The sequence below is a fragment of the Thermus caliditerrae genome (genome assembly GCF_021462525.1).
Taxonomy (GTDB): domain Bacteria; phylum Deinococcota; class Deinococci; order Deinococcales; family Thermaceae; genus Thermus; species Thermus caliditerrae.
Genome location: NZ_JAKEDT010000006.1, coordinates 1 through 53,853 on the forward strand (window position 1 = coordinate 1; position 53,853 = coordinate 53,853).

54 protein-coding genes, 1 CRISPR repeat array and 2 riboswitches (1 of these 57 only partly in view) are annotated in these 53,853 nt (G+C 66.4%); of the genes, 22 read left to right on the plus strand and 32 right to left on the minus strand.

What is annotated here, in order from left to right:
* Positions 1 to 480 precede the first annotated feature (480 nt).
* The 10 genes from L1088_RS04950 to L1088_RS04995 are packed head-to-tail and all read left to right on the plus strand — an operon-like array spanning position 481 to position 10,367.
* Positions 481 to 1,893 (plus strand): TIGR02710 family CRISPR-associated CARF protein, encoded by a 1,413-nt coding sequence (locus L1088_RS04950; RefSeq protein ID WP_234553978.1) that lies wholly within the window; start codon positions 481 to 483, stop codon positions 1,891 to 1,893.
* Between the two features lie 4 nt (positions 1,894 to 1,897).
* The gene (gene cas6, locus L1088_RS04955; protein WP_234553979.1) at positions 1,898 to 2,668 is read left to right on the plus strand and encodes a CRISPR-associated endoribonuclease Cas6; all 771 of its coding nucleotides are present in this window, start codon (positions 1,898 to 1,900) and stop codon (positions 2,666 to 2,668) included.
* A gap of 11 nt (positions 2,669 to 2,679) precedes the next feature.
* Entirely contained in the window at positions 2,680 to 3,909 is a 1,230-nt protein-coding gene (locus L1088_RS04960; protein ID WP_234553980.1) for a CRISPR-associated DxTHG motif protein, read from the plus strand.
* 2 nt (positions 3,910 to 3,911) lie between these two features.
* On the plus strand, positions 3,912 to 5,705 hold the full coding sequence (gene cas10 / locus L1088_RS04965) for a type III-B CRISPR-associated protein Cas10/Cmr2 (RefSeq protein WP_234553981.1): 1,794 nt from the start codon (positions 3,912 to 3,914) through the stop codon (positions 5,703 to 5,705).
* Complete coding sequence (locus L1088_RS04970; RefSeq protein ID WP_234553982.1) at positions 5,695 to 6,792, plus strand: type III-B CRISPR module-associated protein Cmr3; 1,098 nt, start codon at positions 5,695 to 5,697, stop codon at positions 6,790 to 6,792. Before cas10 ends, L1088_RS04970 begins: the two co-directional genes overlap by 11 nt.
* Positions 6,789 to 8,093 (plus strand): type III-B CRISPR module RAMP protein Cmr1, encoded by a 1,305-nt coding sequence (cmr1, locus tag L1088_RS04975; RefSeq protein ID WP_234553983.1) that lies wholly within the window; start codon positions 6,789 to 6,791, stop codon positions 8,091 to 8,093. Before L1088_RS04970 ends, cmr1 begins: the two co-directional genes overlap by 4 nt.
* Positions 8,090 to 8,953 (plus strand): type III-B CRISPR module RAMP protein Cmr4, encoded by an 864-nt coding sequence (gene cmr4, locus L1088_RS04980; protein ID WP_234553984.1) that lies wholly within the window; start codon positions 8,090 to 8,092, stop codon positions 8,951 to 8,953. Before cmr1 ends, cmr4 begins: the two co-directional genes overlap by 4 nt.
* 2 nt (positions 8,954 to 8,955) lie before the next feature.
* Entirely contained in the window at positions 8,956 to 9,312 is a 357-nt protein-coding gene (cmr5, locus tag L1088_RS04985) for a type III-B CRISPR module-associated protein Cmr5 (protein WP_234553985.1), read from the plus strand.
* Entirely contained in the window at positions 9,309 to 10,148 is an 840-nt protein-coding gene (gene cmr6, locus L1088_RS04990) for a type III-B CRISPR module RAMP protein Cmr6 (RefSeq protein ID WP_267961050.1), read from the plus strand. Before cmr5 ends, cmr6 begins: the two co-directional genes overlap by 4 nt.
* Before the next feature lie 27 nt (positions 10,149 to 10,175).
* On the plus strand, positions 10,176 to 10,367 hold the full coding sequence (locus tag L1088_RS04995; RefSeq protein WP_234553986.1) for a hypothetical protein: 192 nt from the start codon (positions 10,176 to 10,178) through the stop codon (positions 10,365 to 10,367).
* Here the strand turns inward: L1088_RS04995 and L1088_RS05000 are convergent.
* From L1088_RS05000 to L1088_RS05045, 10 genes are all read right to left on the minus strand, one after another.
* Positions 10,364 to 12,328, minus strand: coding sequence for a PDDEXK family nuclease (locus L1088_RS05000; protein WP_234553987.1), 1,965 nt, complete (start codon positions 12,326 to 12,328; stop codon positions 10,364 to 10,366). The two genes, L1088_RS04995 and L1088_RS05000, sit on opposite strands and share 4 nt — an antisense overlap.
* A gap of 151 nt (positions 12,329 to 12,479) precedes the next feature.
* Positions 12,480 to 13,330: a CRISPR direct-repeat array (repeat unit 35 nt; unit sequence GTTTCAATCCCCTGACGGGGCTAAAGAGGTGCAAC).
* Between the two features lie 241 nt (positions 13,331 to 13,571).
* Entirely contained in the window at positions 13,572 to 13,793 is a 222-nt protein-coding gene (cas2, locus tag L1088_RS05005) for a CRISPR-associated endonuclease Cas2 (protein WP_500303336.1), read from the minus strand.
* Positions 13,794 to 13,840: 47 nt separating this feature from the next.
* On the minus strand, positions 13,841 to 14,794 hold the full coding sequence (gene cas1, locus L1088_RS05010; RefSeq protein WP_234553989.1) for a CRISPR-associated endonuclease Cas1: 954 nt from the start codon (positions 14,792 to 14,794) through the stop codon (positions 13,841 to 13,843).
* Positions 14,791 to 16,557 carry a reverse transcriptase domain-containing protein gene (locus L1088_RS05015; protein WP_234553990.1) on the minus strand — a complete coding sequence of 589 codons (1,767 nt, stop codon included), beginning with the start codon at positions 16,555 to 16,557 and terminating at the stop codon, positions 14,791 to 14,793. The genes cas1 and L1088_RS05015 overlap by 4 nt, the downstream gene beginning before the upstream one ends.
* Before the next feature lie 205 nt (positions 16,558 to 16,762).
* Entirely contained in the window at positions 16,763 to 17,029 is a 267-nt protein-coding gene (locus L1088_RS05020) for a type II toxin-antitoxin system RelE family toxin (protein WP_234553991.1), read from the minus strand.
* Positions 17,026 to 17,232 carry a hypothetical protein gene (locus L1088_RS05025; protein WP_135261175.1) on the minus strand — a complete coding sequence of 69 codons (207 nt, stop codon included), beginning with the start codon at positions 17,230 to 17,232 and terminating at the stop codon, positions 17,026 to 17,028. Before L1088_RS05025 ends, L1088_RS05020 begins: the two co-directional genes overlap by 4 nt.
* Before the next feature lie 355 nt (positions 17,233 to 17,587).
* The gene (locus L1088_RS05030; protein WP_234553992.1) at positions 17,588 to 17,941 is read right to left on the minus strand and encodes a hypothetical protein; all 354 of its coding nucleotides are present in this window, start codon (positions 17,939 to 17,941) and stop codon (positions 17,588 to 17,590) included.
* A 170-nt stretch (positions 17,942 to 18,111) separates the two neighbouring features.
* Entirely contained in the window at positions 18,112 to 21,150 is a 3,039-nt protein-coding gene (gene dnaE / locus L1088_RS05035) for a DNA polymerase III subunit alpha (protein ID WP_326490754.1), read from the minus strand.
* Between the two features lie 21 nt (positions 21,151 to 21,171).
* Complete coding sequence (locus L1088_RS05040) at positions 21,172 to 22,449, minus strand: Y-family DNA polymerase (protein WP_234553993.1); 1,278 nt, start codon at positions 22,447 to 22,449, stop codon at positions 21,172 to 21,174.
* Positions 22,450 to 23,085, minus strand: a complete 636-nt coding sequence (locus L1088_RS05045) for a LexA family protein (RefSeq protein WP_234553994.1) — start codon at positions 23,083 to 23,085, stop codon at positions 22,450 to 22,452. It abuts the gene before it with no gap.
* A gap of 344 nt (positions 23,086 to 23,429) precedes the next feature.
* On the opposite strand from L1088_RS05045, the gene L1088_RS05050 reads away from it, so the two are divergent.
* A complete protein-coding gene (locus L1088_RS05050; RefSeq protein ID WP_267961051.1) occupies positions 23,430 to 23,813 on the plus strand; it encodes a transposase in 384 nt (127 codons plus the stop codon).
* 231 nt (positions 23,814 to 24,044) lie between these two features.
* Here L1088_RS05050 and L1088_RS05055 read toward each other — a convergent pair whose 3' ends face one another.
* Genes L1088_RS05055 through L1088_RS05085 form a run of 7 tightly spaced genes read right to left on the minus strand, consistent with a single transcriptional unit; the run spans position 24,045 to position 29,145 of the window.
* Positions 24,045 to 25,667 (minus strand): putative bifunctional diguanylate cyclase/phosphodiesterase, encoded by a 1,623-nt coding sequence (locus tag L1088_RS05055; RefSeq protein ID WP_234553996.1) that lies wholly within the window; start codon positions 25,665 to 25,667, stop codon positions 24,045 to 24,047.
* On the minus strand, positions 25,664 to 26,248 hold the full coding sequence (locus L1088_RS05060; protein ID WP_234553997.1) for a protoglobin domain-containing protein: 585 nt from the start codon (positions 26,246 to 26,248) through the stop codon (positions 25,664 to 25,666). The genes L1088_RS05055 and L1088_RS05060 overlap by 4 nt, the downstream gene beginning before the upstream one ends.
* Before the next feature lie 11 nt (positions 26,249 to 26,259).
* Complete coding sequence (locus tag L1088_RS05065; RefSeq protein WP_234553998.1) at positions 26,260 to 26,625, minus strand: roadblock/LC7 domain-containing protein; 366 nt, start codon at positions 26,623 to 26,625, stop codon at positions 26,260 to 26,262.
* 20 nt (positions 26,626 to 26,645) lie between these two features.
* Positions 26,646 to 27,224 carry a protoglobin domain-containing protein gene (locus L1088_RS05070; protein WP_234553999.1) on the minus strand — a complete coding sequence of 193 codons (579 nt, stop codon included), beginning with the start codon at positions 27,222 to 27,224 and terminating at the stop codon, positions 26,646 to 26,648.
* 18 nt (positions 27,225 to 27,242) lie between these two features.
* Positions 27,243 to 27,773, minus strand: a complete 531-nt coding sequence (locus L1088_RS05075) for a GTP-binding protein (protein WP_234554000.1) — start codon at positions 27,771 to 27,773, stop codon at positions 27,243 to 27,245.
* Positions 27,770 to 28,411 carry a DUF4388 domain-containing protein gene (locus L1088_RS05080; RefSeq protein ID WP_051913525.1) on the minus strand — a complete coding sequence of 214 codons (642 nt, stop codon included), beginning with the start codon at positions 28,409 to 28,411 and terminating at the stop codon, positions 27,770 to 27,772. The genes L1088_RS05075 and L1088_RS05080 overlap by 4 nt, the downstream gene beginning before the upstream one ends.
* Positions 28,390 to 29,145, minus strand: coding sequence for an IclR family transcriptional regulator (locus L1088_RS05085; protein ID WP_234554001.1), 756 nt, complete (start codon positions 29,143 to 29,145; stop codon positions 28,390 to 28,392). The genes L1088_RS05080 and L1088_RS05085 overlap by 22 nt, the downstream gene beginning before the upstream one ends.
* A gap of 630 nt (positions 29,146 to 29,775) precedes the next feature.
* On the opposite strand from L1088_RS05085, the gene L1088_RS05090 reads away from it, so the two are divergent.
* The 3 genes from L1088_RS05090 (at position 29,776) to L1088_RS05100 (ending at position 32,513) form a co-directional block, all read left to right on the plus strand.
* Complete coding sequence (locus L1088_RS05090; RefSeq protein ID WP_234554002.1) at positions 29,776 to 30,183, plus strand: transposase; 408 nt, start codon at positions 29,776 to 29,778, stop codon at positions 30,181 to 30,183.
* A gap of 154 nt (positions 30,184 to 30,337) precedes the next feature.
* Entirely contained in the window at positions 30,338 to 30,955 is a 618-nt protein-coding gene (locus tag L1088_RS05095; protein ID WP_234554060.1) for an IS607 family transposase, read from the plus strand.
* Complete coding sequence (locus tag L1088_RS05100) at positions 30,891 to 32,513, plus strand: SSO2105 N-terminal domain-containing protein (RefSeq protein WP_438948060.1); 1,623 nt, start codon at positions 30,891 to 30,893, stop codon at positions 32,511 to 32,513. Before L1088_RS05095 ends, L1088_RS05100 begins: the two co-directional genes overlap by 65 nt.
* Here the strand turns inward: L1088_RS05100 and L1088_RS05105 are convergent.
* From L1088_RS05105 to L1088_RS05125, 5 genes are all read right to left on the minus strand, one after another.
* The gene (locus L1088_RS05105) at positions 32,470 to 32,703 is read right to left on the minus strand and encodes a hypothetical protein (RefSeq protein WP_234554004.1); all 234 of its coding nucleotides are present in this window, start codon (positions 32,701 to 32,703) and stop codon (positions 32,470 to 32,472) included. The genes L1088_RS05100 and L1088_RS05105 overlap by 44 nt on opposite strands.
* Positions 32,704 to 32,958: 255 nt before the next feature.
* On the minus strand, positions 32,959 to 34,629 hold the full coding sequence (locus tag L1088_RS05110) for a ribonucleoside-diphosphate reductase subunit alpha (protein WP_234554005.1): 1,671 nt from the start codon (positions 34,627 to 34,629) through the stop codon (positions 32,959 to 32,961).
* 10 nt (positions 34,630 to 34,639) lie between these two features.
* A complete protein-coding gene (locus L1088_RS05115; RefSeq protein ID WP_234554006.1) occupies positions 34,640 to 35,590 on the minus strand; it encodes a ribonucleotide-diphosphate reductase subunit beta in 951 nt (316 codons plus the stop codon).
* Entirely contained in the window at positions 35,590 to 35,964 is a 375-nt protein-coding gene (locus L1088_RS05120; RefSeq protein ID WP_038045193.1) for an acyl-CoA thioesterase, read from the minus strand. The genes L1088_RS05115 and L1088_RS05120 overlap by 1 nt, the downstream gene beginning before the upstream one ends.
* A 202-nt stretch (positions 35,965 to 36,166) precedes the next feature.
* A riboswitch (cobalamin riboswitch) is annotated at positions 36,167 to 36,318 on the minus strand.
* A gap of 175 nt (positions 36,319 to 36,493) precedes the next feature.
* A complete protein-coding gene (locus tag L1088_RS05125; RefSeq protein WP_234554007.1) occupies positions 36,494 to 37,999 on the minus strand; it encodes an alkaline phosphatase in 1,506 nt (501 codons plus the stop codon).
* A gap of 66 nt (positions 38,000 to 38,065) precedes the next feature.
* Here L1088_RS05125 and L1088_RS05130 point away from each other — a divergent pair, with 66 nt between their 5' ends.
* Together L1088_RS05130 and L1088_RS05135 are read left to right on the plus strand one after the other, a co-directional pair.
* Positions 38,066 to 38,218 (plus strand): hypothetical protein, encoded by a 153-nt coding sequence (locus L1088_RS05130; RefSeq protein WP_234554008.1) that lies wholly within the window; start codon positions 38,066 to 38,068, stop codon positions 38,216 to 38,218.
* Positions 38,197 to 39,534: a cobyrinic acid a,c-diamide synthase CobB gene (locus L1088_RS05135; RefSeq protein WP_234554009.1), complete on the plus strand. Its 1,338-nt coding sequence runs from the start codon at positions 38,197 to 38,199 to the stop codon at positions 39,532 to 39,534. The genes L1088_RS05130 and L1088_RS05135 overlap by 22 nt, the downstream gene beginning before the upstream one ends.
* Positions 39,535 to 39,569: 35 nt before the next feature.
* Here L1088_RS05135 and sat read toward each other — a convergent pair whose 3' ends face one another.
* The 7 genes from sat to L1088_RS05170 are packed head-to-tail and all read right to left on the minus strand — an operon-like array spanning position 39,570 to position 45,888.
* Complete coding sequence (sat, locus tag L1088_RS05140) at positions 39,570 to 40,622, minus strand: sulfate adenylyltransferase (protein ID WP_234554010.1); 1,053 nt, start codon at positions 40,620 to 40,622, stop codon at positions 39,570 to 39,572.
* A 2-nt stretch (positions 40,623 to 40,624) separates the two neighbouring features.
* Positions 40,625 to 41,350, minus strand: a complete 726-nt coding sequence (cobA, locus tag L1088_RS05145; protein WP_234554011.1) for a uroporphyrinogen-III C-methyltransferase — start codon at positions 41,348 to 41,350, stop codon at positions 40,625 to 40,627.
* Entirely contained in the window at positions 41,343 to 42,083 is a 741-nt protein-coding gene (locus tag L1088_RS05150) for a sulfite exporter TauE/SafE family protein (RefSeq protein WP_234554012.1), read from the minus strand. Before L1088_RS05150 ends, cobA begins: the two co-directional genes overlap by 8 nt.
* Positions 42,084 to 42,752, minus strand: coding sequence for a phosphoadenylyl-sulfate reductase (locus L1088_RS05155; RefSeq protein WP_234554013.1), 669 nt, complete (start codon positions 42,750 to 42,752; stop codon positions 42,084 to 42,086).
* Entirely contained in the window at positions 42,740 to 43,390 is a 651-nt protein-coding gene (locus tag L1088_RS05160) for a precorrin-2 dehydrogenase/sirohydrochlorin ferrochelatase family protein (RefSeq protein ID WP_234554014.1), read from the minus strand. The genes L1088_RS05155 and L1088_RS05160 overlap by 13 nt, the downstream gene beginning before the upstream one ends.
* Positions 43,387 to 44,145 carry a uroporphyrinogen-III synthase gene (locus L1088_RS05165; protein ID WP_234554015.1) on the minus strand — a complete coding sequence of 253 codons (759 nt, stop codon included), beginning with the start codon at positions 44,143 to 44,145 and terminating at the stop codon, positions 43,387 to 43,389. The genes L1088_RS05160 and L1088_RS05165 overlap by 4 nt, the downstream gene beginning before the upstream one ends.
* Positions 44,146 to 44,157: 12 nt before the next feature.
* Positions 44,158 to 45,888, minus strand: a complete 1,731-nt coding sequence (locus tag L1088_RS05170; protein WP_234554016.1) for a nitrite/sulfite reductase — start codon at positions 45,886 to 45,888, stop codon at positions 44,158 to 44,160.
* 123 nt (positions 45,889 to 46,011) lie between these two features.
* Positions 46,012 to 46,121: riboswitch (TPP riboswitch) on the plus strand.
* Between the two features lie 69 nt (positions 46,122 to 46,190).
* On the opposite strand from L1088_RS05170, the gene thiE reads away from it, so the two are divergent.
* The 5 genes from thiE to thiC are packed head-to-tail and all read left to right on the plus strand — an operon-like array spanning position 46,191 to position 50,056.
* Positions 46,191 to 46,811, plus strand: a complete 621-nt coding sequence (gene thiE, locus L1088_RS05175; protein WP_234554017.1) for a thiamine phosphate synthase — start codon at positions 46,191 to 46,193, stop codon at positions 46,809 to 46,811.
* Entirely contained in the window at positions 46,798 to 46,992 is a 195-nt protein-coding gene (gene thiS / locus L1088_RS05180) for a sulfur carrier protein ThiS (protein ID WP_015717078.1), read from the plus strand. Before thiE ends, thiS begins: the two co-directional genes overlap by 14 nt.
* Positions 46,993 to 47,778 carry a thiazole synthase gene (locus L1088_RS05185; RefSeq protein ID WP_234554018.1) on the plus strand — a complete coding sequence of 262 codons (786 nt, stop codon included), beginning with the start codon at positions 46,993 to 46,995 and terminating at the stop codon, positions 47,776 to 47,778.
* The gene (locus L1088_RS05190) at positions 47,775 to 48,728 is read left to right on the plus strand and encodes an NAD(P)/FAD-dependent oxidoreductase (protein ID WP_234554019.1); all 954 of its coding nucleotides are present in this window, start codon (positions 47,775 to 47,777) and stop codon (positions 48,726 to 48,728) included. The genes L1088_RS05185 and L1088_RS05190 overlap by 4 nt, the downstream gene beginning before the upstream one ends.
* Positions 48,725 to 50,056: a phosphomethylpyrimidine synthase ThiC gene (gene thiC / locus L1088_RS05195; RefSeq protein ID WP_234554020.1), complete on the plus strand. Its 1,332-nt coding sequence runs from the start codon at positions 48,725 to 48,727 to the stop codon at positions 50,054 to 50,056. The genes L1088_RS05190 and thiC overlap by 4 nt, the downstream gene beginning before the upstream one ends.
* On the opposite strand, the gene L1088_RS05200 is transcribed toward thiC, so the two are convergent.
* On the minus strand, positions 50,053 to 50,220 hold the full coding sequence (locus L1088_RS05200) for a hypothetical protein (RefSeq protein ID WP_234554021.1): 168 nt from the start codon (positions 50,218 to 50,220) through the stop codon (positions 50,053 to 50,055). The two genes, thiC and L1088_RS05200, sit on opposite strands and share 4 nt — an antisense overlap.
* 17 nt (positions 50,221 to 50,237) lie before the next feature.
* On the opposite strand from L1088_RS05200, the gene thiD reads away from it, so the two are divergent.
* Complete coding sequence (gene thiD, locus L1088_RS05205; protein WP_234554022.1) at positions 50,238 to 51,014, plus strand: bifunctional hydroxymethylpyrimidine kinase/phosphomethylpyrimidine kinase; 777 nt, start codon at positions 50,238 to 50,240, stop codon at positions 51,012 to 51,014.
* Here thiD and L1088_RS05210 read toward each other — a convergent pair.
* Together L1088_RS05210 and L1088_RS05215 are read right to left on the minus strand one after the other, a co-directional pair.
* Positions 50,998 to 52,932 (minus strand): cobyric acid synthase, encoded by a 1,935-nt coding sequence (locus L1088_RS05210; protein ID WP_234554023.1) that lies wholly within the window; start codon positions 52,930 to 52,932, stop codon positions 50,998 to 51,000. The genes thiD and L1088_RS05210 overlap by 17 nt on opposite strands.
* A 5-nt stretch (positions 52,933 to 52,937) precedes the next feature.
* Positions 52,938 to 53,853 carry the 3' portion of a pyridoxal phosphate-dependent aminotransferase gene (locus tag L1088_RS05215; protein WP_234554024.1) on the minus strand. It continues 95 nt past the right edge of the window, so the window shows 916 of its 1,011 coding nt (coding positions 96-1,011); its start codon lies off the right edge, out of view; the stop codon is at positions 52,938 to 52,940.

Sequence of the window (53,853 nt, forward strand, 5' to 3'; positions counted from 1 at the left end):
GGCTATTTCCTGTTCCCCCTCATCCCCAGGAGGCAAGGGATGTCCGAACTTAGAGGGAGAGCTCAGTTCCGAAGGGGGTAACTAGACTGAGTCAAAGACACCTTTAAAAAACTGCGTTGTAGAAATAATAAAGGCGAATGCAGAACTTTTCTTGGCCCAAATACCGACCCCTCCGGCTTTACTTGCAGGTAGTGCAAAAAGTATGGGTACGTGAGCGGAGAAACTTCAAGCAGAACCACTCTCGGTTACGCTTCTTGCGATGGGTGAGCCCGCTGTTTTCCGAGAAGGGCGGCCTATTGCGCGGTGGCTTTGGGTAGCCAAAGGGCGTTCTGGCATGTTCTCCTTTTGGTGTGCTAGTGGCCAAAGTTGGCCAGGGGGTGAGTCCGTGCAGGTTAATATGACCCAATGAGTTGAGGGCCAGCACCAAAGAGGGCGGCGGGAGTGCGCTCATAAGGGAGTCTGGCCCCAGGGAGACGACCTATGGAGCCTTTACCGAACCAGGGATTAGACCTCGAGGCCCTCTGGCAGTCCTACAAGGAGGCCGTGAACGCGGGCGGGAACGCCCAGGCCCTCTACCAGGAGAGGATTTGGCCCGTGCTCCTGGAGAAGTGGCGCCAAGACCCCCCCGTGTACCCCTCGCGCCAACCCTTCCAGGTGTCCATCCACACCCTGGGCACCAGCCCGGAGGCCACGGCCTTGGCCATTTTGGGAGCCGGGGCAGGGGAGGTCTATGTGCTCCACACCCCCGAAAGCGCCCGCTTCCTCTCCCGTTTGCGGCAGGACACGGGGAAGGACCTCTACCCCATAGAGATAGGCAAGAGCGACGTGGCCGCCATCTACCGGGAGGTCAAGCGGCTTTTGGAGAAGCACCCTGGCCTTCCCGTGGCCCTGGACCTCACCAGCGGCACCAAGGCCATGAGCGCGGGGCTGGCGGCGGCGGGCTTTTTCTTCCAGCGCTTCTACCCCGAGGTGCGGGTGGTGTACGTGGACAACGAGGTCTATGACCCAGACCTCCGCCGCCCCAAGGCGGGCACGGAGCGCCTGGTCATCCTGCCCAACCCCCACGAGGTCCTGGCGGAGGTGGACGCCCTCCTGGCCCGGGAGCTCTACACCAAGGGAGAGTTCGGCCAGGCAGCCAAGGTCTTCGGGGAGATGGGGGGCAAGACCGGGGACCGCCGTTATGAGCTTTACGCGGTCCTCTGCCAGATGTACCAAAGGTGGTACGACCTGGACTTCGGGGGGGCTGCAAAGGAGGCCAAGAAGCTTCTGGGCAGGCTTTCCGAAAACGCCTGGCTGAACCACCCCCTGAACCAAAACCGGGGGGCCCTCGAGGGCCAGGCCCGGCTCCTGGAGGAGGTGGAGGGGTTTTTGCGCTCAGGGGACTTCGGCCAAAGGCGGGGGATCCTGGGCCTGGCCGCCACCCTGCTCCACCTGGCCGAGCGGGAGGAGGCTCGCTCCCTCACCCTGGCGGGGCTTTACGCTTACCGGGCTCTGGAGCTCTTGTTGCAGGAGCGTCTGGCCCGCCTGGGGCGGCGGGCGGAGGCGCCTGGGCTCAGCCAAGAGGAGCAGGAAGGGCTTCGCCGGGAGCTGGCCGCCCTCCTGTCCCTTCCCGAGGGAGAGGTGCGGATTTCTCCCAAGCTGGGCCTTTTGGACCTGGTGGCCTTCTTACGGCTCCAAGGGGATCCCCTTTTGGCCCGGGAGCCCCTGGAAAGGCTCAGGGGCCTTTCCGGGGCTTTGCAGGCCCGAAACGCCTCCCTCTTGGTCCACGGCCTTGGGCGGCCTTCGGACAAGGACCTGGAGCAGGTGAGGAAGCTGGCCCGCTCCCTGCTAGAGGGCTTGCAGCGGGAAGTGGGTCCGGCGCCCCGCTTGACCCCGGTGGAGCTGGGCTTCTAAGGCCATGGTCCTGGCCGCCCTGGTGCTCGCCCTCGAGGGGGAGGCCCCGCCCGAGCCCCTGGGGCTCAGGGGCTTCCTCTACGCCCTCCTCCGCGAGGTGGCCCCGGAAGCCCACGACCAGGGGGAGAACCCCTTCAGCCTGGGCCATGGGGGAAGGGAAGGGGCTTACTGGGCCCGCTTCGCCTTCCTGCGGGAGGACCTCTACGCCCGCCTGGCCCCCCGGCTCTTTGCCCTCGAGGGGCAGGAGGTGCGCCTGGGCCACCCCTTCCGGGTGCGGGGGGTGTTCCAGGAGGGCCACCCCTGGGCGGGGGTTTCCACCTACGCGCGCCTGTTCCAGGGGCCTGCGGGCCCGGACCTGCCCCTGCACTTCCAAAGCCCCACCTTCTTCCGGCGCAAAGGGGTCCACTACCCCCTGCCCGAGCCCCGGCTGGTGCTGGAAAGCCTCTTTCGGCGCTTCCAGGCCTTCGCCCCCCTCACCCCGCCGGAGGCGGTGCGGGAGGCCCTTTTGGAGAGGACCACGGTGCGCTTCCTGGAGGGCCGCACCCGGCCCGCCCGTACCGAGGTGGACACGGTGGGCTTCGTGGGCAAGGTGGTCTACCACCTGCCCAAGGCCACGGAGGAGGAGGCCCTTTGGCTTTGGGCTCTGGGGCGCTTCGCCTTCTTCGCCGGGGTGGGGGCCAAGACCTCCTTGGGGTATGGACTGGTGCGTCCTTGGGTGTCCCGGGTGCAAACCTCGCAGGAGCCCGGGCCTGACAACGGTATGCTGGGCGGTTAGAGGAGAGCAGGATGAAGCGGCTTCTTATCAGCGTGATGGGCAAGGGCAGGGCTGCCCCTACGGGGGGCCTGCGGTATGAAACCACCCCGTACCGCTTCCCCGAAGGAGAGGTGCGCACCGCCACCTTTTTCGGCGGCGCCCTGTTCCGCCACCTGGCCGCCCCGGGCCCGGCACCAGACCTGATGGTGGTGGGCACCACGGGCTCCACCTGGGGGCTTTTGGAGGATTTCGCCATTCACTCGGAGGTGTCCCTGCCTCCAGGTTGGGACGCCGCGCACCGGGAGGTGGAGGCAGCTGAGGCCGGACAAGCCTCCTTAGAAGCGGCCTTGGTCCGGTGGGAAAACCTTTTGGCCGAGCTTCTAGGCGTTCGGGTGGCCCTGGTCCTCCTTCCCGATCCCCCAGCTCCCCAGCAGGTGGCCCAGGCCCTAGGGGAGCGGCTCGCCGCCTTGGGGCCTTACGAGGAGTTCCATCTGGACATCACCCACGGGTACCGCTACCTGGGCTATGCCCTTCTGGGGGCCCTTCTGCCCCTCCGGCATGCCTGGGGTGCCCGCATTCAGCTCCACTACGGGGGCCTGGAGCTTAGGGGGAGCGCTCCTGAGGCGCCCGTGGTGGGCCTCGAGGCGCTACACGAGCTCATCGCGTTGGATGAGAGCCTAAGCGTCCTGGCCGCCACAGGGGACTTTCGCCCTTACTTCGCAGGTACCGCCCAGGCCCAGGAGGCCGAGGAGGCCTACTTCTTCCTGGAAACCAACCAGCAGCACCTGGTGAAAAAGCGCCTAAGCGGTCTGGCCGAGGCCCGAAACCCCTGGGCGGGGGAGAACGTCCACGGGTGGGTGCGGGAGGTGCTTTCTGGCTTAGACGGCGAGAACATTGAGGACAAGATGGCCAACCGGGCCCGCTTCTTCTGGGATCGGGGGCAGATCTTCAAGGCCCTCTTGCTTCTGTTTGAAGCCATTGTGGTTTTAGGGGTGAGGCGGTTCGGAGACCAGGGGCAGGTGCTCCTCTACGAGGCCCGCATGGACGCCCGGGAGCGCTTGGAGGGGTGGCTTTGGCAGATGAGCCCCAGGTGGGCGGCCGTTTACCGGGAGCTCCGCTGGGTGCGCAACGCCATCGCCCACGGCACCCAGCCGGAACAAGCCGAGGCCCAGCGGGCCCTTTCCAGCCCCCAGGGGCTGGTGCAGGTGTGGAAAAAGGGGCTGGGCCTCATGGAAACCCTCAAGACGCAGCTATGGAGGTGAGGGTGGGAGCGTTGCTAGCAGTCAGCCTAGGTCCCGTGCAGGACTTCATCGCCACCGCCCGCAGGACCCGGGACCTCTTCGCGGGTAGCCGCCTCCTATCCGAGGCGGCGCAGGCAGCGGCGGAGGTTCTGGCTCAGGCGGTGGGGCCTGAAAACCTCATCTTCCCCGCTCCGACGAGCCCATCGGAGCTCAAAGAGCTGGGGCAAGCGGGCATCGCCAATGTCCTTCTGGCCCTCATCCCCGAGGGGCAGGACCCGGGGGGTTTGGGCCAGCGCGCCGTGGAGGCGGCGCGGGCATACCTGGTGAAAAAGGCCCAGGAGCTTTTCACCGCTGCGAAGCACGCGCCCTACGTGGAACAGGGAGCGGCCCTCGCCCAGGTGGGGGACCTCCTGGAGGGCTACTACGCCTACGTTCCCCTGGCTTCCGAAGCGGACTACCCCCAGGCCCGCGGGCGGCTCATGGCCCTTCTCGCCGCCCGCAAAAACACCCGAAACTTCGCCCCGGTTTCTTGGGGCAAGGAGGCGTTCAAGAGCTCTTTGGACGGCGCCAGGGAAAGCGTTCTCCTGCTGCCGGACGACCCCAAGGAGGCGGACCAGGTGCGGCTCGACTTGCGCCTCAGGCGGGGGGAGTACCTCTCGGGACCGGACCTCCTGAAGCGCTGGTGGGAGGCGGGCCAAGGCTTCGTGAGCACCACCCACATGGCGGCCCTGCCCTTCTGGGAAGGGGTCAAGGCCAAGGGAGGGGAGGCTTGGGTGCGGGAGGCCCTCGAGCACCTGGCGGCCTTGGTGGGGAAGGAGGCTAGGGCCTCCACCGACCACCCCGTTCTGAAGGACACGCCCTTCGTCCAGTACGACGTCCGGCTCCTTTACGAAAGCCGCCTCGAGGAGTTCCCCGCCCTGGAAGGCCCCGGGCAGTTGGAGGCGGCTAAGGAGATCCTCCGCCGTCTGTGGGGGAAGCTTCGCCAGAAGGGCATCCAAGCGCCTCCTGGAAGCTACTACGCCCTCCTCCATGCGGACGGGGACCGGATGGGGGAGGCCTTGGACCGCCTTGGGCACCCCCAAGCCCACCGGGCTTTCTCCCGGGCTCTGGCCCTGGGGTTTGCCCGGGAGGTGAAGGGTATCGTGGAGGCCCACGGGGGCGGCCTGGTCTACTCGGGCGGGGATGACGTGCTGGCCCTTCTGCCCCTCCACACCGCCTTGCGGGCGGCCTGGGCCTTGGCCCAGCGCTTCCAGAAGGTGATGGGGGAGGCCTTGGAAGGGGTGCCCCTGGAGCAGCCGCCCACCCTTTCCGTGGGCTTGGCGGTGGTGCACCACCTGGAGTCCCTGCAGGACGCCCTGGACCTTGCCCGACGTGCGGAGAAGCTGGCCAAGGAGGGGAGGGAAGGGGAGGAGAAGCGGAATGCCTTGGCCGTGGCCTACAGCCCCCGCGCAGGCTCGGAGCTCATGGTCCGGGGGCGCTGGGACGAGGTGCCCCGGCTCACCCAGCGCCTCCTCCGCCTGGCCGATCTCCTGCGCCTGGGCGAGGTGCCCGCCCGGGTGGCCTACGAGCTCTGGGAGCTGGCCCAGGAAGGGGAGGCCCTGAGGCTTCCCCAAGAAGCCTTAATGGCCGAGGCCCGGCGCATCCTGGGGAGGAAGGAGATGAAGAGGGGGCATAAGGAGGAACTGGCCCGGTGGCTGAGCGGGGAAGGAGGCGTGGGCCGTCTCGCCGAAGAACTCCTCCTGGCCCGGCCCTTTGCCGAGGCCTTGGAGCAGGCGGCGGTACCGACGGAAAGGCGGGAGGTGTGGGATGCTCATTGAACCGCGGGACCCCCTCATCGTGCGGGACGGCCGTCCCTTCACCAACAGCCCTGGGGCGCGGGCCAGGAGCCTTCCCTTTCCCTTGCCCCAGACCCTGGCCGGGGCCTACCGCACCCGGCGGGCCCTCGAGGCGGGCCTCCAGTTTTCCCAAGAGGCCCCGAAAGTGCTCTCCTGGGGGGTCCGGGGACCCCTTTTGGCGGAGGCGGCGGAAGGAGGGTGGCGCCTTCTCGTCCCTAGGCCCCTGGACGCCTTGCGCTTGGGAGGGAACGTGTGTCCCCTCCGGCCCCTAAGGGTGCCGGAGGGGGCGGGCATGAACCTGGACCCGGGGCTTCTCCCTGTGGGCTTGCCCAGCCCCTACCTGAAGGGAAAGCCCCAAAGCCTTCCCGCCTTCTGGTACTGGGAAAGCTTCCTGGCCTGGCTCTTGGAGGACGTTCCCCTGTGCTTCACCCCGAAAGGGCACGAGGGCCCCACCCCAGAGATCCGCACCCACGTGAGCTTGGACCCGGAAAAGGGCACCGCCCGGGAGGGCGCCCTCTTCCAAACCTCGGGCCTGGAGTTCGCCCGCAAGGCGGGAAGCCTCCGCCGCCTGGCCCTGGTCCTGTGGCCGGAGGACGGGGTAGAGGTGGAGGGGGTTCACCCCCTGGGCGGGGAGCGCCGCCTGGCCTTCTGGCGGAAGGGGGGGCCCGCGGTGCCAGGGGTGCCTATCAGCCTGGCGGAGGCCCTAGTCCAAACCCGGGCGGCCCGGGTGGTCCTCCTCACGCCAGGCTTTTTCGGCGGCGCCTACCTGCCCGAGGGCGGGGTCATCGCCGGGGCCCGGGTGGAGGCGGCCCTGGTGGGGCGGCCCCTGGCGGTTTCCGGTTGGGACCTGGCCCAGGGGAAGCCAAAGCCCAGCCGCCGGGCGGTGCCCGCGGGGAGCGTGTACTTCGTGCGCCTACCTCAAGCGTGGGACGACGACCAGGTCAGGAAGTGGCTGGAAGGGGTATGGTTCCAAAACCTTTCCGACCTGCCCCAGGACCGCAGGAACGGCTACGGCCTGGCGGCGGTGGGGGTGTGGCGCGGAAAGGCCCTAGCATGGGAGGAGGCATGAGGCGGGTCAGGGAGTTTCCAGAGGCCTACGGCCCCAGGCGCCTCGAGGGCCAGCGCTCCGACGGAAGGAGGATCGTCACCTGGGAGCGCACTTACTCGTTCCTCACCCCCCTCTTCGGGGGCGGGGTGGACCCAAAGCGGGCGGACCCGGTGAGCGTGGTGCGGGCCACGGAGGTGCGGGGGCAGCTCCGCTTCTGGTGGCGGGCGGTGCGGGGGTGGCAGGCGGGGGGAAGCTTGGAAAGGCTTTGGGCCCTCGAGGCCGCCCTCTTCGGCAGCGCGGGGAAGGGTGGAGCCTCGCCCCTCCAGGTGGAGGTGGAGGTGCTGGAGGCGGGCCAGGAGAAGGCTGTCTTCGTGGACGTGCCGGAGGAGAAATTCCCCCGAGCCCAGCCCGAGGTGGCCCATCCTTACCTGGCCTTCCCCCTCCAGCGCACCGACCGGGACCCCCATAACTACCCCGTGCGGGTAGGGGTGCGATTCCGCCTGCGTCTGGCCTTCCCCAAGGAGGTAGCGGTGCCCCAGGACGAGGGCCAAAAGCCCCTCCTGCTGGACGCCGAGGGAGAGTTGGAGGCGGCCCTTTGGGCCTGGGAGACCTTTGGGGGGCTTGGGGCCCGCACCCGCAGGGGGTTTGGGGCCTTCAGGCCCGAGGTGGAGAAGGAGCTGCGAGGCGAGGGGGAAAAGGTGCCGCAAGAGGAGGAGATTCGGCAACGGCTTGTCCGCTATAGCCGGGAGGGGGGATGGCCGAAAGGGGTGCCCCACCTGACACCGAAAAGCCTCCTTGGGGTGTTCCCCCTTTCCTGGCGGGAAGTGGCCGAGGCCTACCACTGTTTCCGGCAGGCCGGGCGGCAAGGGGAGGGGGAGAACACCTCGGGCCGCTCCCTTTGGCCCGAGCCCGACGAGGTGCGCCGCCTGACAAGGAGGCACGCTCCCCGGCACGCACCCCAGCACCCCGTGCGCAAGTTCCCCCGGGGGCAGCTTGGCCTGCCCATTATCTTCAAATTTGAAGAAGATGAAGATAAGCAGAAAGGCGATCCACCAGACAGCACCTTGAGGCCCGCTAAGGGCAACCGTTTGGCAAGCCCACTTATCTTTCGTCCTTTGGGGCAGCAGGCCACCTTGGTGGCGGTCCTCGAGGGGCCCCGGGTGCCCCCGGGGGGTGTGGTCCTGAAGGTGGGTGATGAGGTCTACCGGGTGAGTGTGGAACTCACCCCACAGGAGGCGCAAAGGATCGAGCCCTTGCGTGGAAAAACCGACCCCATTAGGGCCTTCTTGAAGTATTTGAGAGAGCAAGGAGGAAAAAGGTGAACCCAGAGCAGAGCACCACCGCACTTCTTTTCATCCACGCCCTCTCCCCGCTCCACGCGGGGACGGGGCAGGGCATCGGGGCCATCGACCTGCCCATCGCCCGGGAGAAGGCCACGGGCATCCCCTACCTGCCGGGAAGCTCCCTCAAGGGGGTCCTGCGGGACCGGGCTCAGGGGGAGGGCTGGGACAAGGACACCCTCTTCGCGGTTTTCGGCCCGGAAACCGAGGCCGCCTCCGAGCACGCAGGAGCGGTGCAGGTGGGGGACGCCAAGCTCCTCCTCCTGCCCGTGCGGAGCCTCTACGGGGTCTTCGCCCTGGTCACGAGCCCTTACCTCTTGGAGCGCTTCCGCCGGGAGGCGGAGATGGCGGGGCTTACCCCCCCTGCGCTCCCTGCTCCCTTGGGGCAGGGCCAGGCTCTGGTGGCCCCGAACTCCCGCCTGCCCGAGGGGGGTAAGATCTACCTGGAGGACCTGGACCTCGAGGCCCGCCCCATTCCTGGGGTAAGGGAGTGGGAGAATTGGCTCACCAGGACCCAGGCCCCGGTGGCGGGCCGCCTGGCGGTGGTCCACGACGACGTGATGGCCTTCCTGCTGGAAACCGCCACCGAGGTGGTGGCCCGCATCCGCCTGGACGACGCCACCAAGACCGTGGCCCAAGGGGCGCTTTGGTACGAGGAAAGCCTGCCCGCCGAGAGCGTCCTCTACAGCCTGGTGCGGGCCGAGCCCTCCCGCCGCAAGGAAAAGGCCCTGCCTGCCGAGGCGGTCCTCGCCCTGTTCAAGGGCCTTCTGCAAGGGGCGTTGCAGCTGGGCGGCAAGGCCACGGTGGGCCGGGGCCTCTGCCGGGTGATCTTGGGAGGCTAGCCATGCGCACCCGTTCCCAGCTTTGGGCCCAGGGGGCCTACGAGAGGGTGAAGGAGGCCGCGCAGAAGGGGGGTACCTGGGCGGAGGACTACCAGACCATGGCCCTGAAGTTCCCCGTCCTGGTGCGCCAGGCGGGGCTGGCCCAGGCCCTGGCCTTTGTGGACTCCCGGGGCAAGGAGGCCCACAAGAGGTTCTTGGACGACCTGGCCCAGGTTCTGGGGCGTAAGGGAGGGAGGGAACTGGCTGAAGAGGCGCTTAGGGCCGAGCTTCTCCTCTACCTCCGCCTCACCCGGGAGGTGCTCCAGGCCTCGGAGTGGTTCAAGCGGTTTGCCCAGGCCCTGATGGAGGGGGCATCATGAGCCGGAGGGAAGCCCTGAAAGGGCTCCGTTTTCCCGGGTCCGCCCTGGCGCACCGGGTACACCGGGGACTTTGGCTGGACAAGTTTTTGGAAAGTTCCAGCCGCCACGATAAGAAGAGCAAGCGCAACCTTGTGCAGGAAGCGGCCCAGGATGGCGAGCCTGAGGGCTACGCGGAGTTTTTCCAGCGCTACCGCCAGGCCCTGGTGGAAGCGGGGGCGGAGGTGCGGGAGGCCCATACCCTGGGGCGCCTGGTGGTGGGCCTCGGGGGGGAAGGGGTTTTGGAGACCAGCCTCACCCTCCACCGCACCTACGGCGTGCCCTACCTGCCCGGTTCGGCCCTCAAGGGCCTGGCCAGCCGCTACGCCCACCTCCGCCTGGAAGGGGAGGCCTGGCGTCGGGACCTGGATCGCTTCCAGCGGGGCGAAGCCCAAGCGGCCCTTTTCGGCACCACGGAGGAGCAGGGCTTGGTGGTCTTCTTTGACGCCCTGCCCCTTCCCGGGAAGTGGAGGCTCCGCCCGGACATCATGAACCCCCACCACGCCAACTACTACGGGGGCGGTAAGGTCCCCCCCGCGGACTGGGACAGCCCTGTGCCCGTGCCCTTCCTGAGCGTCACTGGCACCTTCTTGCTGGGTCTGGCCCCGGCGCCTGGGGTGGACCGGGAGGCGGCCAAGCCCTGGCTCCGGGCCGCCTGGCAGATCCTGGCCTGGGCGTTGCGGGAAGAGGGTGTGGGCGCCAAGACCTCCTCGGGGTATGGGCGGATGGAGCTGGCAGGAGCCCTTTCTGACCAGGCTGAGGAAGGTAAGGACGGGGGCAAGGCGCCAAGCCCAGAGTAAGAGCGGCTCGCCACCAGGCTCCGCTCCGTGAGCTACCCGAACTTTAGGAGGTTTTTGGAGGAGAGCGCCGAGGCGACTTTGGGCCTGTCGGAGGAGGAGCTGGCCGGGCTGCGGCGGGCCCTCGAGGCCAAGGGCTTCCTAAGAAACCGGGGCGACCTGAAGAGCTGGGCCAAGGAGAGCCCCCGCTTGAAAGAGGTCTTGGAAAGGCTTAGGGGTTAGAGCCAGCCTTTCATGGCAGCGTCTAGGTCGTGGGGGAAGTGCCAGACGGTGCCCTCGGGGAAGTGGGTCCGTCCCTCGAGGCTGAAGATGCGCAGGGTTCGGTCCGCAAGGGCGGAGCGCAAGCGAGCGCGAGATTTCTCGTGGGGGGGCCAGGTACTCTTGCGGACCACCAGGATTCCTCCACCAAATACCCCGCCAAACATCTCCCGCAGGACCCCCAGCGAGGCGTCTTCTCGCTCCAGGCCCAGGGCTTTTTGTAGCGAGGGTTTGCACTCCACGATGACGAGCCTGCCCTTAATCCAGGCCACCCCATCCACTTCCCTGGGGCCCTGCTCCTTCCACGAGATGGGAACCAAGTTGCCGCTGGGAGCTACCCTTCCGTCATGGCGACGTAAAAACGCATCCAAATGGGAGTAAACAGCGTACTCCAATGCCAAACCCAAAGCAGTTTCCAAGGGGCTTTTCTGCATGCGGCGCCGGAAGCTCCTTGGGTCCGCATCGAAGCTTTCAACCCAGGCCTGGAGGAAGTTTTTCGCAAGTCCCCTATTCTTGGGTTGCCTCAGGAGCGCCTCAGCCAAGGACAGCACCTTGGAGTCTGGATAAGGTTTTCCCAACGTGCTTGGGGTTTCCAGGCGGTAGCCGAAGAGGCCTAGCACTTGCTGGGGGGTAACGCTACCCCAGGGAACAGAAAGGGGTGGGCCCTCTGGCAGGGGTTTCAGCTCTTTGCCATGCAAGTATTCCACCTTCGCTTGGGGCGGAAGGGCCTCGAGCAGTGCCAGGGCCATCAACTTGGTTCCGCCATTGAGGTTGACCACTACGGGCAAGCCATTGGCTTCCGCCGCCCTGACCACGGGTGTGAAAAGCTGGCGAATGGTGTCTACTGCAAAAGGCCCTTCAACCGTGCGTATGTGGACGCGGGCCCCTAGCTTTTCCAGCTCCCTTTGAGCGTGGGATAGACGCTCCAGCTGGGCTTCTAGGGCCTGCGTTGTTACCAAGTAGACTTCCTTGGGTTGGTGGGCCAAAAAGGACGCCAAGAGCGGTACAGGCTGTTCCCCCATGAGGGCGAGCAAAACGGGTCCTTTTCGGGGAAGGGGGAAGGGGTGTAGGACCTTCTCCACTGCTCTATGCCCCTCGGGTACTTGTAACCCCTCTTGGAGGTTTCCGGGCCTCCTGGGGTAGACGAGATGTACCCGGGACTCTTTGGCCTGTTGGGTGTAGATGCGTCTCAAGTACTCTTGGTTGTTGGCGTGCGCCTTGCGCACCTGATGTTCTGGGAAATCGGTTATGGGTAGCGCGAGCTGGCCTGCCAATTCCCTGGCGGTTTGGGCGATAACATTAAGGCGGTCCTTGAAGTTTTTGCCGGACCCCGGGAAGTAGAGGAGCGGCCGGTTTCCCTGAATGGCCAGCAAAACGTCTATTCCTTGAGCGGTGCGAAGCTGGTGCCAGACATAACCCCTTAAGCCTGGGGGAACCTCCTTGGCTACGCCTATGAGCCTTGCTTGCGCGGGAACAAAATAAAGGGACTTGTAATCTTGAAGATGAAGGTACTCATCCTTGCTGAGGGGAAGAGGTTTCAGCGCCAAAGTTGTCACCACCGCCTCAGGTCCGTGGGCGTCTATGACCAGGGCTTCCCAGCCGTGCTTCTTGGCTGACTGGTAAAAACGGAAAAAAGAGGCTTTATCCCCGGCGGTGAGGTTCAAGACGACACGGCCTGGAAAATCAGCGCTTTCGTTAAGTGCGGCCTCCAAGGACTCTCGCACCTGGACGGAAAATCCCGCTTGTTGCAACCAATGCTGAAGGGCGGAGAGCCTAGCTTTCCGTAGGGGTACGTTTTGCGAGCCGTCCTGGACCAGAAGAATAGACAGGTCCGTCCCACGGGGTGTGGTCTTGCGGAGGTACTTGGCTGCAAGGGCTACTGGTCCTGGGTCGTTGCCCACCAAAGAGATCAGCAGAAGGTGCATTCTTGGCCCCTCGTGTGAACATGCTAGCCGTGAGTGGGACTGCGTGCAAGAGGCCCTGCTTTGAGCAGGCCAGGTCTAAGGTAAGAACCATCCGCAGTCGGGACGTCTCGGAGGAGTTCTCATCCCAGCATGAGACATGAGATGCAGAGGCGTTTCAATCCCCTGACGGGGCTAAAGAGGTGCAACCAACAATACGGCCAAGGCTTTCGGTATAGAACCCCCCGGGTTTCAATCCCCTGACGGGGCTAAAGAGGTGCAACTGGAGATGGTGGCGCAGTTTAGGGATTGGGCAGAAGCAAGTTTCAATCCCCTGACGGGGCTAAAGAGGTGCAACGATCTTTCCTTACGAGGTGTCCCCTTTAGTGGCGGAAAGTTTCAATCCCCTGACGGGGCTAAAGAGGTGCAACGCTTGAACCTTAACAACCTGAAGCGGCACTTCTTCTTTGGGGTTTCAATCCCCTGACGGGGCTAAAGAGGTGCAACCAAGGGGGTGGCGTGATGAAAATTATTTGGAACGACGGGTTTCAATCCCCTGACGGGGCTAAAGAGGTGCAACTGTTTTAGGAACGGTAACGGTGGTGTTTTTGGTAGCTGTGTTTCAATCCCCTGACGGGGCTGAAGAGGTGCAACCTTCTTCTTTGGGAAAAAGTACATCGGCGACGCCCACGGGTTTCAATCCCCTGACGGGGCTAAAGAGGTGCAACCTGTTGCCATCCTTCCTGGAGAGCCCGGATGGGCTCAAGTTTCAATCCCCTGACGGGGCTAAAGAGGTGCAACGCGGCGAAAGCGGTCGAGGTGGCGGTTCTGGAAGCCTTCCCGTTTCAATCCCCTGACGGGGCTAAAGAGGTGCAACTGTTGGAACGCTTCGTACTAAGGAGAAACGAAAAGCGGGTTTCAATCCCCTGACGGGGCTAAAGAGGTGCAACGGGCTACGAGGTCTACCAGATGGATATCGGCGGCCTCATGGGTTTCAATCCCCTGACGGGGCTAAAGAGGTGCAACTCCCCCCTCTAAAACCATCGTTCTGCACCAGGCTTTCAAGATCCACTTGGTCGGAGGGGTACTCGCTCGTCTGCGCTTCCCTTTCCAACCTAATGTGATAGTAGCCAAAAACGTTGCCCTAGTCAAGCCTGCCGAAGGGGGTGCCTATACTCGGTCTTAGAAGACTCCAAAAAGTCCTGTGCTGAATGTGTTGTTTCTTGCTTGTACTTAGGGTAGTGGATAGTCCGCGTACCCCTATGACTTAAATCACATCGTCTTCAGGAAAGCTCAGGGGTGCTGCTCGTCCGAGGGTGAGCGTGCGCTTCTTCCAATCCTTCCCCAACAGATAGACCCTAACCGAGTCCTCTGGCTCCATGAGTTCCCTTATTTTGCCGAGCAAGCTCTTTAGTTGATAAGGGTTGAGCTCGGCCTCAAACACCGATAGCTGAACCCTCTCTCCATAGCTTTTCAAGAGAGCCGCCATTTTTAGACGCCGGGCGTCATCGGGTATATCGTAGCTCACCACGATCCTCACGGCACCCCCTTAACCAAAAAGGGAAACGACTCTCCCCGCAGGTAGCCCTTGAAATGCTGAACGTAGCGAAAAATGTGCTCCCGAAAACCCTCGTTCTCGGTACCCAACCCTCGAGTGAAGTGTCGCAAAAAGACACCCCTCCCCTCGTCGTTCAAATAGACGCCTCCCTTTACGGGGCGGAAATGGCCGAGGTTGACAATGCCCTGCCGCAGCATTCGTACCACCAGGCGGTCCACAAAAACAGACCGGAACTCTTCCATCAGGTCCAAGGCCAAGGCGGGGCGTGCCCCGTGCGATACATGTAGGTAACCCAAAGCCGGGTGAAGACCTGCCATCTGTATAGCAGTTACTACCTGGGTGAGCAGCAGGCTATACCCGAAAGACAACAGGGCGTTTACGGGATCACGGGGAGGGCGCGTGGTCCGGGCCGCAAACGCAAACGGGCTGGGCACCATGACTGCAAAATGCCTGAAATATGTGGCCGTGGCGCCACCTTCAATGCCCCGTACGCTCTCCACGTCCTCTGCGTGAGAGAGCATCAAAAGGAAGGCTTCTACTTCGCTCGCTCCCTCACGCACTCGGGGAACGCGCTTGCCCCAGGCCCTCAATACCGCCCCCATAGCCCGGATTTTGCCTTCCACGATGCGCTTGGCTATGGGCAAAGGGTCCAACGTGCTCCAGACCTGAAGCTTCAGCAACTCCGCTTGCCCGCTCAGCGGGAGAAAGAACGCTCCTCGGTACCGCCCACTTGTAGCCACCAAGTGCACGGGTACCCCGCGGTTGCTCAAAGTGCGCAAGAGATTAACGCTCGGCTGTACACTTCCTACCAGCACTACTTCTTCTACAATCTCCAAAGGCCAAGCCTTCTCCACCTGACCCTCGGTTTCCAAAAGGATTTGCCCGCGGGAACTCCGCAGAACAGCCCCTTGGCGAGTGATCCAAAGTCTCATAATTCCCTCCAAAACGAGGGAGTATAACCGGGTTTCAAAACCCTCGAGGCCTCCTCCTCTAAAAACTCCTGCACCAGAAGGGTTTTTTCGCCAAGCCGCGCCGGGTGGGAGAGCCTCTCCAGGAACTTGCCAAAAGCCTGGTTCCCTAACCCCCCTTGGACCAACTCTAGAGCATATACATCCACGATTGCGGGTGCGTAGGCGTCGGCCAACAGTATGGCTAGCCTGGGAACGCCCGAGGGTGAGCCGATATCCAGCCCTCTGGAGAGCAGATAAGCCCAGACCTCGACCCTCAGGGCGCGCCGCAAGGCGCCAAGGGCACCTCTCGGGTCCACGGGCGCTGCTTTTCGCATCAAGGCCCCGTGATAGAGATTCTCCGCTTCTTCCCTGTTGGCGGCGCCCAGTCTGGTCAAGGACACAAGCGCCTCCACCTCGCCGAATGTGGAGAGAACCAGGCCCTGGTGGTACCTTCGGGTTGCCCGCAATTGGGCCTCGAGGGCTACCGGCACATCCACATCGGGGAGCTCGCGTGTAAGCTTCCACTCTCCCCCCCGCTTCACCGCCAGCGGTGTCCGGTTGGGGTCTAGCCGAAGGGCTTCGCTTCCCCTCGCCGCCGTTCGTTTGGGTGCCGGACCTTGATACTCACCCAGCGAAGGGGGTCTCCTGCGCGCTTTAGTCGGTGGCACCAACCGCTCCAGCTTCTTTGCTAGCTTTCCAAAGCGTGTTTCCATCCATTCGTCTAGCTCTGTGAAGTCTCGCGCCACATCACCTAAACTGAAGTAGTTTCGCCACCCGCGGATGAGGTCGTTGGCTTGGCGCAAAGCTGAACTTGCCGGAACTTCTCCAAGCAGTAGGCTTTCCAGGTGGGCTTTAAACTCCGCCTTGCGGTCGGGTGCAACCCTTATGGATGCGTTGTGGAAGCGGAAGCCCAGAAAATCAAAGCCTTGCTCGAAGGAAAGGATCCTGGTCTTGTCCGGGTGTAGCCGTAAGCCCAGCTTCCCCAGGACTTCATAGGCCTCCCCCGCCTTTTCCCCGGCCTCCCGAGGGGTAACTGCCATAACGGCGAAGTCGTCTGCGAACCGGACCAAACCCTTGCCCATGGCCCAATCGAAGGGGTTCAGGTAGAAGTTAGACAAGAAGTTGGACAGAAGGCCCCCCTGGGGGAGCCCCACCTCGAGGACGGAAACAACCGCACCTTCCAGAACCGGCATCCGCAAGGAGGCGAAGATGAGCCGGAGAAGGTTCGGCTCCACATAAGGGGCAAGGCTTCGGATCACGGCCTCGTGGGTCACCCGGTCGAAATAGTCTTCAATATCTCCTCGGAACACCCACCGCTTGCCGCTCTTGTAGAGGTCCCTGACCCTGTGCGCAGCGTGTATGGCGCCACGCCCTTTCCGGTAGGCGAAACTCGCTGGGCTAAGGAACGCATCCAACTTGCGGTTTAAGGCTCTGCGGATGGCGCCCTGGGCTACGCGGTCACGTACAGTTTGGGACACCACGCCCCGCTCGCCGCCGCCCGGCTTCGGCACCCAAAACCTACGGGCAGGACGGGGCAGATAGCTTCCAGATAGCATTTCCTCGCGAAGGCTTTGCAGGTTGAAAGAAAGCGCGCGCTCAAAGGACTCTACCGTTTCCCCGTCCGGCCCTGGGGCGGGCCGAACCCGGCGCACGTAGGCCCAACTTTCCGTAAGAAGCTCAAGAGAAGCGGCATCCTCCAGTTTAACGACGACGGCCTTGGTTTGAAGAGTTTTTTTGTCTGCCATGGTGTGTAAGGGATACTACCACAGGGAGCTTGCAGGGCTGCCCCGAATTTGGACCCTTCCAAGAGAAAGACCAAAGGCTGTCGCCTGGGGGTAGCAAGATGCGCAAGCAATTGGGGGGCAAGGCAAGGTTCGTGTGGGAGCCGGTATCCGGCCAAGGGTGGCAGTGCAAAGTGAAGTCCTTCCTTCTACCCAGGGTCAAGGCGGCCTATCGGTAGGCCTCTCTCCGGTGCTTGACCCGGGCCACGGTAAGGGTCTTGGCCTCAGGGTCCACGGTGAAGAGAACCCGGTAGTCCCCCACACGGAGGCGGTACACGGGAGGGTAGCCGCTTCCCTTGAGCTTCTTGACCTTGCCCGGGGGAAAGGGGTTGTCCGCAAGCTCCTCCAAGGCCTGGTCCACCCGCCTCAGCACCTCGGGGGGAAGGGCCTCCAAGTCCTTCTGGGCAGAACGGGTAAGGAGGAGGGTGTACCTCAAAGCCGCCCCTCAGCCTTCAGGCGGGCCCGCACTTCCTCGTAGGGCGTGGTGGGCTCCTCCAGGGCGGCCAGGGCGTCCTCGAGGTCTTCCAGGTCCTCCAAGAGGGCCTGGAGGCGGGGCCATTGCCCCTTGGGGACAAAGAGCATGACCCCGAGCTCCCTACCCTCTTCGTCCCGCACTACCTGTACCGTTAGGGCGCTCATAAGCCCATCTTACGCCTTCAGGAAGCCGAAGGTGCACCTTGCACCTCCGAAGCGCACCGCCGCCCCGGAGATGCACCTTGACCTATTCCCCGAGGATGAAATCGGGGCATCCGTCCGCACGGGCCGTATCCCGGTGAGGGAAGCTTTCCTGCTCCAGGCCTTTCCAAGGCCACTCCGCCTGGAGCAGGGCTAAACGGGTTACCCACAAAACCAACTTCTGCCCGTGTCCAATCCTCTAGGAGTTGGGGCTCCTACCCAAAGACCAAGTTCCTGCCCGGGTTCAGCTCGCAAGTCGCTTCCCGATCCGACTTTTGGGCCGGAAGGAGCGCGGAGTCGCTGGTCTTCTTTAGATACCCTAGTCCCCTTTCACGCCATTCGTTCGTGCCTCCAAGACAATGTAGCGGAGAATGTAGTAGAGGTCCTCCAAAAAATCGGCCACTTCAGCCTGGAGATGCTTTTTAAAAAGAAGGTGGCGCTTGAGGACCAGCTTCCCCTCCCGCACGCTCAGTTCCGTGCCATGGGCGCTGTTCCAGTCGGTGAGGAAGGAGGGGTCTTTGGGCGCCTTGAACACCTCCACCTCCAATAGGGCCAGAAAGTCGGCCTTTTCGCTTTCGGAAACGCGGATTTTGAGTATCCTCTTTTCCACCATGGACTTCAGCCGGTTGCCGCCAAGGTGGTGCACGGTGCGCATCACTTCCTTGGTTCCCACGAGTACCTCCTGAAGAAGCAAAGCTAGAAGGCGCAAGGCGGAATGGCGCCTGCATTCACCCCTGCAGCATAAATCCCCTTCACCCCTCCGCCTGTGTCGCTTGAGAAGCGCAGGCAAGCTTTCGTCGTTGGATGGAGGCGGCAGGGGGGTTTTGGGTCCTCAAGGAGGCGCTACACGTCCTTCAAGGGCCAAGCTTCCTCCACGCGCAAGGAAGCCCCTGTGTAGACCCCCTGCACCAGGAGAATACGGGCGTCGCGAAAGACCCGGTAGCGCCTCGCCCAGACCTCAGGGGGGATCACGGCCTGTAAGCGGTGAGGGCCATCCTCCAGGACGTAGAAGGCGTGGCCTTTGGCGGTGGGGGGCTTCTGCCGGGCCACCACCAGCCCGGCGGTGAGGGCGGGCCCGGGGCGCAGGAGGGGGATGGGGGTGGCTCCCAGTTCCTCGAGGTGCCCCCGGAGCAGGTCCAGGGGGTGGAGGGGAAGCTCGGAGAGGCCCTTTGCCTCGAGGTCTAGGCGGAGGCGTTCCCCAAGGTGCAAAGGCGGCAGGGGCGGAGGGGGGATGGCCTCCGAGAGGAGGGGGCCTTCTGGGGCTAGCCCTGCCCGGAACAGGGCCTCCCGCCTGCCGTGAAGCTCGTCGAAGGCTCCCGCCTTGACCAGGGCCAGAAGAACGTCCTCCGGGGGTTCCAGGCGGGCGCGGAAGTCCTCCAGGGACCGGAAGGGCCCCCGCAGGCGCTGTCGCAGGATGGCGCGGGCGAAGTCCTCAGAAACCCCTTTGGCGGCGGTGAGGGGGAGGCGGAGGGCCTTCACCCCTCGTGCCACCTCCACCCGGTAGTGGAGGCCCGAGCGGTTCACGGAAAGGGGCAACAGGGGCACCCCAAGCCTTCGGGCCTCCTGGCGGAGGGTGGCGGGAGGCCACATGCCAGGGGCTTCGGAAAGGAGGCCTGCCAGGAAGGCTGCCGGGTGGTGGGCCTTGAGCCACAAGGAGGCGTAGGCGTGGCGGGCGAAGGCCTGGGCGTGGCTCTCCGTGAAGCCGTAGCCGCGGAAGCCCTCCACCAAGCGCCACACCTCCATGGCCTCCTCCCCCTCGAGGCCCAAGGTGGCCCGGAGCCCCTCCAGAAAGCGCTCCCGAAGGGGCTTGAGGTCTTCTTCGTCCTGGGCCTTGCTTAGGGCCTTGCGGAAGGCTTCCGCTTCGGCCCAGCCCATCCCCGCCCCGTGGTGGAGGAGGGAGAGGAGCTGCTCTTGAAAGAGCAAGACCCCGTGGGTCTTGGAAAGAAGACCCTGCAACACCGGGTGCAGGGGCCTGCTCCTCTCCCGCCCAATCCGCCTTTCCAAATAGGGGCGCACCGTGCCCGACTGGATGGGCCCGGGGCGCACCAGGGCGATTTGCTGGGCCAGGTCTTCCAGGGTCTTGGGCCGGAGCCTCCGGCTCATGGCGGTCTGGGCCGGGCTTTCCAGCTGGAAGACCCCCAGGGTTTCCCCCCGCCACAAGGGGCGGTAGACGGCCTCTTCTTGGGGCAGGCCTTCCAGGTCCAGCCAGACCCCCTCGCTGCGAAAGACCTCTTCCCGGGCCCTTTCCAAGGCGGAGAGCATCCGGAGCCCCAGGAGGTCCAGCTTCACCAGGCCCAGGGCCTCGAGGTCGTCCTTATCCAAGGTGAGCATCTGGATGCCGCCGGCGCTCCGCACCACCGGGGCGTAACGGGTGAGGGGGCCGGGAGCCACCACCACCCCGCCCACATGGGGCATAAGGTGGCGCACGTGCCCCTTCTCCATGAGGGCGAGGAGCCGGAGGAGGAGCCCTTTGACCGGGGCCTCCCCCAATACCTCCCGGAAGAGGGGCTCGGCCTCTTGCGCCCGGTGGGGAGGAAGGTGGCGGAAGTCCCGGCCCAGGGCCCGGGTGAGGCGGTGGCGGAGCTCCGCCGGAAGCCCCAAAGCCCTTCCCAGGTCCTGCACCGCCAGGGGCAGGCGGTAGGTGACGTAGGCGGCGGCCATGGCCTCCTGGGCCCCGTAGGCTTCCTCCAGGTGGCGGATCACCTCTTGGCGCCTGCGGCTGGAGAGGTCCAGGTCGATGTCGGGAAGGGCCTTCATCCCCCCGTGGAGGAAGCGCTCGAAGAGGAGGCCCTCCGCCACCGGGTCCACGGGGGTCAGGTCCAGGAGGTGGGCCAAGAGGCTCCCCACGGCGCTTCCCCGGGCCACCGCCAGGATGCCCTGGCTGCGGGCCCAGGCCACCACCTGGTGGGCGAGAAGGAAGAACCCCGCAAGGCCCAGCGCCTCCACGGTGGCGAGCTCCTCCTGGAGCCGGGCTTGGTAGGCGGGCCTTTGTGGGTAGCGGCGCCTGAGGGCCTCCTGGGCCAGGCGGGTGAGCTCCTCCTGTGGGGTGCGCCCAGGGGGGAGGGGGACGGGGGGGTCCAGCATCCTTTCCGGCAGGAGGGGGAAGGCCAGGCTTTCCGCCAAGGCCCGGGCGTTGGCCCAAGCCTCGGGGAAGGGGATGCGGTCCAGGGCCTCCTCCTTGGAGGGGAGGGCCTGGGCCTCGTTTCTCGGCCTCTCCGGGTGGGGTTGCTCCACGCCAAGGCCCAGCCGGGCGCAGGTGAGGGCGTCCAGGAGGGGATAGAGCTCCGGCGTGGCCTGGCGCACCTCCAGGGCGGGCACGTAGGGCAGGCCCCGGTCTTGGGCCAGGGCGCGGAGGATCCGCACCCGGCGGTCGTCCCCCGGCAGGCGGGCGTGGTAGAGGGCTAGGAAAAGGCGGTCCCGGAAGGCGGCCTCGAGGGTCTTTAGGAGCCGGTCCAGGGCCTCGAGGCGCCTTGCCGAAAGGAGGCGGCTGGGGAAGCCCTCCCGCCCCCCGGTGAGGAGGACCAGGTCTGCGTTGTCTTCTAGGAGAGCCGCCAGCGGCAGGCTCCCTTCGGCTAGGGCCTGGCTGAGGTGGGCGGAGAGGCGGGCGTAGCCTTCCCGGCTCCCCGCCAGGAGGAGGACGGGGAAGGTGCCCTCAGGGGTGGCCAGGGGAAGCCCTGCCCCCAGGAGGGACTTTAGGCCGAGCTCCTGGGCCTTGCGAAAAAACCGCACCCCGCCCGTGAGGGAGCGCCAGTCGGTGAGGGCCAGGTGGGTGTGGCCTAGCGCCCGGGCGCGCTCCAAAAGCCTTTCCGGGGAGGACACCCCCCTGCCGAAGTAGGACTCGGCGGTGAGCAGGGCTAGTCCAGCACCCGGCTCAGGACCCACGTTTCCCCCTCCCTATAGACCTCAAGAAGGAGCCCGCCCTGCACCTCCAGCAGAAAGTAGTCGCGGCCTGCCTCGAGGCGCCACCACCGCCCCCCCGCCCGCCAGCGGTCCAGGAGGCGCACCACCTTCCTCCTTCCCCTGTAGGCCACCCACCGGGGCCGTCCCTCCTCGCAGAAGACCTGCACCGGTACCAGGTAAAGCCGCATCTCCCACCTCCCAAGGGCGGTAGCGGAAGCCCCGCTCCGGGGCCAGGGCGTCGGGGTCCACCACCTCCACCCGCAGGAAGAGACCGGGGTGATGGGCGAGGAGGGCCTTGAGCCCTTCCCCCTCCCGCTGGAAAAGCCCTTCCTGCCGCGCGGGGCGGAGGAGGCCCAGGGCCTCTCCCCGCACTCCCCCCAGGGGCATCCCCCAGGCCCCGCTCCGCCGGAAGGCGGCCACCAGGGCCAGGTAAAGCCCCTCTTCTTCCCGCAAGGGCTCCTTGGCCAGGTGCTCCCCCCGGAGGGCTAGCCCCTCGGCCAGGGCCACCACCGCCACCCGCTGCGCGGCCCGTCCCGCAAGCCTTCTCGCCAGCAGGCGGGCCAGGTGGCGGAAGAGCCCCTCGCTGGCCTCCGCTGGGGGGTCTAGGAGGACTTCCGCCTCCGCCCGCTCCTCCTCCCGGAAGCGGGCCACCTCCTTCCGCCAAGGGCCGAAGAGGTAGGGGAGAAGCTGGCGCCCCTCCCGCAGGTAGGCGGCCACCTGGCTGGGCCGCCAACGCCTAAGCTCGCCCACCCGCTTTAGACCCAGGAGCTGGAGCTTTTCCAGGCCCTCCGGGGTGAGACCCACCCCCTGGAGGAAGCGGAGGGGAAGCCGGTCCAAGAAGGCCTCCGCTTCCTCCACCGCCCGCGCTTCCCCCTCGGGCGCCGACCAAGCGGCCAGGAAGGCCACCTCCCGCCAGGGGGCCACCCCCACCCGGGCGCGGTAGCCCTGGGCCAGGAGGCGGGCCTCGAGGGGGGTGAGGCGGAGGAGGGCCACCCCGGGGCCCAGGGCCTCCACCCAGGGGGTGAGGCGGTGAAGCTCCGCCAAAAGATCCTTCCAGGCCTCTTCCGCTCGGAGAGGGTAGGGAAGGAGCTGGAGGCTTTCCACCCGTGTCCGGGCGGCCTCGAGGGTCATACCTTCCCGGAGGCCGAGCTTCCGGGCCAGGGGCGAGAGGGCCGCCACCTTTCCACCCCGGTGGACCGCCACCGGAAGCCCCTCGAGGGCCGGGTTCTCCCGCCTCCAGAGCCACACCGGCCAAGGCAGGAAGAGGGCCGCGGCCACCATCTAGAGCCTCCGGAAAATCCCCAGCCGCCTAAGCGCTTCCTTCCCCCGCAGGAGGAACCGGAAGACCCCCTGCACCTCCACCTCCCCCGCCGGAAGCCGCAAGGCCGGGTAGGCGGGGTTGTGGGGCTTGAGGACCACCCACTCCCCCTCGGGGTAGACGTACTTCAGGGTGGTCCTCCCCTCGTGGAGCACCGCGGCGATCTCCCCCCGCCTGGGCCTCACCCCCCGCTCCACCACCACCACATCCCCCTCCAGGAGGTACTCCGCCATGCTGTCCCCCTCCACCACCAGGGCGAAGAGGCCAGGCCAGCCGGGGAGGGCGATGAGCCCTTCCGCCTCCTCCAAGGCCAGCTCGGGGGGACCTGCGGGGATGCGCCCCACCACGGGGATGGCCAGGCCCGCCAGGAGGGCCCCCTCGGGGGTGAGCTCCAGGTGGGTGGGCCGCCCGTGGCCTCCGGGGTGGAGGCGGAGGAGGCCCTTCTTTGCCAGGGCTTCCAGGTGCTGCCGAAGGGTCTGGGGCCTTAGGCCCAGGGCCTTGGTGAGGTCGTGGGCGGTGGGGGAGAGGCCTTCCCGGGCCATCTCTGCCGCTGCCTTCAAGACCCGGTGCTGACCAGGGGGGAGCTGGATAGGGACCATGGTTGGTACCTGTTATATAGCAGGATACCGGGGGATGTAAAGCCCCCGAGGGAGGGGGGCCTCGAGGTGCGCTTCTACCCCGACGGGAGCCGGGCGGTGGTGTGCGGGGACCTGGAGGCCCTCAGGGTCTGGACAAGCGGGTCCTCAGGGGGTGAGGCGGGGTGTAGGCTCTTCCGCGACCTAGAGGCTGTTGTAAAAGTCTTGCACACCTTGAGGGGTGCAAAGGAGACGCCCATCCTACCCCAGCGATCCCAGCGACGAGGAATGGGCCATCCTTGAGCCCCTAATCCCTGCCCCCAAGCCCGGGGGTTGCCCCGCCAAGGTGCCTCGCCGAGAAATCGTCTTTGGGGCCCCCACCCCAAAGGAACCGCAACGCCCTCTTGGACGTCCTGGAAAACGGCATCAAGTGGCGTGCCATGCCCCATGACCTACCCCACGGGTCCACGGTCTACCACTACTTCCGCAAGTGGCAGAAAGAAAGGGTTTGGGAGAGGGCAGCTCAGGCCCTGGTCCGGCGGGACCGGGAAAGAGAAAGGCGGTATGCCTCTCCCAGCGCCCTGGTGGTGGACAGCCAATCGGTGAAGACCACGGAAAAGGGGGCCCCGAGGGGACGACAGAGCCAAGAGGGTGAAGGGGCGGAAACGCCAGGTGGTGGCGGATACCGGGGGAGGATGCTCCGGGCGTACGTTTACCAGGCCAACGTACACGACCAGTATTGCAGGCCCTAAGGTTAGAGCTGGGGGTGGTGGCCCATTCTTACGCCAGGCTATGCCCATAACCAAGCCGTTGTCCAAGCGGTGTGGTTGGGGAGGAACCGGAGGTTGAGGGAGGATTACGAGTGGCAACCTTCCCTCAGTGAGGCGTGGTTGTACTTGGGCATGCTACGCTTGCTGGTGAAGCGTCTAGCGAGGGCTGCGTGAGGGGCAGTGGGAAGCCTTTACGACAGCCTCTAGACCCCTTTAACAGAGGGGCTCGAGGGTTGGGCGGTGCAGGAAGAAGCCCTGCAGGAAGTCGACACCCAGCTCCAGCCCACGGTCGTGGTCCTCGGGGGTTTCCACACCCTCCAGCACCACGCCGTAGCCCAGATCATGGGCCATCTCGATGATACGGACGAGAAGGGGCAAAGCGCGATCCGAACCCTGCCGCACCTCCCAAAAGAGTTCTTTACTGATTTTCAAGAAATCCAGGGGAAGGCTGCGCAGGTGTAGGAGAGAGGTTTGGCCCATGCCAAAATCGTCCAAGGCCAGCCGGAAGCCTAAGGTTTTCAAACGCCAAAGGGCCGGGGTAATCCGGCTGAGGTGATTGGAGGCCAGGCGCTCGCTGATCTCCAGCACCACCCTGCTGGCCTCGAGGCCCCGCCCCACCTGCTTTTCCACTAGGGCCAGAAAGCTGGGGTCGGAAAGGGACCATGGGGTCACGTTTACCCACAGGGTGATCTGGGGGTAGCGTGCTTGGAGAGCGGGCAATTGGGAGAGAACGAACCGGTCTACAGCCTCGTTGACCGCCCGCCGGGAAAGGTCGAGGTGGCCCAGGGGGTTAACGAACCCGCTGGCGCCCTGTATGCGGAAAAGCACCTCGGCGTCCCGGAAGCGACCATCCCGGACGTCCAGGAGGCTCTGGAAGAAGAGACGACCGTTACCGGCCGCCAAGGCCTGGTGGAACTCCGCCTCCAAAGCAAGGGCTTGGGGCGTGAGACCGTCCAGGTCAGGGGTGAAAACCTCGGGCTGGGTAAGCCGAAAAAACTTGGCCCGGTACATGGCCAGGTCTGCCCGACGCAGCAACTCCGCCAGGGTGACTCCGTGGATAGGGAAAAGGGCTAGGCCCAGGCTCGCCTCGAGCCGAATGCCCTGGTCACCCAAGGCCACCTCCACACCCGCGGCATCGAGGAGCGCCTGGGCTTTCCTTTGGGCTTCCCGGGAGTCGGCTGCAGGGAACCAAGCGGCAAACTCGTCGCCGCCCATCCGCCCTATGACCGCCTCCGGAAGGGCCGCCTTCAGCCGTGCTCCCAGCTCGGCCAGCACCCGGTCCCCAGCGGCGTGTCCCAGGGTATCGTTCACCGCTTTGAATCGGTCTAAGTCCAGGTAAGCCAGCGCCCGGGGGGCTCCGGAACGCAAGAGCTCAGCTTCCACGCGCTCCATAAAGGCTCGCCGGTTCAAAAGCCCCGTCAAGGGATCCACGGTGGAGAGCGCTTCCAACTGGGCCCGCAGGGCCACCTCCTCGCTGATGTCCCGGCTGGTGGCCACCAGGTACTCTACCCGGCCCGAGGGACCGAGGATCGGGGTGACGATCTTCTCTTCGGTGTACAGGGAACCATCCTTTTTGCGGTTGGTGAAGACGCCCCGGAAGGGCCTGCCCGAAAGCACCTGCTCCCAGAAATTCTGGTAGAAGGCTAAGGGGTGGTGGCCCGACTTCAAAAAGCGGGGGTTGAGGCCCAAGACCTCCTCCCGCCGATAGCCCGTGAGCCGCTCGAAGGCCTGGTTGGCGTACAGAATGTGGCCCGAGGCGTCGGTGATGAGCACGCTCTCGGCGAGCTGTTCCAGCACCGCCCGGAGAACCACCGGCGGGAGGAAGGTGGAGGTCATGAGCCTTCCTTGCGGATTGCCTCCAGCATTCCCTTGGCTTCTTCTTCCGTCAGCCGATCCAGCAAAGCGGGTTCCATCCCCGCCACGTTGTAGAGGGCCAGGGCCCGGTAGCGGTCGTAGCCGTGGGTGATCACTGCGCCCACCGCCATGCTTAGGCGGTAGAAGGCTTCCGTGAGTGGATCGGCCTCAGGGAGTTTGGCGTCATGGGACTTCCTCTCCACAAACTCCGCCACGAAGGAGGCCATGGCCAGCATCATGGGGTTCTCCACCTTCCGCACCACGTGTACCAGCCCCACCTTGGCCATCCAGGCGAAGTAGCCCGCATCCAAGGGGCCTTCCACCGTGCGCCGCCACCAGTTTTCCAGGGTCTTTTCCCGCTCGGGGCGCTCTCCCTCCCGGAAGACCTTGCGGGTAGGGGGATGGGCGAAGAGGCTGTCGTAAAAGGCCTTGACCAGCTCGTCCGTCCAGGAGAGGAGTACCTCCTTGTGCCGAGCGATGAGAGCGGCGTCCTCGGGGCGGAAGCGGGTCTCGGGGGGCATCTGCTCCAGAGCTTCCTTGGCGATCTCCACCATCTGGGTCATGGCTCACCTCCTCAGGCCAGAGTTTGGGCGATGTGGGCCGCAGCGGAGCGGGCCTCCAGGTGGATGAGGCCCAGGTTAGCCCCCATGGGGGCGGTCACCGCCAGCACCCCCTTGTCCCCGGCGGCGTAGACCACCAGGTAGCCCGCCTGTCCCCGCACCACCACCTCCTCCAGGCCCCCCAGGGCCGAGGTCTGGGCGATGCGCTTGCCGAGGCCCAAGGCGGTGGCCGCCATGGCCGCCGCCCGGGCCGCCTCCGCTTCGGGCAGGTCGGTGGCCAAGGAAAGCCCGTCGGTGGAGGCCACCATCACCCCGGTGATTTCCGGCACGGCCTGCCGAAGCTCCCTCAGAATGCCTTGCAGTTCCTCTTGTCTACTCATCCTTCACCCCTTCTCGTGCCTCACTGCGCTTTCGCCTCCAGCGCAGAAAGCGCCACCTCCACGCTCCGCTCCAGGAGACTGCGGCTCTGCCCCGTGATCTGGCTGGCGGCCTCCAGGTAGACCTCGTGGTACCCGTTGGCAATCAGCGCGGATACCGTGGCCATCAGGCGGGAAACCGCCCCAGCCAAAGCGCCGCCTTCCACTTCCCGAACCGCTTCCCCCACCGCCCTCGCCACCAGGGCCGCATGTCCCAGCATCATGGGGTTCGTGACCCCGCGGCGCACGTGGGCCAGTCCCACGTAGGCCTGCCAGGCCCAGTAATCCAGGTCAAAAGGACCGCTGAGGGTGCGCCGCCACCATTCCCGCAGGGTGCGCTCCCTCTCGGGGCGCTCCCCCTCCCGGAACACCGCTCTGGTGGCGGGATGGCTGTAGAGGCTGTCGTAAAAAAGCTGGACCAACCTCTCTTCCAAGCCCAACAGGAGCTCCCGGTGCCGAAGCACCAAGGCCGCATCCTCCCCCGAGAAGCGGTCCTCGGGGGGCATCTCGTCCAGGGTCCGTTGCGCCAAACGCCGGTAGTAGTCGCGGTTCGTCAGACTCATGTTGCCTCCTCCACGTCTTCACCACACGCCCTGCCACCTCTCCCCCGTCACCAGCTCCAGGATGCGGATGAGGGCTAAGGTAGCGCTGGTGGGGCTGGTGGCGTTCATCCCCACCACCTGCTCCTGCGGCAGGCCGAAGTAGTCGGCCACGTCCTCCGGGGTCCACACCCTGGGAAGATCCTGCCGGGTCACCCCCACCACGAAGGGCACGGGGTGGCGGGAGGTAAGGTACTCCAGGATGTGCCGGGCTTTGGGGAAATCCCTGGGCTGGTCCCCCGCCACCAGGAGGACCAAGCCCAAGGCCCCTTCCACCAGGACGTCCCACATGAAGTCGAAGCGCTCCTGCCCTGGGGTGCCGAAGAGGTGGATGGGCACCCCGTCCAGGGTGAGGAGGCCGTAGTCCAGGGCCACGGTGGTCTTTTCCTTGCCGATGTCCTCCGTGGCCAGCTCGTCGGTTTCCACCACGGGGATCTCCGAGAGGGACTGGATGAAGGTGGTCTTGCCTGCCCCCACGGGGCCGGAAACCACCAGCTTGTAGCTCCTGCTCACCCCGCCCTCCCCAACAAGGAGGCTAGGAGCCTACGGAAGAGCCCCCGCTTCTCCTCCGCCTGCGCCGCCTCTTGGTAGGCCCGCACCGGGGCCACCTTGCCCACCAGCCGCAGCTTGTGCAGGTAATAAAGCACCTCCTCCACCCGCAGGCCCAATCGGGCGGCCAGCTCCTCCGCAGAAGCCCCGGAGGCCAGTAGGGGACGGGCCCGCTCCCAGAAGCTCCAAAGGGGCTCCTCCAGCCAGACGTCCATGGCCACCGCCTGGAAACGGGTCTTCGGATCGGGGAGGAGGGAGCGGTAAGCAGCGAACTCGTCCTCGATGGTGGTCATGGTGAGGAGGATGCGCTCCAGGGGCCAGCCCAGGGGCTGGCCCTCCGGCGGGGGCGGAGGGGTGCCGGTGGTGAACTCGAAAGCGCCCTCCCCGGAGCGGAAAAGCTCCTGCAATACCGAGCGGGCTTGGAGGGGGTCGAGGAGCTTTGTCCCTTCCCGTACCCACACCACCTTCCCGCCATCCAGGGCAATGGCGTAGCCCTGGCGATGCCCTGGAAGCCCGAAGATCTCCAGCACACCGCTCCGACGGCCCAGCATGCCCACCAGGTCGGGAAAGGGCATGTCCCTTAGGCTTCCGAAGATGGCCATAGTTGCGACACCACCTCCTTCAAGACGGTGGAAAGGCCCAGGCACTTCCGGCACGCCGTACAGCTTTCGGGGGCATCCAGGAAGCACTCCTTGCCCTCAGGCAAAGACAACCCCACGGCCCCAAAGGCCTCGCCCGAGGCGGTCTTGAGAGGTACCGCCAGCCCGCACCGATTCGGGATGAGTTCCCCCTTGGCTCTGGCGTAGCCCAGGCGGCGGACTTCCTCGAGGCGGGACATTAGATCTTGGACGGTGCTCGGCGTTGAGGAGGTGTAAGGCTTAGGAGGGAATCGGAAAAGGTGGGCTCTCAGGGCTTCTTCCCGCATGTGGGCCAAAATGGCCCTTGCCCCAGCCGAGGCGTGGGCATGGGGGGTGACGGGTCCCTGCTCTCCAGGAACGGGCCAAACCCTCTGGCCGCGGTTGCCATAAGTTGCCTCCGGATGAATCCCCCACGGGCGCAGCGTGAGGACATACGCCCGATGGCCGGTGTGTTGGTAGGCTTCCTTAGCCAGCTCTTGATAAAAGTAAGGGTCTTCCGGGGCCTCTGGCAGTTCCAGGAAAGGGTGAGGATAGCGGATCAGGTACTTCTTGCTCAAGGGATCCTGGACCACAAAGCCTTCTTCCCAAGCGACCTGCAACGCCTTGCGCGCCTTATCACGAGGGAGGGACAGCTCCGCTGCCAACGCCTTTAAGTGAAGCCCTTCCGGGTGGTGGTGCAGAAGCTTGAGGACGCGCAAGGCAATCCGACCCGCTTCCCTCATATGGTGTCGGATTTTGCCACATTAAGCCGTATTTGGGCAAGAATATACGCTCTCCCGCAAGAACTTCTCCTTAGAAAAAAGGGGGAAGTATCGGACACATTGCAACTCAACCAGATGCTCGGGCCGAGATGGTAGCTTCTTTGCCCTGTAACCTCCCTTTCGGATATTCAACGCATACCCCCTTGACACGCCAAAGGAAAAGGGGGGCGTTTGGTGACGTGTGGAAGAACACCAAACACCCCCCTCCATCCCACCCCTGCCCCTGGAAGAGCTGGTCCCCCTCCTCCAAGCATGGCTCCAAGCCCGCCTGCCAGCACCGGAGAGAAAACCCGGCAGGCCCAGGACCTTCTCCGACCTCAGCCTTCTCCTCTTCCGCCACCCTGAGCGAGCGGAGCCGGAGGCTGCCCTGGCACCACCTGCGGGAAGGGAAGCGGGTGGGCCGGAAAAGGCGGATCCTGGCCATGGGTCACGGGCGAAGCCCGTACCTTGCCTCCACCCTCCTCCCCGCCCAGAGGTCGGATGGGGAGGCGGCCTGGGGCGTGGGCTCGGATGGGGGCTGGGTTTACGGGTACAAGCTCCACCTGCCCTTGGACCTGGACACTTGGGATGCTCAGACGGGCGGAGAGGCTTCCTGGGGAGAAGCCGCCCGTGGTGGTGGCGGATGCGGCCTATGAGGGGAAGGCCAACTTTCGGCTGGCGGGGAGGCGAGGGATGGTTTTGGTGACGGGGCATAACCGGAGACGGGGGAGGCCCAAGGGGGAGGGGCGGGTAGCCAACCTGCGGCGGCGGGGGAGGGGTGTGTACCGGAGGCTTTTGGGGCGGAGGTGGGAGCTAGAGACGGTCTTTGGTGTGCTGAAGGGGCCGACGGGTTTGGTGGAGGCGGTGGGGAGGGTGCGGGGGCTGAAGGCGGTGGTGGGGCAGGTGGAGGTGTGGGTGATGGCCTGGAGCGTAGTGGCCCAGCTTCTTGGGGAGGTGGGTCTGCCCATCATCCGGGTGTTGCGGGCGGTGGCGTGAGCTGGGTATGCGGGTGAATATCCGAAAAGGGGGTACAGAAGAGCAACCTTTCCTCCTGGCCCGAGGAGGGCCGCTTTTTGAGGGAGGCGTTGGAGGTGGCAAACAGTTGACTTTTTACCTTACTTAGGCCACATTAGCCTTAGCTTTGGAGCCAATACTCCTCACACCCCTCCAGGTCTACAGGCTTTACGGCATCCACCAAAACACTCTCCTGAAGTGGGAGCGCCACGGGCTCATCCGCCCCCTGCGCACCCCAGGAGGCCGGAGGCGCTACCGCCGAGAGGACGTGGAAGGCCTTCTGGGCCTAGAGGAGGCGCGCCGTCTGGCTCCCCAGGTGGTGCTCTACGCTCGGGTGTCCACCCGCAAGCAGGAAGCCTACCTCCAGAACCAGATCGCCCGGCTGGAAGCCTGGGCCAAAGGCCAGGGCCTGCGCTACGAGGTGGTGGCCGAGGTGGCCAGCGGGGTAAACGAGAAGCGCCGGGGGCTTCTCAAGGTGTTGAACCGGGTGAAGCGGGGCGAGGTGGAGGCGGTGGTGGTGGAGTACGAGGACCGTCTGGCCCGGTTTGGGCTGGAGTACCTGAGGCTCTACTTGGAAGCCTTTGGGGCCCGGCTGGTGGTGCTGAACGGGGAGGAGCGCCCTGAGGATCTCCAGCGGGAGCTGGCCGAGGACCTGGTGGCCATCGTTTCCTCTTTTGCGGCCCGGGTGTATGGGCGTAGGGGCTCGGTGTTGCGGATGCGAGCGGGGAGGAAGCGCCGTGAGGGAGAAAGCTAAGGACGCCTACACCGGCCTGGAAGCCCTTCTCGTCTTCCCCGACCACGGGGACTACGTGGCCACCTTGGACCTCATGCGCCGCTTCTCCTCGGCGGTGCGCTACGGCTACAAGAGGCTCCTTGAAGGTGAGGACCGCAAGGAGCTCAAGCGGGAAGATGGCCCCCTGTGCACCCTCTTCCGCCTCAACACCCGCTACGCAGATGACGCCATCCTCAAGGCCAAGGCCCTCCTCACCTCCCAGGTGGAGCTCGGGGAGAACCCCCGCAAGGTGGTCTTCGGGGGGAGGAAACTTCTTGCAGACCTGGCCCGGCTCAAACGGAGCAACCTCCCGCTCTATGAGCGGAAGAAGGCGGAGTGGCGGGAAAGGCGCAAGGGCACCCTCTACGCCCGTGGGGATAAGAGCAAAAAGGGCAACCCTCACCTGCGCTTGGTGGTGCAGGACGGAAGCCTCTGGCTTCAGATCAACCTGGGGGAAAAGCGCTACGCCTGGGCCCTGGTGAAGACCTCCCACCCCAGGCTCCAAGCGCTTCTGTCCCGGGTGTATGCCCATGAGCCCTACAACGTGGAGCTCTCCTTGCGGGAGGGGAGGGTCTACGCCCTCTTCTCCTGGGAGGAGGAGCTTCCCCCCCTCTCCCTCACCCAGGAGGGGGGCGTCCTGGCCCTGGACGTCAACGCCGACCCCTACGGGCTGGCCCTGGCGGTGGTGAACCCGGACGGGAGCCTGAGGCGGTACCTCACCCTCTCCCTGGAGGAGGTGGACCGGGCCAAGAACCGGGGGGCCAAGGAGATCGCCCTCTGGCGGATGGCCCACCAGATCGTCTCCCTGGCCCAGGAGGAGGGGGTAGCGATCGCCACGGAACGGCTGAAGCATCTCCCCAAAGGGAGAAGAGGAGACGGCTCCGGAAGAAGGTTCCGCCGCCAAGCCCACCGCTTCGCCTACCGCTTCCTCCTGGGGAAGGTGCACGCCTTGGCCCGAAAGAAGGGCATCCAAAGCCTGGAGGTGAACCCCCAGGACACCTCCACCATCGGGATGCTGAAGTACGCCCCCCTCCTGTCCTTGTCCAAGGACGTGGCCGCGGCCTACGTGATCGGCCGACGGGCCTTGGGGTTCAAGGAGGAGATCCCCAAACCCCTCAAGGCCCTCCTCCAGGACCCCTCCTTTCACGACCGCACCCGCCGCTTCTACGAGGGGCGGATAGCCCAGCTCAAGGAGCGGCACCGTGAGGAGAAGAACCCCTACCTCAAGCGCAAGCTCAGGCGGGAGCTTGCCCAGATGAAGAGAGCTCTCGCCACCCTTCCAAGCCTTCAGGGTGAGCCAGGCGGCCCTGCGGGGTCTACCGCGGGAAGGAACCCCCAGGGCATCCACGCCTGGCGAGCCCTGAGGGTAGGCCTTTTCCTTCCCCTCCTTGGGCGGAAGGTGCCGAGGGATCTCTCGGTCCTCAAGCCCATCCTGCTGGGATCGTGGGAGGGGTGGAAGGGAGGCTTAGACCCTCATCCTGGTGGGGGGTCGGCTGCTACGGATGCCCACCTACGTGTGGGGGTGGGTAGTAGTGGCTAGGGTTGACCAGGTCCAGGTTCCAAAAGGGCAGGTGGACGGAAAGCCTCTTGGGGCGCTTTGCCGCCAGCTGGCGGAAGGGCTCGTCCTCCTCCAAGAGGCCTGGGTCCAGGTAGACCTCGAGGCCCACCCCCTCGGGAAACGAAGGCCGCTCCAACGCCTCGGCGAGGCCCAGGGCAAGGCGCAGGTCCATGCCCCCACCCTAGGCGCCTCGGGTCAGGGGAGGGTCAGGAGGCCATGCCACCCCAGGCGGACCCGGTCCTGGGGATGGCATGGCCTCGAGGGCCAGCCCTTCCCTCGGCAAGGGCCGGGGCGCCTTGCCCACGGCCTTTCTGCCAGGGGTAGGCTAAGTACCTGCACGCAAAGGTTGCCCCACCGGCCAAAGCCAAAGTGGCGTGCTCATGGCCTCTTTGGGGCCCCCCCCGTGGCGCAAGCCACGACGGGGCACTTAGCTCTCGCAGGCCCGGCAGGAGAGGAGGAGATCCCGGCTGTAGGCCTGGGCGGCGCTGGTGCTGAACTGGTAGTAAAGGGCCTTGAGGCCGCTCCGCCAGGCGTGCAGGTAGAGCTCGTTCACGTCCTTGGGCGGGGCCTCGGGGTGGATCACCAGATTCAGGGACTGCCCCTGGTCGATGTGCCGCTGCCGCCCAGCGGCCAGGTTCACCAGGGTCTTCTGTGAGACCTCGGCGAAGGTCTTGAAGACGTCCTTTTCCTCGTCCGTGAGGAAGTCCAGGTGCTGCACGGAGCCGTTCCTCTCCAGGATGCTCCGCCACACCCTCTCCTCGTCCTTCCCCTTCTGCCGCAACAGCTCCTCCAGGAAGGGGTTCTTGAAGGAAATGCGGGCCTTCTGCAGGTCCTTGAGGTAGTAGTTGCTGGTGTAGGGCTCGATGGAGGGGGAGACCTGGCCCAGGATGAAGGCGCTGGACTTGGTGGGGGCCACGGCCAGGAGGGTGGCGTTCCGCCGCTCCATAAGCCCGGCCAGCTCGTCCTCGGGGTGGCGCGCCCGGAGCCAGCGGCTGGCCTCCTCCGCCCGTTCCCGGATGGTCTTGAAGATGAGGTTGTTGAGGAAAAGGGCCTCCGCGCTTTCCAGGGGGATCATCTTGGACTGCAGGTAGCTGTGCCAGCCTAGGACGCCGATGCCGATGGCCCGGTAGCGCCGGGCGAAGCGCACCGCCCGCTCCAAGTAGGGGATGCCCTGTGCCTTCTCGATGAAGTCGTCCAGCACCGAGTCCAGGAAGAGGGTGAGGGTTTCCACGGCATCCGTGTCCTTCCACTCGTCGAAGTGGAGGAGGTTCAGGGAGGAAAGGCAGCAGACAAAGCTCTCTTCGGGGTCCGAGGGGAGCATGATCTCGGTGCAGAGGTTGCTGGCGTGGATGGTCTTGCCCAGCTTTTTGAAGATCTCGGGGGCCTGGCGGTTGGCGTTGTCCCGGAAGAAGAGGTAGGGAATCCCCACCTCCGCCCGGCTCTTGAGGACCTGGGCCCACCTTTCCCGCTTCTCCCGGTCCCCAGCGATCATGGCCTCCAGCCAGGCGTCCCCCACGGAGACGCCCCAGAAGAGGGATTGGATCTCGCTGCCTTCCCGCTGGATCCTGAGCCACTCCCCGAAGTCGGGGTGTTCTATGGGGAGGTAGGCGGCGCACTGGCCGCGGCGGGTGGAGCCCTGGTTGAAGACCTCAATCACCCGGTCGAAGAGGGAGGCGAAGGCATAGGAGCCGTTGCTCTCCCCGTTGTCCCGGATGGGGGCTCCCCGGGGGCGGAGCTCGCCCAGGTAAACCGAGGTGCCCCCGCCCTGCTTGCTCATCATGCCGATCTCGGCCACCGCCTGGAGGATGGAGGCGGTGTCGTCCTCCACGTAGGTGCCGTAGCAGGAGATGGGCAGGCCCCGCCGGAGGCCGTAGTTGGCCCAGATGGGGGTGGCCAGGGAGTACCAGCCCCGGGCCATGTACTCCTGAAACTTACGGGAGAAGCCCTCTATGCGGGTCAGGGCCTCCGCCCGGTCGGCGATCTGCTTCACCCTTTCTTCGATCGTTACCCCAGGGAGGAGGTACCCCCGGCTCATGTACAGCCGGGTCCACTCGTTGGCCCAGTACCAGGGCCGGTATTCCCGCTTGGTCTTGGTCATGCTACACCTCCTAAGCTTCTTTGGGGCCCCCCCCCCCCGCGNTCCGCTTGTTGAAAAAGTCCACCTCTTTGTCGGCAAATAGCTCCAGGTCAAACCACTCCGTATCCCTCAGGGCCTCCTCCCGCACGGGGAAGGGGGCGGGGAGGCCGTGGAGGGAGAGGACCTGGTTGTACCGCCACTTCAGGAACTCCCAGACCTCCTCCCTCTTCACCGCGTCCACATCCCCTTGGGCGAAGATCCAGTCCAAAAGGGCCTCCTCCGCCCGGAAGAAGCCCTGGGCCCTTTCCTGGGCCTCCTCAGCGAAGGAGGGCCCGAAGAGGTCGGGCCTTTCCTCCCTGAGGAGCCGGAGGAGCTCCACCCCAAAGAGGCCGTGGAGGTTTTCCTCCTTGCTGGTGGCCTCGATGGCGTTGGAGATCCCCTTGAACCGGCCCAGGCGCTTGTTCAAGGCCATGAGCACGTAGAACTGGGAGAACAAGGAGACGTGCTCCGTGAAGGCGGAAAAGAGGAGGAGGGCCAGGGCGTAGTCCCGGAGGGTTCCCTTGCGGGCCACCTCCAGGGCCGAGGCCAGCTGGCGGTGCCGGTCCCTAAGGGCGGTGGCCTCGGCCACCGCCTGGGCGAAGCGCTCCTCGAGGCCCAAAAGCTCCAGGAGGTGGGCGTAGGCGTTGGCGTGGCGCACCTCGCTCTCGGCGAAGGTCATCCCCACCTCCGCCACCTCCGGCTTGGGGAAGACCTCGTAGGCCCGCGCCCAGAAGAGCTTCACGGAAAGCTCCACCTGGGCGATGGCGAGGAGGGAGCGCTCCACCAGGGCGCGCTCCTCGGGGGAGGCCAGGGCGTGGTCCTGGAGGTCTGCCGCGTAGCTGTACTCCGTGTGGAGCCAGTAGCTGTGGCGGATGGCGTCCCGGAAGCGGAGGAGCCCCGGGTACTCGTAGGGGCGGTAGTGGGGCCTGGGGTCGGTGAGCATCACCCCTCCAAAGGGGGCACGGGCACAGGCCGCCCCTCCTCGTCCACCGCCACCAGGACGAACCCCCCTTCCGCCGCCAGGTAGGCCTCCCTGCCCGGCTCCAGGGGCTCCACCCACATCTCCACCGCCACCCGCATGGAGGTGCGGCCCACCTCCACCACCCGGGCCACCAGCTCCACGATGGAGCCCAGGGGCACCGGGCGCTTGAAGTCCACCGCATCCGAGTGCACCGTGACCACCTTGCGCCGGGCGTGGCGAGTGGCCGCCACGAAGGCCGCCTGGTCCATCCAGGCCAAAGCGGTTCCACCGAACAGGGTTCCGTAATGGTTGGTCTCCCCGGGGAAGACCGTGTGCACCATGCGCGTTTCCCTCATGCCCGAAACCTCATCTCCTTTGAATTGGACAAGAACTTCCCTCTGCTTAAGGGCGGTGCCTCCTGCGGGAGGGTGCAGGGCCAGCCCTTGCCTTCAGCCTCATGCTCTAGTGGGCCCAAGGGTCTTGGGCCTCAGGTTGTGGGGGGAACTAAGGGTTTAGGGTCCCACAGGCATCACCACCTTCACCCTTGCCTCGAGGGCTACGGGGCAGGGCCGCGAAGCGGGTACTCGGGCTTCCGGACGGGGCCGGTTACCGTTGCGGGACAGCGCCGGACTTGCACCGGACTTCCCCCGCCGCCACGGGGCGTCCAGACCTGTCGGCCTGGCATCGCGGCCAGGACACCCTAAGTCTTGGGCGTCCTGGGGGGTAGGCTACCATAGGTTGAGGTTTGGGTCAACGGCGCCTGCGCCCTTGGGGAGGCCTGGGGGAAGGGGTGGGAAAGCCCAAAACTGGGTTTTGGGTGCCCCATAGGGTACTGAAGCCGCCCCCAAAGGGGCGGCCCGAAAGGAAGGAGGGCCTGCCAAGCCCTTAGGCCCAGACGTCCTCGGGGTGGCGCATGCCCACCGGCCGGGACTTCAGGATCTCCAGGGCCTCCTCCTCGCTCATCACCGGGTTCTGGTAGCGGATCCCCAGCGCCCCCCCCATGAGCCGGAACACATGGGTGTTGTCCACCAGGCCCAGGTTCAGGAAGCGCAGCCCCTGCCCGTACAGGGCCAGCATCACCGGGCTCGCCGTGTGCTGCCCGGAGCTCCAGCCGATGTTGGGCCGCTCAGGCTTCTGGGCGTTCTTCTGCACCATGGCCCAGGACATGGTGTTGTCCGGCTGGATGCCGTACCGCACGCCGTCGGGGCGGTACGCCTTCTTGGCGATGGCCTCCACCACCATCTGCGCCTCCTCGTCGGAGAGGACCACCCCCTTCATGGCCCGGTAGGCCTCCTTCACCTGGCCCGCGTCGGGGTTAGCCCCCAGGACCCGGCGCATGTGCTCAAAGCTCGCCTTCTGCCCCTCCAGAAGGTCGATGCCCACGGAGCTCTCCAGGTAGCTCCGGCCCGTCCCGTACAGGGCGGCTACCCCGGTGGCGTGGTCCGCGGCCAGGAGGAGGAGGGTGTCGGGGTTGCGGTCCACGAAGGCGGTGAGGGCCTCCAAGGCCTCATCCGCTGCCAACACGTCCCACAGGGTGGCCGCGGGGTCGTTGAGGTGGTTGCTGTGGTCGATGCGCCCCGCCTCCACCTGCAACACGAAGCCGTTCCGGTGGGCGGCCAGCCGGGGCAGGGCCGCCTGGACCATCTCCCTGAGGCTCGGCACCCTCACCCCCTGGAAGCGGCGGTCCACCTCGTAGGGCACGTGGCTGTCGGAAAAGACCCCAAGGAGCTTGCTGGCGTTGCTCCGCGCCAGCTCCTCTGGGGTCTTCACCACCCCGTAGCCCGCCTGGGCAAAGGCGGCGTACATGTCCTTCTTGTCCTGCCGCTTCTCCGGGTTGAAGAAGCGGTCCCCGCCTCCCAGGTAAACCTCGGCCCCGAAGGCCAGGTACTGTTCGGCGATCTGGGCCTCGGCGTTGCGGTCGGGGTTGGAGACCACGAAGCTGGCCGGGGTGGCGTGGGTAGCGGTGGTGGTGGTCACCAGGCCCACCGCCTTCCCCATCTCCTTGGCCGCGGCGAAGAAGGGCTTGAGCCGGGTGCCGTCCGCGTGGACAGCCAGGCCCCCGTTCACCGTCTTCACCCCACAGGACATGGCGTTGCCCGCGGCGCTGGACTCGGTGACGTAGCTGGTGAGGCTGTAGGTGTTCATCAGCCCGTTGGGGTAGCGGGCAAGGAGCCTCTCCAGGGCCAGCACCCGCCCTAAGCGCCTCCTGGCGTAGGCCTGGGCGATGGCGTAGTCTTCCCAGGAGAAGCCGTCGTAGATCAGGACGATGAGGTTCCGGTACCGCCGACCCAAGGAAGGCTGGTTCTGGAAAGCTCCCTGGGCCTGTCCCTTGGGCAAAAGGGCCAGGGCCCCTGCCGCCAAGGTGCCTTTGAGGATATCCCTGCGCTTCATCGGTCACCTCCACGGGCAGATTAGGGGATTTGTGTCATGCCCCGGTCAGGGGATAACCTGGTGGCCATGATGGGCCAAAGCCTCGGTAACCCCTATCCCCCGGACCGGGGGTTCTGGTCCCAGCCTTCTCCCGAGGCCCGCTTCCGCCCCCTCGAGGGCACCCAAGTCTTCGCCCGGCACCCCCTAGGCGTGAGGCCATGCCCCACCTCCCGCGGCTAGTCCTGGCCGCCCCCCACTCGGGGGCGGGGAAGACCACGCTCGCCCTGGCCCTCCTCCTGGCCCTCGGGGAGCGGGGCCTTAGGGTGCAGCCCTTCAAGGTGGGGCCGGATTACGTGGACCCCACCCATCTCGAGGCGGCCTCCGGTCGAAGGGTCTACAACCTGGATGGTTTTTTCCTGGACCACGAGGGCCTCCTCTCCCTCTTCCAGCACGGGGCCCGGGGGGCGGACCTGGCCCTGGTGGAGGGGGTGATGGGCCTGTTTGACGGCAAGGACCCCCTTGGCCGGGTGGGCTCCACCGCCCAGGTGGCCAAGCTCCTCGAGGCCCCCGTGGCCTTGGTGGTGGATGCCTCCGGCATGGCAGGCTCCATCGCTCCCCTGGTGCAGGGCTTCCGGAGCTTTGACCCTGGGGTCCAGGTGGTGGGGGTCTTCGCCAACCGGGTGGGTTCGGAGCGGCATGCGGCCCTTCTCCAGGAGGCGCTGGCCCAGGTGGGCCTGCCCCTTCTGGGTTGGCTTCCCCAAGATCCCGCCCTGGAAATCCCGGAGCGCCATTTGGGTTTGGTGCTCGCCGGGGAGGCGCGCCCACCCCTAGCTGCCCTGCGCCAAGCCTTCCGGGTGGACCTGGAGGGGGTCTTGCGCCTGGCCCAGGCCGCTTCCCCCTTGCCCGAGGCCCCCCCTTTCCTGCCGGAAAGGCGCTCCCCTCGGGTCCGGGTGGCCTACGCCTGGGACCAGGCCTTCCGCTTTTACTACCCCGAGGCCTTGGAGCTCCTGGAGGCCTTGGGGGCGGAGCTCATCCCCTTTAGCCCCTTGGAGGACGAAGCCCTCCCCGAGGCCCAGGCCCTCCTCCTGGGGGGCGGGTACCCGGAGCTCCTCGCCCGGGAACTTTCGGCAAACCGGGCCATGCGGGGGGCCGTGCGCCTCTTCCCGGGTCCCATCGTGGCCGAGTGCGGGGGGTACATGTACCTCTCCCAAGGGCTTTGGGCCGGGGAGGCCTTCTTCCCCATGGTGGGCTTGGTACCCGGGGAGGCCCGCATGGCGGAAAGGCCCGTCCTGGGCTACCGGGAGGTGGAGGCCCTGAGGGATAACCCCCTGGCCCGAAGGGGGGAGGCCTTCAAGGGGCACGAGTTCCACTACGCCCGCATGGAGCCCTCCCCTAGCCCCGCCTGGCGGCGAGTGGGGGGAGCGGAAGTGGAGGGCTACACGGATGGGCGCATCCTAGGAAGCTTCGTCCATCTCTATCTGCCGGCCCGCCCGGAGGGAGCCGGCAGGTTCCTGGCCTTGGCCCATGGGAAGGCTAAGTTGCGCAGGCCCAGGTAAGGGCCTGTCCGTCTTCCGGGGAAGCCTGGGCTGCCCTAGACCCCTTCTTGAAGGATAGGGATCAGTTCAGGTCGTACCAGTTCGGCGGGTGGGGTTTTGCCCTCCCTTAAGAGGTACCGCACCTTGGTCATGCTGATGGGGGTCCGCCTCTCCCGGTGGTGGTCGGGGCAGGTCCTTTCCGAGGCGATGCCGCCACAGATGGGGCAGTGAAAGACCGCGCCCACCCTCACGATCTCGATGCCCAAGGGGGGAAGCTGGTCAAAGATGCGGTGGGCTGCGTAAGGATCGTAAAAGTTTCCTACCCCTGCATGATCCCGGCCCACCAGGAAGTGGGTGGCCCCGAAGTTCTTGCGCACAAGGGCGTGGAATACCGCTTCCCGGGGCCCGGCGTAGCGCATCGGGGTGGCAAGGCCAAACAGGGCCACCCGTTCCCGGGGCAAAAAGCCTTCTATGAGGGCTTGGTAAGCCTTAACGATGACCTCCGTGGGGAAGTCGTCCTCCTTCTTGGCACCCAGGATGGGATGGACTAGAACTCCATCGGCCAGCTCCAGTCCCAACCGGATTAGGTACTCGTGGGCCCGGTGGGGGGCGTTGCGGGTTTGAAAGGCCACCACTCTGCTCCAGCCCTTTTCCCGAAAGAAGGCCCGCGTCTCCTCGGGGGTTTTCTCCAGCTGTGCGGACCGGGGTCTCCAGGCCCACACCTCTACCCGTCCCCCGAGGGCGTAGGGCCCCTTGGCGAGCAGCTTCTTGACCCCGGGGTGGGCCTCGCTTTCCGTACCGAACACCTGCCGGGACAAGGTCTTCAAGTCCAGCTCGTAGGCGTCCTCTACCTGGAGAAGGGCCACCGGCTTTGCCCGGTGCACGAGGACCACCTGATCCCCCTTGCCCACCCGGGGCGGCTCCTGGAGCTGGAGGAGGATGGGAATCGTCCAGACCTCTCCCGCAGGGAGGCGCATCTCCTGGGCCACAGAAAGGGTTTCCTCCCGAGTCATAAAGCCTCGCACAGGGTGGAAGGCTCCCGTGGCCAGGTTTTCTAGGTCCAGCCGCTCGTCCTCGCCAATGGTTACCTGGGGTAGGGTTTCCACCATGGCTACACCTCCATAAGGGCCCATGCCTGCGGGATTTCCCGAAGGGATCGAAACACTTCCACCACCTTGCCCATCACCCAGACCGCTGGGGCGGCCACCTCCACTTTCCCCTCCGCCACCTCTTCCAGCCGGCTTAACACCCGCGCTTCCTTGGGGGTGGTGGTCCTCTCCACGAAGAGGCAAGGTTCCTTGGGATCCCTTCCCAACCGGATGAGCTCTTGGGCAATCCATGCCCGCCTTCTCACCCCCATGAGGACCACCAGGGTGGGTACCTTGGCGGAGGTGCTTAGGTTCGGGTATCCTCCACCCTCTAAAACCCCGGAAACCACCGCAAAGCCCGAGCTGAGGCCCCGGTGGGTGAGGGGAAGTCCGGTGGCCAGAATGCTACTTACCCCAGGTACCACCTCCACCGCCACTCCATGGGCGCTGAGGAAAAGCACTTCCTCGCCCCCTCTTCCGAAGACGAAGGGATCCCCTCCCTTGAGCCGGACCACGAAGGGGTGGGTCCGGGCGTAGTGGAGGAGAAGCCGGTGGATGTCTTCCTGCTTGCCGCTTTCCCCTTCCGCCTTGCCCACCTCCACCTTTTTCCCTCGGATTAGGGCCAGGACCCTCCCGTCCACCAGCCGGTCGTGGAGGACCACCGGGGCTTCCTTGAGGAGGCGGTAGGCCTTCAGGGTGAGGAGGTCGGGATCTCCTGGCCCGGCTCCCACCAAGTAGACCTTAGCCATGGGCCACCCCCTTCCAGACCAGCTGGGCACCGATGAAGAGAAGCCAGAGGAGGAGGGCTACCCGGAGGGGCCGCTTGGGCACGCGGGTGGCCACGAGGGCCCCAAGGCTGGCCCCCGCGATCCCTCCTAGGCTTAGGGAGAGGAGGAGCGTTGGCTCCACCTGGCCGAAGTAGAGGTGCACCCCACCCCCCACCAGGGAGAGGACCAGGCCGAAAAGGATGTCCGTGCCCACCACCTGCTGGGGGGTAAGGCGGGTAACGTAGAGTAGGAGGAGGCTGCCCAGGGCCCCTGCTCCTGCCGAGGAGAAGCCCACCTCGAGGCCAATCCCGAAGGCAGCAGGAGGCAAAAGCCAGGGCCTTTCTCGGCTGAGGGCCAGCCGGGCCAGGCTCCGGTAGAGCCCAAGTCCCGCTGAAACCACCACGGTGAGCCCCACCAAGAGGAGGACTGTGTCCTTGGCCCCCTTGAGGTGAACCAGGAGGAGGCTGCCCAGCAGGACCCCGGGAAGCCCCCCCAAAAGGAGGAGGCCCAGCATCCAACCCGCCACCTGGCGCCTAAAGAGGTAGACGGCGCCGGCGGGAACCTTGACCAGAAAACCGAAGAGAAGGGCCGTGCCCACCGCGATCTCCGGGGAAAGGCCCAGGCCCAGGATGAGGAGGGGAGCGGTGATGGTGCCGGCTCCCACGCCGGTTATCCCGATGGCGAAGGCGATGAGGAAGCCCAGAAGAAAGGCCATCTATTCCTCCTTTGGGTGCAGATGGATTCCACACTCCAGCTTGCCCTTGCCCGCCCAGCGGCCGGAGCGGGGGTCCTCGGGGTTCAGGGGCTTTTGCGTGCAGGGGGCGCAGCCGATGGAGAGATAGCCCTCGTCGTAGAGGGGGAGGTGGGGGATTTCCGCCACCGCCAGGTAGGCGAAGACCTCCTTCAGGGTCCAGTCGTAGAGGGGGCTGACCTTGCGCAGGCGGTGGCCGCCGGGAAGGCGGGCCTCCTCCACCGGTTGCAGGCCGGCCCGGGTGGGGGACTGCTCCCGTCTAAGCCCGGTGAACCAGGTGTCGTAGTCCTCGAGGGCCCGGAATAGCGGGTCCACCTTGCGGATCTGGCAGCAGCGGGTGGGGTCGGTCTCGTAGAGCTTCCCGTAGAGGCGTTCCTGCTCCTCTCGGGAAAGGCTTGGGGAGAGGTTTACGAGCTGGAAGCCGAGCTTCTCCTTTAGGGCATCCCAGTAGGCGTAGACCTCCGGGAAGTGGTAGCCGGTGTCCAGGAAGAGGACGGGGATTTCGGGTTTTTCCTCCAAGAGGAGATGGAGCACCACCACGTCTTCTGCTTGGAAACTGCACGTGAAGCAGGGTTTTTGGCCTTCCGCTAGGGCGTGCCGGATAAGGGCCTTGGCGCTTGTTACCTTGTCCATGGCTGAACCTCCGCAAGCACTTCCTCCACCTTTTCCTTGGCCCTGGCCAGGCCGGCTTCCGGATCCAGGTCGAGTTCCTCTAAGGCCAAATCCACAAGGCGGTACCAAAGCCGCTTACGCTCTTCGAAGCAGGGGATCTCCGCTATCCGTGGCCTAAGGTGGCGCAGGTAGGCTACAAGTTCCCCGTACTCTGGACCCAAAAGCCGGAGAAAACGCTCCTTTAGGCGCACCGCCAAGGCAGGGGCAGCCCCAGAGGTGGAAAGGGCCACCACCAACTCCCCCCTTCGCACCACGGCGGGGAGGATGGCGGTGGCGTTTTCCGGGTCATCCACCGCCACCAAAAACACCCTTCGCCTTTCCGCCTCTGCCTTTACCTGGGGATGGATCCCCTTGTCTTGGGGATGGCTTACCACCAGGAAGAAGCCCTCGAGGTCCCCTTGCCGATAACCGCGGGGAAGCCAGCGGATCCTTCCCTCCTTGGCCAAGCCCGCCAGATTCCAATGGTCCTCCTGGGCCAGGACGGTGACCTGGGCCTCGGCCTCCAAGAGGGCCTGGAGCTTGGCCCCCGTCTCCGGGCCGCCGGCGATTAGGAGAACCGGCCTGCCCCTCAGGTTCAGCATGAGGGGAAAGTAGGTCATGCCCCCTCCCGGTACAGGCGTAAGAAGCCCTGGAGCATGCTTCCTAGCCGCTCCTGCTCATCCACGTAGAAGGGCTGCACCCCCCACTCCCTTAAGGCCTCCGCGGTAACCCGGCCCACGGCCAGAGCCTTTACCTCGTGCTGGAAGGTTCTCCTCAACTCCGAGGGGTTCCGGGCTCCCTCAAACAGGAACTCCACCTGGATGGCGGCTACAAAGGCTACCGCTTGCACCTCTTTGGCCAAAATGGTCTCCTCCAGAAGGCGGATCCCCTCAGGGTCCGGCAGGTGACGGTAAGGCATGAGGGGGAGAACCTCATAGCCCCTGTCCTCCAACGCCTGTTCCAGGAGGGGTAGGGGCTTGCCGTAAAGCTGGAGGGCGGCCACTCCGGGTCCCTGGGGTAGGAGAGGCAAAAGGCTTGGCGTGGTTCCGTCTCCTACCCCATGAGGGGCAAGCCCTAGGTCCCTGAGTACCCGGGCGGCCTTGGTCCCCCGGGCCAAGCGGAGGGCATTCTCCAGGCTCCCCTTCAGGTCTAGTTCCAAAACCCGCCCTCCTTCCAAAAGCTCCCTTACCCCTATCCCGGTGGTGGCCACGAAGAGATCCACCCCTTCTCCCAGCCGCCGGAGATGGTCCTGGTATTCGGGAACGGATACCTTTTCCGTGGCCTGAACAGGGAGAAGGAGGGGCATTAAGCCTAGCTTTGTCGCCAGAGATTTGAACTCTTCCCTCCTTCTGAGACCGGCATAGGCGATGCGCATCCCCAACCTCCCTTACACCGCGCACTCCCCACGGCCTAGCTGCACCCGGAAGGTTTCCCCTTCCGCCCCCAGGTCCTGGTAGTACTCTGGGGCTTCCTCATAGGAAGGAATGCTCTGGAGGTCCTCGAGAAGGGGCTTGAAGGAGGCGGCTCCCACCCGGTCCAAATAAGCCTGGAAACTTTCGCCCTGCTCCCGCTCCTCCTGGTAGCGCTTCAGGATCCTTTCCACCGCCTCAGGAGTGCGCCGGGCAGGAATCCGAGCCACTACCTGGCCAAAACGGGCCTCACCCTCCCGGGTGCGGCCTCCCAGGAGGAGGACGTAGTGGGGTACCTCTCGTTCCCCCATCCTGCGGCTTGCCCCGTAGAAGCCGATGTCAGCGATGTGGTGCTGGCCGCAGGAGTTGGGGCACCCGGAGATCTTCAGGCTCAAGGAACGCACCCCCGGGTCGTGGACTAAGGGAAGCGAAGAGAGCTGGGCCTCCAGGGCCTGGGCCAGCCCGCGGGAGTGGGTGATGGCCAGGTTGCAGGTGTCGGCCCCGGGGCAGCGGGTGATGTCCAACACGGTGTGGGCGTAGGGGTGGGCCAGGCCCGCCTTAAGGAGGGCCTCGTAAAGCCCCCCTAGGGCCTCTTCCGGCACGAAGCGCAGGAGGAGGTTCTGGCTGATGGCGCTCCTTACCTCGGCGGCGTAGGTCTCGGCGATGTCGGCCAAGGCCCTCAGGCCCTCCGGGGCGATGTCCCCCAAGGGAAGGCGCACCAAAACCGTGTAGAAGCCTTCCTGTTTTTGCCGGAAGAGGTTGGTGCGGCGCCAGTCTTCAAAGCCTGGGGCGAAGCTGAAGGGCTTCCTGGGGGGGGAGGGGAGAGGAGGGAGCGGGGGGTCCTGGGGCGGTTGCCAGGCCCTCAGGTCCTCCCCGCTGGCGGTGAGCTTAACCAGCCGCCTTTCCTCCCGCATCGCCTCCCGGAAGGCGGCGATGCCCCACCGCTTCACCAGGAACTTAAGCCGGGCCTGGGTGAGGACCTTGCGGTTGCCGTAGCGGTCAAAGAGACGGATGATGGCCAGCATGGTGGGGAGGAGGTCCTCCTCTGGGGTAAAGGGTTCCAAGAGCTCCGCGCTCATGGGAGCGGCTCCCAAGCCCCCGCCCACGTAAAGGCGGAAGCCCCTTTTGCCCCCCTCCACCGCGGCCACCACCCCGATGTCGTGAATGGGGGTACGGGCATGGTCGGTGGCACACCCCTCAAAGGCAATCTTGAACTTGCGGGGCAGGTTCTGCCCCACGGGGTGGCGGAGGAAGTAGCGGTAGGCGGCCTCGGCGTAGGGAGTCACGTCAAAGGGCTCCTCAGGGGAAACTCCGGCGTACGGGCAGCAGGTGATGGCTCGGATGGAGTGGCCGCAGGCCTCGCGGGTGGTGAGGCCCACCCTGTTTACGGCCCGGAGGACGTGGGGTACGTCCCTTCGGTGCACGTGGTGGAGCTGCACCGCCTGCCGGGTGGTTACGTGGGTCAGCCGGTTTTCTGCATACCGCTCCGCCACGTCTGCCAGAACCCTTAGGGCCTCTGGGCTCACCCGGCCCACGGGGAGCTTGATGCGCACCATGTGGTGCTCGGGCCGTCCCCGGATGCCGTAGATGCCGTTTTTCAGGCGGAAGACGCGGAAGTCCTCCGGGTCTTCCGCCCCCGCCTCGAGGCGGGCGATCATGGCCTCCAGATGCTGGATCTCGGCCTCCACTTCGGCGCTCAGCCCTGCCATCCTGCCTCCTTTCCCCCCGGCCGGGGGTTGCCCGGAATGATATACCATTGAGTCTATGAAAGTCAAGGGTATATTCCCCGTGCCCCGGCCCACTTTTCCAAGCCCCCCACGTGGTATAGTGAGGGGGCAGGCTAGGGGTGCCCTAAGGGAGGGGCTGAGAGCTGGGTTTCTCCCAGCAACCCTTGGAACCTGATCCGGGTAATGCCGGCGGAGGGAAGCCTATGCGGAAACGTCTCAATCCCCAAAAACTCCACCTCCTCAAGCCGCAGGGCTTTGCCTTGCCGGCCTGAGGAGGTGAGACCTTGCGGAGAAGGCTGTACCTGGTGGTGACCCCCAGGCCTGGTTGGAGCTTTGACGAGGTCTTGGACCGCACGGAAAGGGCCCTGGGGGGAGGGGTGGAGGTGGTACAGCTTCGGGCCAAGGACTGGGAGGCCCGGCCCACCCTGGCCCTGGGGGAGAGGATGCTCTCCCTGGCCCGACGGTATGGGGTGCCCTTCTTCCTCAACGACCGGCCGGACCTGGCGGCCCTTCTGGGAGCGGATGGGGTGCACCTTGGTCAGGGGGACCTGACGCCCGCGGAGGCCCGGCGCTTCTTCGGGGGGATGGTGGGCCGCTCCACCCACGCTCCGGAGCAGGCCCTAAAGGCCCTCGAGGAGGGAGTGGACTACCTCTCCGTGGGCCCGGTCTGGGAGACCCCCACCAAGCCGGGCCGGCCGGCGGCGGGCCTGGATTATGTGCGCTGGGCCCGGGAGAACCTGGGGGAAAGGCCCTGGTACGCCATCGGCGGCATCACCCTGGAGAACCTGGGGGAGGTTTTGGAGGCTGGGGCGCGCCGGGTTGTGGTGGTGCGGGCCATCCTGGACGCGGAGGACCCGGAAAGGGCGGCCAGGGCCTTCAGGGAGCGGCTTTATGGTGTGGCTTAACGGGGAAGCTAAGCCCCTCGAGGGCAAAACGCTGAGGGAGGTTCTGGAGGAGCTGGACGTGGATCTTTCCCGGGTGGCGGTCCTCCTCAACGAGGAGGCCTACCCGGGGCGGGAGCTTCCTCACCACGTCCTGAAGGAAGGGGATGTGGTGGAGGTGGTCACCCTCATGCAAGGAGGCTAGATGGACACCTGGAAGGTAGGGGATGTGGAGCTAAGGAGCCGCCTCATCCTGGGCTCGGGCAAGTTCCGGGACTTCGGGGTGATGCGGGAGGCCATGCAGGCGGCGGGGGCGGAGGTGGTCACCGTGGCCATCCGCCGGGTGGAGGCCAGGATGCCCGGGCACGTGGGGCTTCTGGAGGCCCTGGAGGGGGTGCGGCTTCTTCCCAACACCGCCGGGGCCCGCACCGCGGAGGAGGCCCTGAGGATCGCCCGCCTGGGCCGGGCCCTCACCGGGGAGCGCTGGGTGAAGCTGGAGGTGATCCCCGACCCCACCTACCTCCTCCCCGACCCCGTGGAGACCCTGAAGGCGGCGGAGGCTCTGTTGGCGGAGGGCTTTTTGGTCCTGCCCTACATCGGCCCGGACCTGGTCCTAGCCCGAAGGCTGGCCCAGCTGGGCACGGCCACGGTGATGCCCCTGGCCGCCCTCATCGGCTCCGGCTGGGGGGTGAAGACCCGGGCCCTTTTGGAGCTCTTCGCCCGGGAGCGGGCCTCCCTGCCCCCGGTGGTGGTGGACGCGGGCCTGGGCCTCCCCTCCCACGCGGCCGAGGTCCTGGAGCTGGGCTTGGATGCGGTGCTGGTCAACACCGCCATCGCCGAGGCGAAAGACCCCGTGGCCATGGCCGAGGCCTTCCGCTTGGGGGTGGAGGCGGGGAGGAGGGCCTACCTGGCGGGGCCCATGCGGCCCAGGGAGGGGGCGAGCCCCAGCAGCCCCACGGAGGGGGTTCCCTTGGGAGGGCCCGGGCGGTGAAGGTGGACGTCATCGTGGTAGGGGCGGGGATCATCGGGGCCCTGGCCGCCTACGAGCTCAGGAAGCGGGGCCTCGAGGTCCTCCTCCTGGACGCGGGCAAGGAGGGGGCGGCCACCTCCGCCAGCGCGGGGATGCTGGCCCCCTACCCCGAGGGGCTCTCCGGGGAGGTTTTGGAGGCGGCCCTCTTCGGCCTGGAGCGCTATCCCGACCTCCTGGCGGAGCTTGGGGGTTTGGGCTTGCCGCTGGAGGCGGACTTCGCCGGGACCCAGGTGGTGGCCCTTTCCCCAAGGGAAGAGGAGGCCTGGGAAGCCCGGGAGCCCCTTGCCTACCCGGTGCGGGGGGGAAGGGGGGCGCGCACCTTCCCCGGGGGGTACGTGCACCCTAGGAGGTTGCGGCAGGCCCTGCTGCGGGCTTTGGAGGCCATGGGAACCCCCCTCCTCCACGCGGAGGTGGAGGAGGTGAGGGAAGGGGAGGTGCGGGGAAGGCGGCGGGGTGCTTCCCCTGAGGAGCCCTTGGCCGCCCGGGCCCGTTACCTTCTCCTGGCCGTGGGCGCCTGGGGTGGCCGGTTCGGCCTGGGGGTGCGCCCCTTAAAGGGGGAGGCCTTGCTCCTGGAGGGGACGCCGCCCCCCATGCCCCTCTTCGCCGGGGACGGCTACCTCCTGCCCCGGGAGGGCGGGGTGTACGTGGGGGCCACCGGGCGGGAGGGCTGGGCCCCGGGGGTGGACCTCTTCGGCCTCAGGTGGCTTGCGGACTACGCCCACGAGCGCTTTCCCTTACTTGAGGGGGCCCGGTTCCGAGAGGCCCTATGGGGCTACCGGCCGGTGGGGGAGCTTCTCGTGGGGGAGGTGCAGGAGGGCGTCTATGCGGCGGTGGGCCACGGGAGGAACGGGGTCCTCCTGGCCCCCTGGACGGCGGCGAGGATTCTGGAGCTTATGGGGGTAAAGCCATGACCCAGCTGGAAGCGGCAAGGAAGGGCCTCATCACCGAGGAGATGGCCTACGTGGCGGAGAAGGAGGGGGTTTCCCCGGAGTTTGTGCGGGAAGGGGTGGCGGCGGGGCGGATCGTGATTCCCCGGAACCCCAACCACCGCACCCTTCGGGACTTCAAGGGGATCGGGGAGGGGCTTAGCGTAAAGGTGAACGCCAACCTGGGCACCTCCTACGACTACGTGGACCTCGAGGAGGAGGTGGCGAAGGCCCGGGTGGCCATCCAGTACGGGGCGGACACCATCATGGATCTCTCCACGGGGGGAGACTTGAAGGCCATCCGGGAAAAAATCCTGGAGGTGGCCACCGTTCCCCTGGGCACCGTGCCCATCTACGAGGCCGAGTTCCGCGCCGCCAAGAGGAAGAGCTTCTTCGACATGTCCGCGGACGAGCTTTTCCAGGTCATCGAGGAGCACGGGCGGCAGGGGGTGGACTACATCACCGTGCACGTGGGGGTTACCCTGAAGAACCTGGAGGTCTACCGGAATTCCTCCCGCACCACGGGGATCGTGAGCCGGGGAGGAGGCCTCATGGCCGCCTGGATGCTCCACCGGGGTGAGGAAAACCCCCTCTACGCCCGCTTTGACGACCTCCTGGAGATCGCCCGCACCTACGACATGACCCTCTCCCTGGGGGATGGCCTCAGGCCCGGCTCCCTGGCGGACAGCACCGACCGGGCTCAGATCGCCGAACTCCTCACCATCGGGGAGCTGGTGGAACGGGCGAGGCGGGCGGGGGTGCAGGCCATGGTGGAGGGGCCGGGGCACATCCCCTTGAACGAGGTGGCCGCCAACGTCCAGATCCAGAAGAAGCTCACGGGCCACGCCCCCTTCTACATCCTGGGCATGCTCCCCGTGGACACCGCGGCCGGCTTCGACCACATCGCCGGGGCCATCGGGGGAGCCTTGGCGGGCTGGATGGGGGCGGACATGCTCTGCTACCTGACCCCGGCGGAGCACCTGGGCCTGCCCACCCCGGAGCACGTGAAGGAGGGGGTGATCGCCTTCAAGATCGCCGCCCACGCCGCGGACGTGGCCCGGGGGAACCCCAGGGCCTTGGAGCGGAACCGAAGGATGTCCGAGGCCCGCTACCGCCTGGACTGGGAGGGGCAGTTCGCCCTCTACCTCTTTCCCGAGGAGGCCCGCCGCCTCAAGGAGGAGCGGGGCTCCAGGACCAAGGCCTGCAGCATGTGCGGCCCCTTCTGCCCCATGAACCTGGTGGAGGCGGTCTTACGGGGCAAGGCCCGGATGGAGCTTCAGGGTGCACCCTACGCCCACGACCCCGTGGGCTAGGGCGGGGGGTCGAGATGCTGACGAAAAGCTTCGGCCACGCCCCCCACCTCCTGACGGCACCGGGCAACCTCCAGCACCAGGGTGAAGGCCTCCTCGTCGCTAAGGGTAAGCCGGAAACCGTAAAGGCGCAGGTGGATATCGGCCACGGCGAAGGCCGTCCGCATTATGCCCGAGGTGGGGCATGCAGGTAGCGCTTACCATCGCCGGCTCCGACTCCGGGGGCGGGGCTGGGGTGCAGGCGGACCTCAAGACCTTTTTCCGCTTCGGGGTCTATGGGGCCAGCGCCCTCACCCTGGTCACCGCCCAGAACACCCTGGGGGTGCAAAGGCTGGAGCTCCTTCCCCCAGAGCTGGTCTATGCCCAGATCCAGAGCGTGGCCGAGGACCTCCCCGTCCACGCCGCCAAGACCGGGGCCTTGGGGGACGCCGCCATCGTGGAGGCCGTGGCCGAGGCGGTGGCCCGCTTCCGCATCGCGCCCTTGGTGGTGGACCCGGTGATGGTGGCCAAGGGCGGGGACCCCCTCCTGGCCCCGGGGGCGGTGCAGGCCCTGAAGGCCAGGCTCTTCCCCCTGGCGACCCTCATCACCCCCAACCGCCTGGAGGCCGAGGCCCTCCTGCAACGGCCCATCCGCACCCTGCGGGAGGCGGAGGAGGCGGCCCGGGATCTCTTGGACTTGGGCCCCCGGGCCGTCCTCCTCAAGGGGGGGCACCTGGAAGGGGAGGAGGCGGTGGACCTCCTGGCCACCCCCGAAGGGGTCCTGGCCTTCCGCGCCCCCCGGGTGCGGACCCGCAACACCCACGGCACCGGCTGCACCCTCTCCGCGGCCCTCGCCGCCCTCCTGGCCTTGGGCAAGCCCCTCGAGGGGGCGGTGGGGGAGGCCAAGGCCTACCTCACCCGGGCCCTGGAGACCGCCCCCGGCCTGGGGCGCGGCCACGGGCCCCTCAACCACTTCGCCTAGGGGGGAGGGGCAGGGGCCTTCCCGCCACCAGGAGGTAGGCCTCCTCCGCCTCCTGGGCCAGGAGGGCGTTCACCTCCCCTAGGAGATCCCGGTACCGCCGGGCCAGGGGGTTGGCGGGGACGATGCCCATGCCCACCTCGTTGGAAACCGCGATGACCCGCTTGCCGCTTTGGCGCACCGCTTCCAGGAAGCGCCCGGCCTCCGCCAGGGGGTCCAGGCCCGCCTCCAGGAGGTTGGCCACCCACAGGGTCAGGCAGTCCACCACCACCGTGGGGTGGCGGGCCCGGCGCAGGGCCCCGGCCAGGTCCCGGGGCTCCTCCAGGGTCTCCCAGGTGGGGGGGCGCTCCGCCCGGTGCCGGGCGATGCGCGCGGCCATCTCCTCGTCCCGGGCCTCGGCGGTGGCGATGAGGCTGGCAAAGGGACCGGCCAGTTCTTGGGCGAAGCGGCTTTTCCCGCTCCGGGCCCCTCCGAGGAGGAGGATGAGGCCGGGGGGAGGCGGGGGGTCGGGGACGGCGCCCTTCGGCTCGGGAGGGGTAAGGGCAGGCCTGCCGGCAAGCCCCAAGGCCCGGTGGAGGGCGGCCAGGTCCAGGTGGGCCTCCAGGGCGTCCGCCAGCTCCTCTAGCGCCGCTTCCAGCCCCCGGGCCTCCCGGCCGAAGAGGGCCCGCTGCACGGCGGGGTTCTCCAGGAGGCCGTGGAGCCAGGTGGCGAGGAGGGGGCCCTCCTGGTGGAGGAGGGGCAGGCCCTGGCCGTGGTGGATCTCGTACCCCTCCGCCTCCAGGCCGTTCAGCCTGGCCCAGAAACCCTCCAGCCCGCGGAAGGCCACCTCCGTCCGCCGCACCGTCTTCTCCCGCTCCATGCGCACCCGGAAGGGGAGGAGGCCAAGCCCCGGGAATACCCCTTGCGCCTCCACCCCTTCCTCGTCCTCGAGGACCTGGGCGAGCATCTCGGCTCCCCCGCAGACCGCCAGCACGGGCCTTTGGGCCTGCAGGTGGGCCCGTAGGAGGGGCAGGAAGGCCCGAAGCCAAGGGAGGTCCTTGGCCGGCAACCGGTTTCCCGGAAGGATGAGGAGGTCGGCCCCTTCCGCCTCCTCCGGGGTACGGGCGTGGACGAAACGGGAGAGTTCGGAAAGGGGCCAGAACTCGTCCAGGTTGGCGGCGTGGGGGTAGCGGAGGAGGGCCACCTTGGGGCCACTTCCGGCTCGGGGCCGATGGCGGAAGCCGTCTTCCTCAGGAAGCTCCAGGGATAGCATGGGCAGGGCCCCGAGGACCGGCACCCCCGTCCACCCCTGGAGGAGGCCGTAGGCAGGCTCCAGGAGGCGGATATCCCCCCGGAACTTGTTGAGGGCAAACCCGGCAAGCCGCGCCCGGTGTTCCCCCAAAAGGGCCCAGGTGCCGTAGAGCGCCGCCAGGGAGCCTCCCTGGTCCACGTCCGCCACCAGGAGGGCCTTGGCGTCCGCCCAGGCCGCCACCTGGAGGTTGGGGAGGTCGGGCCAGAGGTTCCGCTCCACCGGGCTGCCCGCGCCCTCCATCACCACCAGGTCGTAGTCCCGGAGAAGGCCCTCCAAGGCCGCCCGCACGGGGGCCTCGAGGTGGGGGCGGCGCTCCTTCCAGGGAAGCTGGGAGAGGAAGGGGTCCACCCGGCCCAGGACGACGACCTGGTTCCCCGCTTCCCCAAAAGGCTTGATGAGGATCGGGTTCATGCGCGGCTCCGGAGGGGTGCCCGCCGCCAGGGCTTGGAGCCACTGGGCGCTGGCCATCTCCCCCCCAGCCACCACCCGGGCGTGGTTGGACATGTTTTGGGCCTTGAAGGGGGCCGCCCGGAGGCCCAGCCTCCGGAAGTGCCGGAGAAGCCCCGCGGTGAGGAGGCTTTTCCCCACCCCGCTTCCCGTGCCCCACACCGCCAAGGCCTTGGCCCGCATGCGCCTCAGTCTACCCCCACCCCTTGGGAGAGCACCTCCCCCAGGGCTTTTAGGAGGGCTTCCTGGGCCTCTTCCCTTTGGGCGGAGAGCCTGAGCCACTCCCCCAGGCCGAAGCTGGTGGCGTCCCGCACCCGGATGCCTCGCGCCCGCAGGGCCCGGGCCACCTCCGTGGCCTTCCCCACCCGCACCAGGAGGAAGTTGGCGGGGCTTTCCCTTACCTCGAGGCCCAGCGCCCTGAGCCCCTGCGCCAGGAGGGACCGCAGGCGGTGGAGTTCCCGCTTGCTTTCCTCCAGCCAGGCCTGGGCTTCGGGGTCCAGATGGCCCAAGAGGAGGGCCTCCCCGTAGACGGAAACCGGCCAGGAGGGGGCCAGGTGGCGTAGGGGCGTGAGGTCCAGGGGGGCCACCAGGTAGCCCGCCCGCACCCCGGTAAGGCCGTGGGCCTTGTTGGGGCTGTGGAGGAGCCAGGCCCCTGGAGGCAGGGAAAGGGGGGTTTCCAGAAGGGGCTGGTAGGCCAGGTCCAGCACCAAGGCGCCCCCGGCCCTTTGGGCCGCTTCCTCCAGGAAGGGGTAGACCTCCCCCGTGGGGTTGTTGGGCACGCAGAGGAAGGCCAGAGCGCTTTGGGGCAGGCGCCGCAGGAACGCTTCGGGGCTTTCCACCTCCCAAAGGGGCAGGTCCAGGGCCCGGGCGGCCCGGGCGTACTCGCTGAACGTGGGCCGCAGGAGCAGGATGGGCCCCCTGAGGAAGCTCCAGCGCGCCAGGCGGTGGATGAGCTCGCTGGTGCCCGTGCCCACAGCCACGTGGCTTTCCGGCACCCCGTGGGCCTCGGCCAGGAGGCGGTGGAGGCTCCGGTAAAGGGGATCGGGGTAGCGGCTGGGGTCGGCCCGGCGCAGGTACTCCAGGATCACCGGGTTGGGCCCTAAG

What these genes read in the sequence shown, in the direction of transcription:
- L1088_RS04950 (WP_234553978.1), top strand. Translation starts at nt 481, where the DNA reads ATGGAGCCTTTACCGAACCAGGGATTAGACCTCGAGGCCCTCTGGCAG.
- cas6 (WP_234553979.1), top strand. Translation starts at nt 1,898, where the DNA reads ATGGTCCTGGCCGCCCTGGTGCTCGCCCTCGAGGGGGAGGCCCCGCCC.
- L1088_RS04960 (WP_234553980.1), top strand. Translation starts at nt 2,680, where the DNA reads ATGAAGCGGCTTCTTATCAGCGTGATGGGCAAGGGCAGGGCTGCCCCT.
- L1088_RS04970 (WP_234553982.1), top strand. Translation starts at nt 5,695, where the DNA reads ATGCTCATTGAACCGCGGGACCCCCTCATCGTGCGGGACGGCCGTCCC.
- cmr1 (WP_234553983.1), top strand. Translation starts at nt 6,789, where the DNA reads ATGAGGCGGGTCAGGGAGTTTCCAGAGGCCTACGGCCCCAGGCGCCTC.
- cmr5 (WP_234553985.1), top strand. Translation starts at nt 8,956, where the DNA reads ATGCGCACCCGTTCCCAGCTTTGGGCCCAGGGGGCCTACGAGAGGGTG.
- cmr6 (WP_267961050.1), top strand. Translation starts at nt 9,309, where the DNA reads ATGAGCCGGAGGGAAGCCCTGAAAGGGCTCCGTTTTCCCGGGTCCGCC.
- L1088_RS05000 (WP_234553987.1), bottom strand. Translation starts at nt 12,328, where the DNA reads ATGCACCTTCTGCTGATCTCTTTGGTGGGCAACGACCCAGGACCAGTA.
- cas2 (WP_500303336.1), bottom strand. Translation starts at nt 13,793, where the DNA reads ATGGCGGCTCTCTTGAAAAGCTATGGAGAGAGGGTTCAGCTATCGGTG.
- cas1 (WP_234553989.1), bottom strand. Translation starts at nt 14,794, where the DNA reads ATGAGACTTTGGATCACTCGCCAAGGGGCTGTTCTGCGGAGTTCCCGC.
- L1088_RS05015 (WP_234553990.1), bottom strand. Translation starts at nt 16,557, where the DNA reads ATGGCAGACAAAAAAACTCTTCAAACCAAGGCCGTCGTCGTTAAACTG.
- L1088_RS05025 (WP_135261175.1), bottom strand. Translation starts at nt 17,232, where the DNA reads ATGAGCGCCCTAACGGTACAGGTAGTGCGGGACGAAGAGGGTAGGGAG.
- L1088_RS05040 (WP_234553993.1), bottom strand. Translation starts at nt 22,449, where the DNA reads ATGGTGGCCGCGGCCCTCTTCCTGCCTTGGCCGGTGTGGCTCTGGAGG.
- L1088_RS05045 (WP_234553994.1), bottom strand. Translation starts at nt 23,085, where the DNA reads ATGGTCCCTATCCAGCTCCCCCCTGGTCAGCACCGGGTCTTGAAGGCA.
- L1088_RS05055 (WP_234553996.1), bottom strand. Translation starts at nt 25,667, where the DNA reads ATGACCTCCACCTTCCTCCCGCCGGTGGTTCTCCGGGCGGTGCTGGAA.
- L1088_RS05060 (WP_234553997.1), bottom strand. Translation starts at nt 26,248, where the DNA reads ATGACCCAGATGGTGGAGATCGCCAAGGAAGCTCTGGAGCAGATGCCC.
- L1088_RS05065 (WP_234553998.1), bottom strand. Translation starts at nt 26,625, where the DNA reads ATGAGTAGACAAGAGGAACTGCAAGGCATTCTGAGGGAGCTTCGGCAG.
- L1088_RS05070 (WP_234553999.1), bottom strand. Translation starts at nt 27,224, where the DNA reads ATGAGTCTGACGAACCGCGACTACTACCGGCGTTTGGCGCAACGGACC.
- L1088_RS05080 (WP_051913525.1), bottom strand. Translation starts at nt 28,411, where the DNA reads ATGGCCATCTTCGGAAGCCTAAGGGACATGCCCTTTCCCGACCTGGTG.
- L1088_RS05090 (WP_234554002.1), top strand. Translation starts at nt 29,776, where the DNA reads ATGCTCAGACGGGCGGAGAGGCTTCCTGGGGAGAAGCCGCCCGTGGTG.
- L1088_RS05100 (WP_438948060.1), top strand. Translation starts at nt 30,891, where the DNA reads ATGGGCGTAGGGGCTCGGTGTTGCGGATGCGAGCGGGGAGGAAGCGCC.
- L1088_RS05105 (WP_234554004.1), bottom strand. Translation starts at nt 32,703, where the DNA reads ATGGACCTGCGCCTTGCCCTGGGCCTCGCCGAGGCGTTGGAGCGGCCT.
- L1088_RS05110 (WP_234554005.1), bottom strand. Translation starts at nt 34,629, where the DNA reads ATGACCAAGACCAAGCGGGAATACCGGCCCTGGTACTGGGCCAACGAG.
- L1088_RS05120 (WP_038045193.1), bottom strand. Translation starts at nt 35,964, where the DNA reads ATGAGGGAAACGCGCATGGTGCACACGGTCTTCCCCGGGGAGACCAAC.
- L1088_RS05125 (WP_234554007.1), bottom strand. Translation starts at nt 37,999, where the DNA reads ATGAAGCGCAGGGATATCCTCAAAGGCACCTTGGCGGCAGGGGCCCTG.
- L1088_RS05130 (WP_234554008.1), top strand. Translation starts at nt 38,066, where the DNA reads ATGATGGGCCAAAGCCTCGGTAACCCCTATCCCCCGGACCGGGGGTTC.
- L1088_RS05135 (WP_234554009.1), top strand. Translation starts at nt 38,197, where the DNA reads ATGCCCCACCTCCCGCGGCTAGTCCTGGCCGCCCCCCACTCGGGGGCG.
- sat (WP_234554010.1), bottom strand. Translation starts at nt 40,622, where the DNA reads ATGGTGGAAACCCTACCCCAGGTAACCATTGGCGAGGACGAGCGGCTG.
- cobA (WP_234554011.1), bottom strand. Translation starts at nt 41,350, where the DNA reads ATGGCTAAGGTCTACTTGGTGGGAGCCGGGCCAGGAGATCCCGACCTC.
- L1088_RS05150 (WP_234554012.1), bottom strand. Translation starts at nt 42,083, where the DNA reads ATGGCCTTTCTTCTGGGCTTCCTCATCGCCTTCGCCATCGGGATAACC.
- L1088_RS05155 (WP_234554013.1), bottom strand. Translation starts at nt 42,752, where the DNA reads ATGGACAAGGTAACAAGCGCCAAGGCCCTTATCCGGCACGCCCTAGCG.
- L1088_RS05160 (WP_234554014.1), bottom strand. Translation starts at nt 43,390, where the DNA reads ATGACCTACTTTCCCCTCATGCTGAACCTGAGGGGCAGGCCGGTTCTC.
- L1088_RS05165 (WP_234554015.1), bottom strand. Translation starts at nt 44,145, where the DNA reads ATGCGCATCGCCTATGCCGGTCTCAGAAGGAGGGAAGAGTTCAAATCT.
- L1088_RS05170 (WP_234554016.1), bottom strand. Translation starts at nt 45,888, where the DNA reads ATGGCAGGGCTGAGCGCCGAAGTGGAGGCCGAGATCCAGCATCTGGAG.
- thiS (WP_015717078.1), top strand. Translation starts at nt 46,798, where the DNA reads ATGGTGTGGCTTAACGGGGAAGCTAAGCCCCTCGAGGGCAAAACGCTG.
- L1088_RS05185 (WP_234554018.1), top strand. Translation starts at nt 46,993, where the DNA reads ATGGACACCTGGAAGGTAGGGGATGTGGAGCTAAGGAGCCGCCTCATC.
- thiC (WP_234554020.1), top strand. Translation starts at nt 48,725, where the DNA reads ATGACCCAGCTGGAAGCGGCAAGGAAGGGCCTCATCACCGAGGAGATG.
- L1088_RS05200 (WP_234554021.1), bottom strand. Translation starts at nt 50,220, where the DNA reads ATGCGGACGGCCTTCGCCGTGGCCGATATCCACCTGCGCCTTTACGGT.
- thiD (WP_234554022.1), top strand. Translation starts at nt 50,238, where the DNA reads ATGCAGGTAGCGCTTACCATCGCCGGCTCCGACTCCGGGGGCGGGGCT.
- L1088_RS05210 (WP_234554023.1), bottom strand. Translation starts at nt 52,932, where the DNA reads ATGCGGGCCAAGGCCTTGGCGGTGTGGGGCACGGGAAGCGGGGTGGGG.